Annotated in this window: 45 protein-coding genes (1 of these 45 only partly in view); 23 read left to right on the top strand and 22 right to left on the bottom strand. The window is 72.0% G+C overall.

Annotation, left to right across the window (positions count from 1 at the left end):
- Nucleotides 1-95: elongation factor 1-alpha C-terminal domain-related protein (locus ACZ6QQ_RS21605; RefSeq protein ID WP_465878426.1), on the top strand; the 95-nt coding region annotated here is incomplete at its 5' end.
- A 68-nt stretch (nucleotides 96-163) separates the two neighbouring features.
- Here the strand turns inward: ACZ6QQ_RS21605 and galK are convergent.
- Both galK and galE read right to left on the bottom strand, forming a co-directional pair.
- Nucleotides 164-1,348: a galactokinase gene (gene galK, locus ACZ6QQ_RS21600; RefSeq protein ID WP_465878394.1), complete on the bottom strand. Its 1,185-nt coding sequence runs from the start codon at nucleotides 1,346-1,348 to the stop codon at nucleotides 164-166.
- Nucleotides 1,345-2,334, bottom strand: coding sequence for a UDP-glucose 4-epimerase GalE (gene galE, locus ACZ6QQ_RS21595; protein ID WP_465878392.1), 990 nt, complete (start codon nucleotides 2,332-2,334; stop codon nucleotides 1,345-1,347). Before galE ends, galK begins: the two co-directional genes overlap by 4 nt.
- Nucleotides 2,335-2,562: 228 nt before the next feature.
- Between galE and ACZ6QQ_RS21590 the strand changes: the two genes are divergently transcribed.
- Nucleotides 2,563-3,633 carry a hemolysin family protein gene (locus ACZ6QQ_RS21590; protein ID WP_465878391.1) on the top strand — a complete coding sequence of 357 codons (1,071 nt, stop codon included), beginning with the start codon at nucleotides 2,563-2,565 and terminating at the stop codon, nucleotides 3,631-3,633.
- 45 nt (nucleotides 3,634-3,678) lie between these two features.
- Here the strand turns inward: ACZ6QQ_RS21590 and ACZ6QQ_RS21585 are convergent, their stop codons facing one another.
- Entirely contained in the window at nucleotides 3,679-4,920 is a 1,242-nt protein-coding gene (locus ACZ6QQ_RS21585; protein ID WP_465878389.1) for a WD40/YVTN/BNR-like repeat-containing protein, read from the bottom strand.
- Nucleotides 4,913-5,491, bottom strand: coding sequence for an RNA polymerase sigma factor (locus tag ACZ6QQ_RS21580; protein ID WP_465878387.1), 579 nt, complete (start codon nucleotides 5,489-5,491; stop codon nucleotides 4,913-4,915). The genes ACZ6QQ_RS21585 and ACZ6QQ_RS21580 overlap by 8 nt, the downstream gene beginning before the upstream one ends.
- Before the next feature lie 156 nt (nucleotides 5,492-5,647).
- On the opposite strand from ACZ6QQ_RS21580, the gene trpS reads away from it, so the two are divergent.
- The 4 genes from trpS (at nucleotide 5,648) to ACZ6QQ_RS21560 (ending at nucleotide 9,089) form a co-directional block, all read left to right on the top strand.
- Entirely contained in the window at nucleotides 5,648-6,673 is a 1,026-nt protein-coding gene (trpS, locus tag ACZ6QQ_RS21575) for a tryptophan--tRNA ligase (RefSeq protein ID WP_465878385.1), read from the top strand.
- A 96-nt stretch (nucleotides 6,674-6,769) separates the two neighbouring features.
- The gene (locus ACZ6QQ_RS21570; protein WP_465878384.1) at nucleotides 6,770-7,324 is read left to right on the top strand and encodes a 2'-5' RNA ligase family protein; all 555 of its coding nucleotides are present in this window, start codon (nucleotides 6,770-6,772) and stop codon (nucleotides 7,322-7,324) included.
- A gap of 90 nt (nucleotides 7,325-7,414) precedes the next feature.
- A complete protein-coding gene (locus tag ACZ6QQ_RS21565) occupies nucleotides 7,415-8,320 on the top strand; it encodes a YihY/virulence factor BrkB family protein (protein ID WP_465878383.1) in 906 nt (301 codons plus the stop codon).
- Nucleotides 8,321-8,648: 328 nt separating this feature from the next.
- Nucleotides 8,649-9,089, top strand: a complete 441-nt coding sequence (locus tag ACZ6QQ_RS21560; protein WP_465878382.1) for a hypothetical protein — start codon at nucleotides 8,649-8,651, stop codon at nucleotides 9,087-9,089.
- A gap of 194 nt (nucleotides 9,090-9,283) precedes the next feature.
- On the opposite strand, the gene ACZ6QQ_RS21555 is transcribed toward ACZ6QQ_RS21560, so the two are convergent.
- Entirely contained in the window at nucleotides 9,284-10,219 is a 936-nt protein-coding gene (locus ACZ6QQ_RS21555) for a MerR family transcriptional regulator (protein WP_465878381.1), read from the bottom strand.
- A gap of 43 nt (nucleotides 10,220-10,262) precedes the next feature.
- On the bottom strand, nucleotides 10,263-10,871 hold the full coding sequence (locus tag ACZ6QQ_RS21550; RefSeq protein WP_465878380.1) for a TetR/AcrR family transcriptional regulator: 609 nt from the start codon (nucleotides 10,869-10,871) through the stop codon (nucleotides 10,263-10,265).
- Nucleotides 10,872-10,969: 98 nt separating this feature from the next.
- On the opposite strand from ACZ6QQ_RS21550, the gene ACZ6QQ_RS21545 reads away from it, so the two are divergent.
- The 8 genes from ACZ6QQ_RS21545 (at nucleotide 10,970) to ACZ6QQ_RS21510 (ending at nucleotide 20,804) form a co-directional block, all read left to right on the top strand.
- The gene (locus tag ACZ6QQ_RS21545) at nucleotides 10,970-11,980 is read left to right on the top strand and encodes an ABC-2 transporter permease (protein ID WP_465878379.1); all 1,011 of its coding nucleotides are present in this window, start codon (nucleotides 10,970-10,972) and stop codon (nucleotides 11,978-11,980) included.
- Between the two features lie 329 nt (nucleotides 11,981-12,309).
- Entirely contained in the window at nucleotides 12,310-13,374 is a 1,065-nt protein-coding gene (locus tag ACZ6QQ_RS21540) for a BMP family lipoprotein (RefSeq protein WP_465878423.1), read from the top strand.
- 270 nt (nucleotides 13,375-13,644) lie between these two features.
- A complete protein-coding gene (locus ACZ6QQ_RS21535) occupies nucleotides 13,645-15,201 on the top strand; it encodes an ABC transporter ATP-binding protein (protein ID WP_465878422.1) in 1,557 nt (518 codons plus the stop codon).
- Nucleotides 15,198-16,568 carry an ABC transporter permease gene (locus tag ACZ6QQ_RS21530; RefSeq protein WP_465878378.1) on the top strand — a complete coding sequence of 457 codons (1,371 nt, stop codon included), beginning with the start codon at nucleotides 15,198-15,200 and terminating at the stop codon, nucleotides 16,566-16,568. Before ACZ6QQ_RS21535 ends, ACZ6QQ_RS21530 begins: the two co-directional genes overlap by 4 nt.
- Before the next feature lie 3 nt (nucleotides 16,569-16,571).
- On the top strand, nucleotides 16,572-17,852 hold the full coding sequence (locus tag ACZ6QQ_RS21525; RefSeq protein WP_465878376.1) for an ABC transporter permease: 1,281 nt from the start codon (nucleotides 16,572-16,574) through the stop codon (nucleotides 17,850-17,852).
- A 66-nt stretch (nucleotides 17,853-17,918) separates the two neighbouring features.
- Nucleotides 17,919-18,635, top strand: coding sequence for a cytidine deaminase (locus ACZ6QQ_RS21520; RefSeq protein WP_465878419.1), 717 nt, complete (start codon nucleotides 17,919-17,921; stop codon nucleotides 18,633-18,635).
- A gap of 73 nt (nucleotides 18,636-18,708) precedes the next feature.
- Complete coding sequence (locus ACZ6QQ_RS21515; protein ID WP_465878374.1) at nucleotides 18,709-19,989, top strand: thymidine phosphorylase; 1,281 nt, start codon at nucleotides 18,709-18,711, stop codon at nucleotides 19,987-19,989.
- Nucleotides 19,990-20,177: 188 nt separating this feature from the next.
- Entirely contained in the window at nucleotides 20,178-20,804 is a 627-nt protein-coding gene (locus ACZ6QQ_RS21510; protein ID WP_465878415.1) for a DUF4272 domain-containing protein, read from the top strand.
- 24 nt (nucleotides 20,805-20,828) lie between these two features.
- Here the strand turns inward: ACZ6QQ_RS21510 and ACZ6QQ_RS21505 are convergent, their stop codons facing one another.
- Nucleotides 20,829-21,704, bottom strand: coding sequence for a putative RNA methyltransferase (locus tag ACZ6QQ_RS21505; protein WP_465878372.1), 876 nt, complete (start codon nucleotides 21,702-21,704; stop codon nucleotides 20,829-20,831).
- Nucleotides 21,705-21,845: 141 nt separating this feature from the next.
- On the opposite strand from ACZ6QQ_RS21505, the gene ACZ6QQ_RS21500 reads away from it, so the two are divergent.
- Complete coding sequence (locus ACZ6QQ_RS21500) at nucleotides 21,846-22,922, top strand: adenosine deaminase (RefSeq protein ID WP_465878371.1); 1,077 nt, start codon at nucleotides 21,846-21,848, stop codon at nucleotides 22,920-22,922.
- A 35-nt stretch (nucleotides 22,923-22,957) separates the two neighbouring features.
- On the opposite strand, the gene ACZ6QQ_RS21495 is transcribed toward ACZ6QQ_RS21500, so the two are convergent.
- Nucleotides 22,958-23,269, bottom strand: a complete 312-nt coding sequence (locus tag ACZ6QQ_RS21495; protein WP_465878369.1) for a hypothetical protein — start codon at nucleotides 23,267-23,269, stop codon at nucleotides 22,958-22,960.
- Nucleotides 23,270-23,825: 556 nt separating this feature from the next.
- Between ACZ6QQ_RS21495 and ACZ6QQ_RS21490 the strand changes: the two genes are divergently transcribed.
- The 4 genes from ACZ6QQ_RS21490 to ACZ6QQ_RS21475 all read left to right on the top strand — a co-directional run bounded on the left by ACZ6QQ_RS21490 (nucleotide 23,826) and on the right by ACZ6QQ_RS21475 (nucleotide 28,728).
- Entirely contained in the window at nucleotides 23,826-27,251 is a 3,426-nt protein-coding gene (locus ACZ6QQ_RS21490; protein ID WP_465878367.1) for a sensor histidine kinase, read from the top strand.
- Nucleotides 27,248-27,652, top strand: a complete 405-nt coding sequence (locus ACZ6QQ_RS21485; protein ID WP_121157211.1) for a roadblock/LC7 domain-containing protein — start codon at nucleotides 27,248-27,250, stop codon at nucleotides 27,650-27,652. Before ACZ6QQ_RS21490 ends, ACZ6QQ_RS21485 begins: the two co-directional genes overlap by 4 nt.
- 109 nt (nucleotides 27,653-27,761) lie before the next feature.
- Nucleotides 27,762-28,139, top strand: a complete 378-nt coding sequence (locus ACZ6QQ_RS21480; RefSeq protein ID WP_326563143.1) for a DUF742 domain-containing protein — start codon at nucleotides 27,762-27,764, stop codon at nucleotides 28,137-28,139.
- A gap of 1 nt (nucleotide 28,140) precedes the next feature.
- Nucleotides 28,141-28,728: a GTP-binding protein gene (locus ACZ6QQ_RS21475; protein ID WP_326563144.1), complete on the top strand. Its 588-nt coding sequence runs from the start codon at nucleotides 28,141-28,143 to the stop codon at nucleotides 28,726-28,728.
- 137 nt (nucleotides 28,729-28,865) lie between these two features.
- On the opposite strand, the gene ACZ6QQ_RS21470 is transcribed toward ACZ6QQ_RS21475, so the two are convergent.
- The 3 genes from ACZ6QQ_RS21470 to ACZ6QQ_RS21460 form a co-directional block, all read right to left on the bottom strand.
- Nucleotides 28,866-30,083 carry an ABC transporter substrate-binding protein gene (locus ACZ6QQ_RS21470; RefSeq protein ID WP_465878366.1) on the bottom strand — a complete coding sequence of 406 codons (1,218 nt, stop codon included), beginning with the start codon at nucleotides 30,081-30,083 and terminating at the stop codon, nucleotides 28,866-28,868.
- Between the two features lie 152 nt (nucleotides 30,084-30,235).
- Nucleotides 30,236-32,938: a transposase gene (locus ACZ6QQ_RS21465; RefSeq protein WP_465878365.1), complete on the bottom strand. Its 2,703-nt coding sequence runs from the start codon at nucleotides 32,936-32,938 to the stop codon at nucleotides 30,236-30,238.
- A gap of 64 nt (nucleotides 32,939-33,002) precedes the next feature.
- Nucleotides 33,003-34,004: a DNA primase gene (locus ACZ6QQ_RS21460; RefSeq protein WP_465878364.1), complete on the bottom strand. Its 1,002-nt coding sequence runs from the start codon at nucleotides 34,002-34,004 to the stop codon at nucleotides 33,003-33,005.
- A gap of 155 nt (nucleotides 34,005-34,159) precedes the next feature.
- Between ACZ6QQ_RS21460 and ACZ6QQ_RS21455 the strand changes: the two genes are divergently transcribed.
- The gene (locus ACZ6QQ_RS21455) at nucleotides 34,160-34,501 is read left to right on the top strand and encodes a PadR family transcriptional regulator (protein ID WP_465878363.1); all 342 of its coding nucleotides are present in this window, start codon (nucleotides 34,160-34,162) and stop codon (nucleotides 34,499-34,501) included.
- A 37-nt stretch (nucleotides 34,502-34,538) separates the two neighbouring features.
- On the opposite strand, the gene ACZ6QQ_RS21450 is transcribed toward ACZ6QQ_RS21455, so the two are convergent.
- The 6 genes from ACZ6QQ_RS21450 to ACZ6QQ_RS21425 form a co-directional block, all read right to left on the bottom strand.
- The gene (locus ACZ6QQ_RS21450) at nucleotides 34,539-35,207 is read right to left on the bottom strand and encodes a permease prefix domain 1-containing protein (RefSeq protein ID WP_465878362.1); all 669 of its coding nucleotides are present in this window, start codon (nucleotides 35,205-35,207) and stop codon (nucleotides 34,539-34,541) included.
- Nucleotides 35,204-35,884, bottom strand: a complete 681-nt coding sequence (locus ACZ6QQ_RS21445; RefSeq protein WP_465878361.1) for a permease prefix domain 1-containing protein — start codon at nucleotides 35,882-35,884, stop codon at nucleotides 35,204-35,206. Before ACZ6QQ_RS21445 ends, ACZ6QQ_RS21450 begins: the two co-directional genes overlap by 4 nt.
- A gap of 139 nt (nucleotides 35,885-36,023) precedes the next feature.
- Nucleotides 36,024-37,814: a thiol reductant ABC exporter subunit CydC gene (cydC, locus tag ACZ6QQ_RS21440; RefSeq protein ID WP_465878359.1), complete on the bottom strand. Its 1,791-nt coding sequence runs from the start codon at nucleotides 37,812-37,814 to the stop codon at nucleotides 36,024-36,026.
- Nucleotides 37,811-39,517, bottom strand: coding sequence for a thiol reductant ABC exporter subunit CydD (gene cydD, locus ACZ6QQ_RS21435; RefSeq protein WP_465878356.1), 1,707 nt, complete (start codon nucleotides 39,515-39,517; stop codon nucleotides 37,811-37,813). The genes cydC and cydD overlap by 4 nt, the downstream gene beginning before the upstream one ends.
- Complete coding sequence (locus tag ACZ6QQ_RS21430; protein ID WP_465878354.1) at nucleotides 39,514-40,521, bottom strand: cytochrome d ubiquinol oxidase subunit II; 1,008 nt, start codon at nucleotides 40,519-40,521, stop codon at nucleotides 39,514-39,516. Before ACZ6QQ_RS21430 ends, cydD begins: the two co-directional genes overlap by 4 nt.
- Nucleotides 40,522-40,530: 9 nt before the next feature.
- Nucleotides 40,531-41,790, bottom strand: a complete 1,260-nt coding sequence (locus ACZ6QQ_RS21425; RefSeq protein WP_465878353.1) for a cytochrome ubiquinol oxidase subunit I — start codon at nucleotides 41,788-41,790, stop codon at nucleotides 40,531-40,533.
- A gap of 192 nt (nucleotides 41,791-41,982) precedes the next feature.
- On the opposite strand from ACZ6QQ_RS21425, the gene ACZ6QQ_RS21420 reads away from it, so the two are divergent.
- Entirely contained in the window at nucleotides 41,983-42,897 is a 915-nt protein-coding gene (locus tag ACZ6QQ_RS21420; RefSeq protein ID WP_465878352.1) for an alpha/beta fold hydrolase, read from the top strand.
- 23 nt (nucleotides 42,898-42,920) lie between these two features.
- Here the strand turns inward: ACZ6QQ_RS21420 and ACZ6QQ_RS21415 are convergent, their stop codons facing one another.
- From ACZ6QQ_RS21415 to deoC, 5 genes are all read right to left on the bottom strand, one after another.
- Nucleotides 42,921-43,826: a M56 family metallopeptidase gene (locus ACZ6QQ_RS21415; RefSeq protein ID WP_465878351.1), complete on the bottom strand. Its 906-nt coding sequence runs from the start codon at nucleotides 43,824-43,826 to the stop codon at nucleotides 42,921-42,923.
- Nucleotides 43,827-43,830: 4 nt separating this feature from the next.
- Nucleotides 43,831-44,214, bottom strand: a complete 384-nt coding sequence (locus ACZ6QQ_RS21410; protein WP_465878350.1) for a BlaI/MecI/CopY family transcriptional regulator — start codon at nucleotides 44,212-44,214, stop codon at nucleotides 43,831-43,833.
- A gap of 162 nt (nucleotides 44,215-44,376) precedes the next feature.
- Complete coding sequence (locus ACZ6QQ_RS21405) at nucleotides 44,377-45,216, bottom strand: aldehyde dehydrogenase family protein (protein WP_465878348.1); 840 nt, start codon at nucleotides 45,214-45,216, stop codon at nucleotides 44,377-44,379.
- Nucleotides 45,209-46,645, bottom strand: coding sequence for an aldehyde dehydrogenase family protein (locus ACZ6QQ_RS21400; protein WP_465878346.1), 1,437 nt, complete (start codon nucleotides 46,643-46,645; stop codon nucleotides 45,209-45,211). Before ACZ6QQ_RS21400 ends, ACZ6QQ_RS21405 begins: the two co-directional genes overlap by 8 nt.
- A 2-nt stretch (nucleotides 46,646-46,647) precedes the next feature.
- Nucleotides 46,648-47,607 carry a deoxyribose-phosphate aldolase gene (gene deoC, locus ACZ6QQ_RS21395; RefSeq protein ID WP_465878344.1) on the bottom strand — a complete coding sequence of 320 codons (960 nt, stop codon included), beginning with the start codon at nucleotides 47,605-47,607 and terminating at the stop codon, nucleotides 46,648-46,650.
- A gap of 127 nt (nucleotides 47,608-47,734) precedes the next feature.
- On the opposite strand from deoC, the gene ACZ6QQ_RS21390 reads away from it, so the two are divergent.
- Entirely contained in the window at nucleotides 47,735-49,138 is a 1,404-nt protein-coding gene (locus tag ACZ6QQ_RS21390) for a glycosyltransferase (RefSeq protein ID WP_465878342.1), read from the top strand.
- On the top strand, nucleotides 49,119-49,272 hold the start of the coding sequence (upp, locus tag ACZ6QQ_RS21385; RefSeq protein WP_465878341.1) for a uracil phosphoribosyltransferase. It continues 479 nt past the right edge of the window; 154 of the gene's 633 nt are visible here — the first part of the coding sequence; the start codon lies at nucleotides 49,119-49,121; the stop codon falls past the right edge of the window. Before ACZ6QQ_RS21390 ends, upp begins: the two co-directional genes overlap by 20 nt.

Genomic DNA, 49,272 nt, shown 5'->3' with positions numbered 1-49,272 from the left:
AATACCGCCGCAACCGCACCACCGGCGGCTTCATCCTCATCGACGAAACCACCAACCGCACCATCGCCGCCGGCATGATCGTCGACACCCACTGACCCACGGGCGAAAAGGGGCCCCGTCCGGAACCGGAACGGAACCGGAAACGGGGCCCCTCCGTCGTGGCTCAGCGCAGGCGGTGGGCGCCGGGGGCGGGGACGGCCGCGAAGGCGCGCGGGGCGGTGAAACCACGGGCGGCGTACGCGGCGGTCACGGCGGCGGTCACCGTTTCGACCCGGTCGGCGTCGACCAGAGCCAGTACGCAGCCGCCGAAACCGCCGCCGGTCATCCGGGCGCCGTACGCACCGGCGGTCAGGGCGGCCTCGACGGCGGTGTCGATCTCCGGGACGGTGATCTCGAAGTCGTCGCGCATCGAGGCGTGCGAGGCGGTCAGCAGCGGACCGATCTCGCGTACCCGGTTGGCACGCAGCAGTGCCACCGTCTCCAGCACCCGCTGGTTCTCGGTGACGACGTGCCGGACCCGCCGGCGGACGATCGGGTCGTCGAGCCGGGCGAGCGCGTCGTCCAGCCCGTCGACGGTGACGTCCCGCAGCGCCGGCACACCGAGCGCGCCGGCCGCCGCCTCGCAGGCCGCCCGGCGGGCCGCGTACTCGCCGGTGACGTGCCGGTGCGGGGCCCGGCTGTCCACCACGAGTACGGCCAGCCCGGCCGCTTCGAGGTCGAACGGGATCTGCTCGACCGCCAGCGACCGGCAGTCCAGGAAGAGCGCGTGCCCGTCCCGGCACCGGATCGACGCGGACTGGTCCATGATGCCGCAGGGCATGCCGGCGTAGACGTTCTCCGCCCGCTGGGCCAGGGCCGGCCGGTCGTCCACCGGCAGGGCCAGCCCGCCGAGGTCGGCCAGGGCGGTCAGGACCGCCGACTCCAGCGCCGCCGACGAGGAGAGCCCGGCACCCAGCGGCACGTCGGAGGCGATCGCCAGCCGGGCCCCCGGCACGTCGAAACCGGCGTCGCGCAGCGCCCAGACCACCCCGGCGACGTACGCGCCCCAGCCGGTGACCCGGCCGGGTTCGGTGACGTCGGCGAGGTCGAGGTCGATCCGCTCGCCGGACTGTTCCGACCAGACCGTCCAGCCCGGCTCCGGGTGGGGCGTGACGGCCACGACGGTCTGCTGCGGCAGGGCGAACGGCAGCACGAAGCCGTCGTTGTAGTCGGTGTGCTCGCCGATCAGGTTGACCCGACCGGGAGCGGCCCATGCGCCGGCGGGCTGCTCGCCGTACCCGGAGGTGAAGCCGTCGGTGGCGCGGGCGGCGACCCCGGCCACGACGTCGTGCTGGTCGGTCCGGCTCATTCGACCGGCTCGGCGAGGATGTGCGCGCGGTAGAAGGCCCACGCGTCGGTCACCATGTCGGCCAGGGTCGGCTTCGCCGGCACCCAGCCCAGCTCGGTCCGGGCTCGTTCGGACGAGGCGACCAGTGCGGCAGGGTCGCCTTCCCGGCGCGGGGCCATCTCCACCGGCAGCGGGTGGCCGGTCACCTCGCGGACCACGTCGACCACCTGGCGGTTGGAGAAACCGTTGCCGTTGCCGAGGTTGTAGACCCGGTGCTCGCCCGGTGTCGCCGCGTCGAGCGCGAGCAGGTGCGCGCGGGCGAGGTCCTCGACGTGGATGTAGTCGCGTACGCAGGTGCCGTCGATCGTCGGGTAGTCGTCGCCGAACAGTTGCAGCTTCTCCCGGCGCCCGGCGACGACGTCCAGCGCGATCGGGATCAGGTGGCTCTCCGGGTCGTGCCGCTCGCCGAGGGCCAGGTCGGGGCGGATGTACGCGCCGGCCACGTTGAAGTAGCGCAGCGACACCGCGCCGAGCTGGTGCGCGATCGCCTCGGAGGTGAGGGCCATGTCGACGGCGAGCTTGGTGGCGCCGTACGTGTTGGTCGGGGCCTTGGTGGCCTGCTCGGTGATCGGCAGCTCGGTCGGGTTGCCGTAGACCGCGGCGGTCGAGGAGAAGACGAACCGGGGGACACCGGCCGCGCGTACGGCGTCGATCAGGGCCAGCGAGCCGATGGTGTTGTTCTCCCAGTAGATCTCCGGTCGGACCATCGACTCACCGGCGGCGATCAGCGCGGCGAAGTGCAGCACCCCGTCGAAGCCGGCGTCCGGGGTGAGTACCCGGGCGGCGTCGTGGATCCGGGCCCGGACGAACGTCGCCTCCGGGGCGAGCGCCTCGACGTGGCCGGTACGCAGGTCGTCCAGGACGACCACCTGGTGCCCGGCGTCGATCAGGAGCCGGGTGACGATGCTGCCGATGTAGCCCGCGCCGCCGGTGACGAGCAGTTTCACGTGGTGCCCTCCCTGCCTGGCCCGCCGGGGTGTGTGCGCCGCGCACGCGAGGACCCCGGGGGGTGCGGAGACAGATTACGGGCGACGTTCTCCGTCACCGACGCTGTCCTGCCCTCTGCGGCCCCGCCAGCCCCATCATGTTCCACCATTGGCCAACAGAGTCGAACACGAGTGTCCGCGCGGGTTTTGTCCCCACCTCGTACGCGCCCGGTGTCTACCATTTCTGACATGCGGGTTTCCGGCAGTACCGGGCCCCGGCGCCGACCGCCGGGGCGTCCTGTTCGACAACCCGGGCCGGTGGCCCGAGGGCTGGCCGCGGTGGTGGTGCGTGCCGCCGACACGGCCACCCGGCTGGTCACCGCGATGCTCGGGGCCAGCCCGACCTCCGGCCGGGAACGGATCAGCGAAGCGGAACTGCGCGACCTGGTGGCCGCGAACACCCTGCTCGACCCGGTGGAGCGCCGGATCATCGACGAGGTGCTGGTGGCCGGGGCGAGCCTGGTCCGCGAGGTGATGATGCCGCGTACCGAGGTGGTCTTCCTCAACGCGCGGCTGACCCTCGACGAGGCGGCGAGGCTGGTCCGGGCCGAGACCCACAGCCGGTACCCGGTGGTCGACCTGCCGCACGACGACGTGATCGGCTTCGTCCACCTGCGCGACGTGCTGCTGCACCCGGAGGACGACCGGCGGGTCACGATCGGCGAACTGACCCGCGAGGTCAAGCAACTGCCGGGCAGCAAACGGGTGCTCGCCGCGCTGACCGAGATGCGCCGGGAAGGGCAGCACCTGGCCGTGGTGGTCGACGAGTACGGCGGCACCGCCGGCATCGTCACCCTCGAAGACCTGATCGAGGAACTGGTCGGCGAGATCCACGACGAGTACGACGACGCCCCCGAACCGGCGCCCGCCGGGGCACCGGCGGTGGTCGACGGCCGGCTCAACCTGGCCGACTTCGCCGAGCGGGCCGGTTTCGCCCTGCCCGACGGCCCGTACGAGACGGTGGGCGGGTTCGTGATGGCCGCCCTCGGACGACTGCCGGCAGCGGGTGACGAGATCCCGGTGCCGGTGGAACCGCGCGGCGCCGGCCGGAACTCCGACATCGGTTCGGGACGGAACTCCGACATCGGTTCCGTTCGGTCCCCCGACGCCGATCCGGCACCCGGGAACCCCGACGGCGGTCCGGACCCGATCGGGCACGACCATGGTTGGGTGCTGCGGGTGCTCGCCGTGGACGGGCGCCGGGTGGCCCGGGTCGGCATCTCCCCGGCCCGCCTGGTGGAGCAACGGCGGGCCGGCTGAGCGGTCTGGCTTCGCCGGTGACCGGCGTCCGTTCCGTCGGCCGGGTCAGCGGATCTGGAGCTTGCGCCAGGTCGAGCCGTCGGCCGAGTACGCCACCCAACCGTTGCTGAACAGCTCGTACGCGACGTAACCCGCGTCGGTACGCGCCAGCCGCCCCACCGGCGGCAGGGTGCCGGTGGCCCGGCTGAAGCTGGCGCCGTCGTCGGCGCTGACGTACCAGCGGTTGTCCGTACCGGCGGCCAGCAGCCGGCCGTCGAGCAGCGGCACCAGTTCACCGGCCAGCCCCGGCGGCCCGCCCACGGGTGGTTCGGCCGGGGTGAAGGTCCGGCCGGCGTCGGTGGAGTGGGACAGGGCCCGGATGGTGCCGTCCGGACCGAGCAGCACCGCGTACGCCCGGCTGCCGAGCACCGCGACCTGCACCCTCGTCGGCTCTGCGGCCGGGCCGAACACCGTCTCGGTCCAGGTGCCGCCCGCGTCCCGGGTGACCGCCGCGACCGGCTGACCGGCGCGGGTCCCGCCGATCCACCAGCCCCCGTCGGCGGTGGCGTCCGGGGCCACCCAGCAGACGGTGATCCCGTCCGGGTCCGCGCTACCCAGGTCGGCGGGTGCGTCGGGCCGCCAGATCGACACGGTTGCGCCGCAGCCGGCTTCCCCCGCCGATCCCGGCCGGCCGTGCAGCCGGTCGCCGGGCCGGGCCGGCGTGGGCTTGGTCCGCCCACCCACCTGCCAGGTACGGCCACCGTCGGTCGACACGTAGGTGGTCTGGCCGGTGACCGCCAGTCGCCCGTCCGGGAATGCGAGCAGCCCCAGCCCGGTATCGCTGCGGGTGGTGTCGGGTAGCTGGCTGACCTCCCAGTTCACCCCACCGTCGGCGGTCCGGGCCACGCTGGCCGGGCAGGGCGCCCCGGTGACGCACTCGGCGAGCAGGTAGCCGTGGTCCGGGTCGGTGAACTCGACGTCGGTGACTGTTCCGGGAACGTCGGTCACCGGCCCGTCCAGGCCGTTGATGGTGATCCCGGCGTCGCTGTAGATCGGCCCGGCGGCGGGGGCGGCCGGTGGGGTGGGAGCCGGGTCGGTGGCACCGGTCCAGGGGCGTACCAGCAGGGTGAGGGCGACGGCAACGGTGGTCAGGGCGCCGGTCGCCAGGTGGCGGCGGCGTTGCCGGCGTCGCGCCGCCAGGTGCCGGATCCGACCCAGCGGCGGCTGTTCGATCCGGTCCAGCAGGTCGGCCCGGCCGCGTGCCAACCGTTCGTCGAGCGGGATCCGGGGGGAGCGGGACTCAGGCATGGGTCACCTCGGTGCTGCCGGCGGCGGGGGCGGGATCGGGGGCGAGCGGGTCGGCGTCGTCGCGGTAGTCGCCGAGTCGGGCGGCGAGCGCGGCCCGGCCCCGGTGCAGGCGCGACTTGACCGTGCCGACCGCCACCCCGAGCAGCCCGGCGACCTCGTCGACGGGCAGGTCGGCGAAGTAGTGCAGCACCAGCACCTCGCGGTAGCCGACCGGCAGTCCGGCCAGCGCCTCGCGCAGGTCGGTCCGTTCCGGTCCGGGCGCCGCCTCGACCAGCCGCAGGACCGGGCGGTCGCGGCGCAGGATGGTGTCCAGCAGTTGCCGGCGGCGCCAGCGGCGGCGGACCACGTTGATCGAGACGGTACGCAGCCACGCCTCGGGGTTGTCGACGTCGGTCAGCCCGCGCGGCCGGGACAGGGCTCGGGCGAACGCCTCCTGGACCACGTCCTGCGCCTCGGCGAGGTCGGCGGTGAACGCGTAGACCTGGGCGACCAGCCGCCGGTAGCAGCCGTGGTACAGCTCGCCGATCGCCTCGTCCGCCGCGTTACGCCCACGGCCGTCCTGGTCGCGCACCCGATCGCCGCCCTTCCGGTCCTCAGCGTACGAGTCCCCGCGAACCGTCCCGGTTCCCGGGACCGTTCCCGTTTCCCGGCGGCGGTGGCGGGGTCGGGTGGACTTGGCATGGGCCCGTCATGACGCGGGCCCGGGCTTGCTGTCAGAATTGCCGGCATGTCCGACGTTCCTGCCCGCCCTCGGGTGCTGTCCGGGATCCAGCCGACCGCCGACTCGTTCCACCTGGGCAACTACCTGGGCGCGGTCCGCAACTGGGTGGACATGCAGGAGACGCACGACACCTTCTACTGCGTGGTCGACCTGCACGCGATCACCGCCGGGCACGACCCGGTGGTGCTGCGGCAGCGGACCCGGGTCGCGGCGGCGCAGCTGCTCGCGGTGGGTCTGGACCCGGAGCGGTGCACCCTGTTCGTCCAGTCCCAGGTGCCGGAGCATGCCCAGCTGGCCTGGGTGCTGAGCTGCATCACCGGGTTCGGCGAGGCCAGCCGGATGACCCAGTTCAAGGACAAGTCCGCCAAGCAGGGCGCGGACCGCTCCAGCGTCGGGCTGTTCACCTACCCGATCCTGCAGGCTGCCGACATCCTGCTCTACCAGGCGGACGCGGTTCCGGTCGGCGAGGACCAGCGCCAGCACCTGGAGCTGACCCGGGACCTCGCGCAGCGGTTCAACACCCTGTTCGGGGCGACCTTCACCGTGCCGGCGGCGTACATCGTGCGGGACACCGCGAAGATCGTCGACCTTCAGGACCCGAGCGCGAAGATGTCGAAGTCGGCGTCGTCGCCGGCCGGTCTGATCGAGCTGCTGGACGACCCGGCGAAGTCGGCGAAGAAGATCAGGTCGGCGGTCACCGACACCGGCCGCGAGGTCACCTTCGACCGGGAGCAGAAGCCGGGCGTCTCGAACCTGCTCACCATCTATGCGGCCCTCACCGGCCGCGGCACCGACGAGCTGGTCTCGGCGTACGAGGGCAAGGGGTACGGGGACCTGAAGAAGGACCTGGCCGCGGTGGTGACCGAGTTCGTCACCCCGATCCAGGAACGTACCCGGGCCTACCTGGACGATCCGGCCCAGTTGGACAAGCTGCTGGCGATCGGTGCGGAGAAGGCCCGTGCGGTCGCCTCGACCACGCTGGCGGCGGCGTACGACCGGGTGGGTTTCCTGCCGGCGGCGCGGCGTGACTGACCGGCGGGGTGACACCGGCCGGATCCGGCCCGGGACGACCCGGCGACGTTGAGGGTCGGCCGGCGTCCGACGCCGGCCGGTGGTGCAGAGCGGAGCGTGGTTCGGACGGACGGGTCGCAGCAGACCGGGAGCGCCTCGACCCGGATCGGGGTCGCGGTGGACATCCCGCAACCGTGGGGTGATGTGCTCACCCGGCGCCGGGCCGAGGCGGGTGACCCGCAGGCGGCGTACGTGCCGGCGCACCTGACCCTGCTCGGGCCGACCGAGATCCCCCTGGACTACCTGCCGGCGGTGGAGGCGCACCTGGACAAGGTGGCCGCCGACCATCAGCCGTACACCCTGCACCTGCGGGGGACCGGCACGTTCCGGCCGGTCACCGAGGTGGTCTTCGTCGCGGTGGCGGCCGGAATCAGCGAGTGTGAGCTGCTGGCCGAGGCGATCAACGGGGCGCCGGGGCTGGTCCGGGACACCCGGTTCCCGTACCACCCGCACGTCACGGTGGCGCACGACGTGGCGGCCGAGGCGTTGGACCGGGTGTACGAGGACCTGGCCGGGTTCTCCGCCCGGTTTGAGGTACGCAAGTTCACCCTTTTCTCGCACAGTGGCGAGGCGCGCTGGCAGCCGCGTCGGGACTATCTGCTGGGCGGCTGAGGCCCGGTGCGGGCCCCCCGCGCGGCGTACTGCTTCGTCTCGTCGCGTGCCCGACGCGCCGAAACCCGCCGGATCGGCGAGGATGACGGCGTGAACGTCCTGGATCGGGTGGTGGCGCGTGCCGAGCGGCGGGTGCAGGGGTGGCGGGACCGGTCGCCGGTGTTCGACCACTTCTGCCGGGCGGTCGGCCGGTACGTCGAGGTGCTCGGCGGGCGGCTCGCCGCCGGGATCGCGTACTACGGCTTCTTCGCCGTGTTCGCGCTCGGGCTGGTGGCGTACTGGATCTTCGGCACCATCCTGGGCGAGAGTGCCCGGGTCAATTCGGGTGCCTCGCACTTCTTCCGGCAGAACCTGCCGTTCCTCGACCCGGAGCAGATCCAGCAGGGGGCGCGGCGGGTCGGCATCATCGGCCTGGTCCTCCTGGTCATCACCGGCGTCGGTTGGGTGGAGGCGATCCGTTCGTCGCAGCGCCTGATCTACCGGCTCAACCAGCAGCCCGGCTACGTGGTGATCCGGCAGCTGATCGACCTGGTGGTGGTGCTCGGTGTGTTCCTGCTGCTCGGCATCTCGGTCGGTGCGGTGGACACTTTGCAGTCGCTGTTCCGGATGGTGTTCGGCTCGCACTCGATCCTGGTCTCGATCACCAGCTGGCTGCTGGCGGTCGTGATCAACATAGTGCTGGCCACGGCGCTGATGCTGGCGGTGCCCCGGTTGCGGATCACTCCGCGTCGGCTGTTCTCGCCGGTGCTGCTGGTGGCGCTGGGGGTCACCCTGCTGAACTCGGTGGGTCGCTACTACGTGATCCGGTTCGAGCGGAACCTGGCGTACACCGCGGTCGCCGGTACGGTCGGCCTGCTGGTCTACCTGTACCTGTTGAACCAACTGCTGCTGTTCGGTGCGGCGCTGGCGGCGACCAGTCACCGGGGTCGGGTGATCGACCTGGCGGCGGACGATCCGCTGCCGCCAGGCCCGCCACGGGTGGGCGAGCCCCGCTGAGCGCGGTTGGCGGCCCGGTCGCGAGCGGGGTTCGCATCGCCGCAGACCGATACGCGCAGTGAGTTTGTCACAGCCTCTTGTGACGAAGATCCACTTGGTGGCATGCTGACCGGGTGTTCGCGATCATGGCGTGAGCTGGGCCGATGTCGACCGTCGGCGGCTGCCGGCGCGATCATCGATGGGCCCCCGGCGGTTGTCGCTGCCTGAGCTGAGGCGACCGCCGGGCCAATATCGCCGGTCCCGGTCGGCGTCGACGATCATCAGTCAGAACTATGGCAATTCGGGCAAATGCCTACGAGCTGGTTGATCGGCCGCGATGATGATTCGCGTGGGCGCACTAGTGACGCTGGAACTGTCGGACGACTCGCCGATCCACGACCTGCCGTGGATCATCACGTTCGGCCCGTTGGGCGACGACGACGAGTGGGAGCCGGTGGTCTGCGGCCCGTACGAGCGGCCGCACGCGCTCGCCCTGGCCGAGTCGGTGGTGGCCGACGAGGACCTGATGGCGGTGGTCGAACCACTGCTGCCCCGGCTGAGCGCCGACGAGATCCGTGGTGAGATCGCCGCGTCCCGGATCGCCGCCGAGGACGAGGCGGTGCAGACCGAGGACGCCGACATCTACGGCGACTACGAGGACCTGCTCGACGAGGAGCCCGGCCCGGAGACCGTGCACCAGCACGCCGAGCCGCGACCGGCGCCGAGTCCGGAGGAGTTGCGGGCGGGCATGGCCCGGATCGCCGACAAGCTGGGCAACCTCAGCGGTTGACGGGTGTCGGTGCCTCCGCGAGCGCGCTCCCGGAGGCACCGACGGCCACCACTGCACCCCCCACCACAAGGGGTCATCGCCCCAGTCGCCCGTCGGCGCGGGGCACAACGGACGACCAGGTTAGGGCCGGGGTACCCGACCGGCGGCGGTTCGAACCCGCCCGTACGGACCGGTCGGGAGCCGGGGTGACCCGGTCAGTCGGACACCGAGGCGCGTAGGGCGTCGATCGTCCACTGCCAGGCCGGCGCCGGGTTCGGCCAGGCCGGCCAGCCGTTGATGATCGCCATCAGCTCCCAGTAGCGGTTCGGACGCGGGTCGGCGGCGACCTCCCACAGGGCCAGCAACTGCCGGCGATAGGTCGGGTCGTCGGTCCGGTCGACCGAGGCGGCGAACGCCCCGACGATCTCGTCGAGCACCGGAACCGCCCGCGTCGAACCCGGCTCGATTCCCTGCTCCACCGCCGCCCCGGCCCGTTCGGCGACCAGGGTCGCGGTCGCGGTCGCCGTCTCCTGGTCCACCGGCGTCACCCGGGGGGTGCCGGGCGGCGGGTCGAACGAGCCCTGGCCCATCCGGCGCAGCAGCGCCCGGAAGTCGGGGTCGGCGACCAGTTCGGAGAGTTCGAGCCAGGCGTTGACCTGTTCGTCGGTCGGCTCCTCGGGCAGCTCCGGGCTGGCCGACCGGAGTCGGCTCTCGAAGTCGGGGTCGACCGGGATGCCCTCGAAGATGCTGTCCAGGAACTCGGCGATGACGCGGCGGCGTTCGTCGGCCGTCGCCCGCGCGATGCGGGTCATGTGTTCCACCTCCTGCGGTGAAGGTTGCCGGCGGGCGAGTGCCCGCAGCACGGCGCGTTGTACGCGCAGCACCCGGATCTGTGCGTCGAGCGCGTCGGCGTGTCGGGCGGCGACCCCGGTGAGGTCCGCCTCCCGGTCCAGGACCCGCCGGATGGTCGACAGGTCCAGCCCCAGTTCGCGCAGCGTACGGACGAAGTTGAGTCGTACGAGCGCGTCGGTGCCGTACCGGCGGTGCCCGGCGTGGGTGCGGTCGTGCTCGGGCACCAGCCCGAGATCCGAGTAGTAACGGACGGTCTTGACCGACAGCCCCGTGCGTCGCGCCAGTTCCCCGATGTGCATGTACTCGATGGTGGAACCTCCCGTTACCGGAGGTGCAAGTCGGTCAGCCGGCGGTCCCGCCGCCGCCCGTGAGCAGTGACCGCATGCCGTCGAGGTAGGTCGCCCGGTCCGGTCCGTCGGCCAGGATGCGTTGCAGGAAGTAACCGGGGACGAGCCCGAACAGGACCGCCCCGGCCGCCCGGGGATCGGTGTCGGCGGGCAGCTCCCCGTTGCGGTGCGCGCGTTCGGCGATGACCACGAAGTGGTCGCGGAACCGGCCGTACTTCTCCCGGACGAAGGCGGCCAGGGCGGGGTCGCGCAGGGATTCGGCCCAGACCTGCACGGCGATCCGGAGCAGGCCGTCCGGCCCGGCCTGCTGGTCGACGAAGGCCAGCGCACGGTCCATCGCCCCGGTCAGGGGCAGCGGCGGGTCGTGCGCGGCGATTTCGGCGAACAGCTGGTCGGCGCTGCTGATCGCGGTCTCGGCGATCGAGGTGATCAGCTCGTTCTTGCTCTTGAAGTAGCGGTAGACCGCGCCGACCGAGAGCCCGGCCTCGGTGATCACGTCCTGCATCGAGGTGTTGTGGAAGCCGTTGCGCAGGAAGCAGCGTCGCGCCGCGTCGAGGATCTGCTGGCGGCGGGCGGCGAGATGTTCGTCGGAGACGCGAGGCATGTCGCAAATAATAAAACGAGCGTTCGTTCTTGACTACCGTCGCCGGCCGATGGGACGCTCGATTTAAGAGAGCGAGCGCTCGTTTTAAGGAGAGGAAGATGGCTGAGCCAGCCACCCGGTCCAGGCCACCGATTGTCGTCGCCGTCCTGCTCGCCGCCGTGGCGGTGGTCCTGCAGGCGTTGCTCGTACCCCTGTTCGCGGCACCGGCGGCGAACCTGGCCCCGCGCGACCTGCCGGTCGCGGTCGCCGGGCCGGCGCCCGCCGCCGAGGCGTTCGCCGCCCGGCTGGCGCAGGCCCAACCCGGTGCCTTCGACGTGCGGGTGCTGCCCGATCCGGCGGCGGCCGACCGCGCGCTGCGCGACCGCGAGGTGTACGCCGCCTTCGTTCCCGGCCCGGACGGACTCACCCTGCACATCGCCACCGGTGCCGGTCCGACCGTGGCCGGCCTGCTCACCGAGGTCGCCCGGGCCGGCGGCACCCCGGTACGGGTGGTCGACGTGGTGCCGGCCGACCCGGACGACCCACGGGGCACCGGTTTCGCCGCCGGTTTCCTGCCGCTGGCGCTGGTCAGCGTGCTGGCCGGGGCACTGCTCGCCCTGCTCGTCGCCGGTCGGGTCGCCCGGTTCGCCGGTCTGCTCGCCTACGGTGTGCTGGCCGGCCTCGTCGGCGCCGCCCTGCTCCAGGGCTGGCTCGGAGTGCTGCCCGGCGACTACCCGTCCGACGCCGCGGCGATCGGCCTGTTCGCGCTGGCGACCTCGGCCATGGTGACCGGGCTCGGCGCGCTGCTCGGCCGGGCCGGCATCGGGCTGGCCGCCTTCCTGCTCTTCCTGGTCGGCAACTCGCTCGGCGCGGTGGCCGCCGCGCCCGAACTGCTGCCCCGGCCGTGGGGAGAGGTGGGCCAGTGGTTGCCGGTCGGTGCCGGGGCCAATCTGCTGCGGTCGGCCGCCTTCTTCGACGGCGCCGGCGCCGCCATGCCCCTGGCGATCCTGGCCGGATATGCCGTGCTCGGCCTGCTACTGGCTGTCACCGGCCGGGCGGCCGTCGCGATCACCCAAAGCGCCGTTACCACCACGGAACAGGGTCGGATGTTGTCGAATTCGGTGACCTGATGAATTGTTATTAACGCGGAACTTGGCCTACCGTTCCCGGTTAGTCACCCAACGGTACGGCTCTGAGCAGGGAAAACTCCCCTTAAGGTCCGTTTAGGTGGTTGTGGTCGTTCGGCTACCAGCACGAAGAGTGATTTCGACCACGAGAGAGTTACGTGAGGGTAACAGCACCTCAACAGTCGGGCACGATTGTCGGCCGGTGGGTGGGCGCGGGCGTACGCTCCCGTCCTAACGTGGGACGCCGGGTGCAAGGTGCAGGCCGGCTTTTGGGCTGCCACCGCGAGTCGGTGTGCATGGGGAAGGAGACCGTCTTGCGCTCAGTGCGTGGGATGCGGATCGTTTCGGTATTCGCGGTCGGTGGGCTCGCGATGGGCGTCGCCGCCTGCGGCGAGGCGCCGAGCGAGAGCGGCGGCACGGACACCGCCGCCAAGAAGTACAACGCATGCATGGTGACCGACGTCGGTGGCATCGACGACAAGTCGTTCAACACCTCCGCCTGGAAGGGTCTCCAGGAGGCCAAGGCGGCGGACTCCAACATCGACATCAAGTACGTCGCCTCGAAGGCCGAGGCCGACTACGAGCCGAACCTGACCCAGTACGTGAACCAGGACTGCGACTTCATCCTCGCGGTCGGCGGCCTGATGGGCGACGCCACCTCCAAGATCGCGAAGGCGCACCCTGACCAGCAGTTCGGCATCGTCGACGCGAAGCTGCCGGAGAGCAACGTCTACCCGATGCAGTTCGACACCGCGCAGGCCGCGTTCCTCGCCGGCTACGTCGCGGCGGGCATGAGCAAGACCGGCAAGGTCGGCACCTACGGCGGCATGAAGATCCCGCCGGTGACGATCTTCATGGACGGTTTCGCCGACGGCGTGGCCCAGTACAACAAGGCCAAGGGCAAGACGGTCCAGGTCCTCGGCTGGAACAAGGCCACCCAGGACGGGTCGTTCACCAACGACTTCGTCAAGCAGGACGAGGGCAAGAAGGTCAGCGACACGCTGGTCGCCCAGGGTGCCGACATCGTCATGCCGGTCGCCGGTGGCGCCGGTCAGGGCACCACCGCCGCCGCCCAGGCGTCCGGTGGCAAGTTCAACGCGATCTGGGTCGACGTCGACGGCTGCGAGAGCACCCCGAACTGCCCGTCCCTGATCACCACCGTGGTCAAGAACATCCCGGACGTCGTCCGGGACGCCGTGACCAAGGCGGCCAAGGGCGAGAAGCTCGCGCACGACCCGGGCTTCACCGGCACGCTCGCCAACAACGGCGTCGAGCTGGCCCCGTACCACGACTTCGACAGCAAGGTTCCGGCCGAGCTGAAGGCCGAGGTCGACAAGCTGAAGGCGGACATCGCCGCCGGCACCATCACCGTCACCTCCCCGGCCCAGCCGAAGTGACGTCGGACCGGCCATCGGTGGTGGGGGCATCACCGCCGATGGCCGGTTCACCCCGGTAACAGCCCGCCGCTCCGGCATCCGTGGTGACGCCACGGGCGTCGGAGCGACCGGGTCACGCCCGATCGGGCAGCCCCTGAGCGTACGTTCAGTCAGGCCGTACCATCTTCAGCCGTCGTCCTTACCGACCGACACCGCTGACCCGTTCTCCCCTCCCGCCCCCGTCCCGGTGGCGGCTAGGCTGCACCATCGCCCGCACTCCAGGAGGTTGCGCTGAGACTCGAACTGCGCGGCATCACCAAGCGGTTCGGTGACCTGGTCGCCAACGACCACATCGATCTGACGGTTGAGCCCGGAGAGATCCACGCGCTTCTCGGAGAGAACGGCGCGGGCAAGTCCACTCTGATGAACGTGCTGTACGGCCTGATCCAGCCCGACGAGGGCGAGATCCTGGTCGACGGCGCACCACTGCGGATCAAGGGGCCGCCGGACGCCATCGGTGCCGGGATCGGCATGGTGCACCAGCACTTCATGTTGGTGCCGGTCTTCACCGTCACCGAGAACGTCATGCTCGGCGCCGAGCAGGTACGTGGCGGCATCGCCGGCTTCCTCGACAAGCGCCGGGCCCGCAAGCTGGTGTCCGAGGTCTCCGCCCGCTACAACCTGCGGGTCGACCCGGACGCGGTGATCGAGGACCTGCCGGTCGGCGTGCAGCAGCGGGTCGAGATCGTCAAGGCGCTGACCCGCGACGTCGACCTGCTCATCCTGGACGAGCCGACGGCGGTGCTGACCCCGCAGGAGACCGAGGAGCTGCTCGCGGTGATGCGGGCGCTCAAGGAGTCCGGCAAGTCGATCGTCTTCATCACGCACAAGCTGAAGGAAGTCAAGGCGATCGCCGACCGGATCACGGTGATCCGGCGCGGCCGGACCGTCGGCACGGCGAGCCCGCAGTCCAGCGAGGACGAGCTGGCCGCCCAGATGGTCGGCCGTACGGTGAACCTGCTGGTCGACAAGGGTCCGGCCGAGCCGGGCGAGGCGGTCCTGGAGATCGAGGGGCTGGTCGTCGACGACGAGCGCGCCTACCGGGCGGTGGACGGCGTCGACCTGACCGTCCGCGCCGGTGAGGTGCTCGGCATCGCCGGGGTGCAGGGCAACGGCCAGACCGAACTGGTCGAGGCGATCATGGGCCTGCGGCCGGTGCTGGCCGGCTCGGTGAGCCTGGTCGGCCAGCGGATCGACGGCTGGTCGACCAAGAAGGTGCTCCGCGCCGGAGTCGGCTACGTGCCCGAGGACCGCAGCGTCGACGGGCTGGTCAAGGAGTTCACCGTCGCCGAGAACCTGGTGCTGGACATCTACGACCAGTCGCCGTTCGGCGCCGGGCTGCGGCTGCGGCCGGAGGAGATCGCCCGGTCGGCGGCCGAACGGGTCGAGCAGTTCGACATCCGTACGCCCAGCGCGGACGCGGCCGTCGGCACGCTCTCCGGCGGCAACCAGCAGAAGGTCATCGTGGCCCGCGAGCTGTCCCGCCCGCTGAAGCTCTTCGTCGCCGCGCAGCCGACCCGTGGCGTCGACGTCGGCTCGATCGAGTTCATCCACCAGCGGATAGTGCGCGAGCGGGACATCGGCACCGCCGTACTGCTGATCTCCAGCGAGCTGGACGAGGTGATCGGCCTGGCCGACCGGATCGCGGTGATGTACCGCGGCCGGATCCTCGGCATCGTCGGCCCGGACACCCCCCGCGAGGAGATCGGGCTGTTGATGGCCGGGATAACCGACGAGTCGGCGCCCCCGACTCCCGGTAGCACCCCTGCGGACGAGGAAACGTCATGAGCGACTTTGCTGCTGGTGGTGTTGGTGCTGCTGCGTCGCCGGACAAGGATCCGGCGGACCAGGCGCGGGCCGCGCGGTCGGCGGCGGCGAACGCCGACCCGCCGAAGCCCGGTACGGGCGACGAACCCGAGAACCCGAACGGTCGGGGTCCGCTCCTGCTGCGCAGCTTCCTGCAGAACCTCTGGGCGGCCAACACCCTCACCGTGACGGTGCTGGCCATCGTCCTGGCGACGGTGATCGGCGCGATCCTGATCATCATTTCCGACCCGGACGTGCTGCACACCTACACGTACATCACCGCCCGGCCGCAGGACGCGCTCAACTCCAGTTGGACCGTGGTCAGCGAGGCGTACGCCAACCTGTTCAAGGGCGCGGTGGTCGACCCGGCCGCCGTACAGGGGTGGATCAACGGCACGAACGGCTGGGAACTGGTCTTCGCGCCGATCTCCGAGACGCTCACGTACACCGCGCCGCTGGTCTTCACCGGCCTGGCGGTCGCGCTGGCGTTCCGCGGCGGGCTGTTCAACATCGGCGCCCAGGGTCAGGCCACCCTCGGCGTGATCGTGGCCGCGCTGGCCGGCTTCCTGCTGCCGCTGCCGCCGGTGATCCACCTGATAGTGGCGCTGCTCGCCGGCGCCCTCGGCGGGGCCATCTGGGGTTTCGTCCCGGGCTTCCTGAAGGCCCGGACCGGCGCGCACGAGGTGATCAACACGATCATGCTCAACTACGTCGCCGTCTACCTGCTCTCCTGGGTGATCCTGCAGAAGGTCGTGCACGACCCGGACCGGACCGACGCGATCAGCCGACCGGTCGACTCGTCGGCGCAACTGCCCCGACTGCTCGGCGGTGACCTGCGGGTACACGCCGGCATCCTGCTCGCGGTGGTCGCCACCGGGGTGGTCGCCTGGCTGCTCAACCGGTCCACGTTCGGCTTCGAGCTGCGCGCGGTCGGGGCCAACCCGGACGCCGCCCGGACCGCCGGCATCAGCGTCACGAAGACGTATGTGCTGCTGATGGTGATCTCCGGAGCGCTGGCCGGGCTCGGTGGCGCGAACATGGTGGTCGGCTCCACGGCCAGCGCACTCACCCCGCTGGTGGTGGCACAGATCGGCTTCGACGGCATCCTGGTGGCCCTGCTCGGTCGGGTCAAACCGTGGGGCGTCCTGCTCGCCGCGCTGCTCTTCGGCGCGTTGCAGGCCGGCGGCAACCGGATGCAGTCGTACGCCGGGATCTCGCTGGAGCTGGTGACCGTGCTACAGGCACTGATCGTCATCTTCATCGCCGCACCCGCCCTGATCAAGGCGATCTTCCAGCTCCGCGCCGCGCGAGCCGCCCGATTGCAGACGAGCCTGGCGAAGGGCTGGTAGTCGATGTCCACGATGGCAGTGGGGGATGTCGCTCTGGCCCCCGTACAGCAGGGGTTCTGGACCCGCAACCGGCGGATCGGCCTCGGGCTGCTCGCCCTCGGCCTGGCCGCGGCGATCGCGTTCGGGGCGCTCGCCACCGGCGAGCTGGCCCGGTTCACCCTCAGCGAGGACGCGGCCGGTGCCGCACTGGAGATCAACGGTACGGTCGGCGCGATCCTGTTCGGCCTGATCGCCGCCGCAGCCGGGGCAGCGCTGCTGTTCGGCGTGCCCAAGCGCTGGTTCACCCTGCTGCTCGGCATCGGGGTGGTCGGCTTCGTGCTCTCCTTCCTCTGCTGGCAGGTCTCGGCCGCCCCGGCGGGGCAGAACTTCATGCCCCTGGTCAACATCGTCCGGAACACCTTCCTGCTGGCCCTGCCGCTGATCTTCGGGGCGCTGGCCGGGGTGCTCTGCGAACGCTCCGGCGTGGTCAACGTGGCAATCGAGGGCCAGTTGCTGATGGGCGCCTTCTCTGGCGCGCTGTTCGGCTCGCTCACCGGAAGCGTCTGGGTCGGGCTGCTCGCGGCGGCCCTCGGCGGCACGTTCATCTCGCTGCTGCTCGCCGTCTTCGCCATCCGCTACCTGGTCGACCAGGTGGTCATGGGCATCGTGCTGAACCTGCTCGCGGTCGGCCTGACCGGGTTCCTCTACGAGCGGCTGATGCAGACCGACGCGGCCACGTACAACCAGCCGCCGCACTTCGGCAACTGGTCGATCCCGCTGCTGTCGGAGATTCCGGTGATCGGGCCGGCGATCTTCGAGAGCAACATCTTCCTCTACCTGGCGCTGGTCCTGGTACTGGTGATCCACTTCGGCCTGTTCCGGACCCGCTGGGGGCTGCGCACCCGCTCGGTCGGCGAGCACCCGACCGCCGCCGACACCCTCGGCGTACGGGTGCTGCGGCTGCGTTACCGCAACGTGCTGCTGGCCGGTGCGGTCGCCGGGATCGGCGGCGCCTCGTACACGCTGGCGCTCTACACGTTCAGCAAGAACATGATCGGCGGTAAGGGCTTCATCGCCCTGGCCGCGCTGATCTTCGGCCGGTGGAGCCCGACCGGTGCCCTGCTCGCCGCGCTCTTCTTCGGCTTCGCCGACCAGCTCGGCACCTACCTCAGCGCGATCAACAGCGTCATCCCCAGCGACTTCCTGGCGATGCTGCCGTACCTCGCCACCATCCTGGCCGTCGCCGGGCTGGTCGGCCGGGTCCGCGCACCGGCCGCCGACGGCAAGCCCTACATCAAGGGCTGACCGGGGCGTGCGCGGCCGGTCGGTTGGCGGTCCTGACCAGCGGCGGGGCAGGATGGGGACGTGACAATGGAGATCGACTGGATCGGCCTTCGGGCCGCCGCCACCGAGGCGATGCGGCACGCCTACGCCCCGTACTCGAACTTCCCGGTCGGGGCGGCCGGGCTGGTCGACGACGGCCGGGTGGTGGTCGGCTGCAACGTGGAGAACGCCGCGTACGGCGTGACGCTCTGCGCCGAGTGCGGGGTGGTCTCCGCGCTGCACGCCACCGGCGGCGGCCGGCTGGTCGCCCTCTCCTGCGTCGACGCCACCGGCGAACCGCTGATGCCCTGCGGCCGGTGCCGCCAACTGCTCTGGGAACAGGGCGGGGCGGAGTGCCTGGTCGAGGCGACCCCCCGGCCGCTGCGGATGGCCGAACTCCTTCCGCACGCCTTCGACGTCGCCGACCTGGAGGCGGTCGTCGCGCCACCGGTGCTGCCGACCGTGCCGGAACGGCTCGCCGCCTGGCGGGGCCGGGGCACCGTCTTCGTCCACCCGGACGTCTCCGGCGGGAAGCAGGTCTGGACCGGCTACTGGGAGCGGTCCGCGGGCGACGACGGTGACGAGCCCACCGGGGTGCTGGAGGAGGCGCCGAGCTGGGACGACCCGGACGACGCGGTCACCTGGGGGCACGCCCGTACGCCCCGGGTGGTGGTGGTCGACGCGGCCGGTTCCCTGTACTGGGCCGGGGAGGGCGAGCCGCCGATGGAGATCCCGGTCCGCTGGCCCGGCTCCGACACCGACTGAACCGGCGGGTACAACCCCTGTGCCGGGGCGGGCACGCTCGAATCAACTCTTCGGAAAGGCGGGTGGCGGGCCCATGGGCACGTTCAGCGCGATCGAGGTCATCCGTACCAAGCGGGACGGCGGGGTGCTCAGCGACGGGCAGATCGACTGGGTGGTCGACGCGTACACCCGGGGGTTGGTCGCGGACGAGCAGATGTCCGCCCTCGCGATGGCGATCCTGCTGCGCGGCATGACCCCGGCGGAGATCGCCCGGTGGACCGCCGCGATGATCAACAGCGGGGAGCGGCTCGACCTGTCCGGCGTGGACCGCCCGACCGTGGACAAGCACTCCACCGGCGGCGTCGGCGACAAGATCACGCTTCCGCTCACCCCGCTGGTCGCCGCCTGCGGCGCCGCCGTACCGCAGCTCTCCGGACGGGGACTCGGCCACACCGGCGGCACCCTGGACAAGCTCGAATCGATCCCCGGCTGGCGGGCCGCGCTGAGCAACGAGGAGTTCATCGCCCAACTCGCCGACACCGGCGCGGTGATCTGCGCCGCCGGTGACCACCTCGCCCCGGCCGACCGCAAGCTGTACGCGCTGCGCGACGTCACCGGCACCGTCGAGGCGATCCCGCTGATCGCCAGCTCGATCATGAGCAAGAAGATCGCCGAGGGGACCGGTGCCCTGATCCTCGACGTGAAGGTCGGCAGCGGCGCCTTCATGAAGTCCGTCGACGACGCCCGCGAACTCGCCCGCACCATGGTCGAACTCGGCACCGCACACGGCGTACGGACCGTCGCCCTGCTCACCGGGATGTCCACCCCGCTCGGCCTGGCGGTCGGCAACGCCGTCGAGGTCACCGAGTCGGTCGAGGTGCTGGCCGGCGGCGGACCCGCCGACATCGTGGAGCTGACCCTCGCGCTCGCCCGGGAGATGCTCGACGCCGCCGGACTGGCCCACGTCGACCCCGAACCGGCACTGCGCGACGGCCGGGCGATGGACGCCTGGCGCTCCATGATCCGGGCGCAGGGCGGCGACCCGGACGCCCCACTGCCGATCGCGAACGAGACCGAGCTGGTCCGGGCCGACCGCGACGGGTACGTCTCGACCGTCGACGCGTACACGATCGGGGTCGCCGCGTGGCAGCTCGGTGCCGGCCGGGCGCGCAAGGAGGACCCGGTCAGCGCCGGTGCCGGCGTACTGCTGCACAAGCGTCCGGGAGACCGGGTACGCACCGGCGACGTCCTCTACGAGCTGCGGGCCGACACCGCCTCCCGGATCCCGGCGGCGCTGGCGACGGCCGGCTCCGCGGTCACCGTCACCGACGCCGCACCGGTGCTCGCACCGCTGGTCATCGAGCGGATCAGCTGACCCGTGAGCCGTTGCGTCAGCCCGCCCGGTACGACCGGCGGGGCGACCTGGTGCAGCCGCCCACGAGCCGCTATTCTCCCTGGCCACGGGGATCATCCGGCGCCGAGCCGCCGAAGACTTGCAGGGACGAAGCTGTGACCGTACCCGCTCCCGACCCTCGGGCCGTGCGAACGGCGAACCTCGACGAGATGAGCCGTCTCGGGCTGCCGCTGCCGCCGCCGCAGTTCCCCCTCGTCTGGGAACCCGGCGACGAGCTGGAACTGCGGCCGACGGCCGAGATCGAGGCTCGGGCGGCCGTCCTTCAGGTGGTGCTGGCCCGCTGTTTCGGCATGCCGGCCGAGGCCGGGATGAGCTGGCTGCTCGGCTCGCGCCTGATCGACATGGTCACCCCGCCGGAGTGGCAGTTCGTCATGGGCGGCCGGGGTGACCACCGCTCGTTCGTGCTGCACCACGACGCGGTATTCGCGCTCGCCTGGGTGCTCGGGCTGGTCAAGCACCTCGACCCGACCGAGCCGACCGACGAGCGGTTGACGGAGCTGTTGCCGAACCTGGTGGCGGGGGAGACGTTCGCCCAGTGGCGTTCGCGTTCCCTGGTCGCCCCGCAGGACGCGGTGGATGTCGCCGCCCTGCTGGACTTCTACTACTGCCTCGACTGGGGCTACCTGGAGTTGGAGCGCCTCGGCGGGGTGCACCCGAGTCTGATCGACGCGAACGCGATCGGCCAGCGCCGGTGGGCGTTGGAGTGGGCGGTCATGTTCATCGGTCCGTACCACGATCCGCCGGGCGGCTGGGAGGAAGTCGACCTGTCCACCTGACCCCGCCGGCCGGTCCGACCCGGCTCAACGGGGACTGTAGTGGGCGAGTTCGACGGCGGCGGTGACCGTGACCGGCTCGGGTAGCGCCTCGATCCGGGCGGCGAGCCGGACCGGATCGACGTGCCAGGCGCTCGGCCCCATCCCGACCAAGGTGGCCACCTCACGTCGGTCCAGCCGCATCGGGTTTGTGTGCCGGCTCCGGTCGACCAGCTCGAACTCGCCGGCCAGGCTGCCCGCCACCCGGTCGGCCTTGACCGGGTCGACCCGCAGCAGGTCCAGCCGGTCGACCAGTTCGGCCAGGTGGTCACCGGCCGGGGTGACCACCAGCAGGGCTCCGTCGCGCCGGAGCACCCGGTGGAACTCCGGCCCGTTGCGCGGGGCGAAGACGTTGAGCAGCAGCCGGGTGGACGCGTCGGCCAGCGGCAGGCCGGCCCAGGTGTCGCAGAGCGCCGCCGCCGCGCGGGGATGGGACCGGGCCGCCCGGCGCAGCGCCGGCTTCGACACGTCCAGGGCCAGCCCGACGGCGTCCGGGATCGCGTCGAGCACCGTCGCCAGGTGCCAGCCGGTCCCGGCCCCGGCGTCGACCACCAGATCCGGGTACGCCCCGCTGTTGTCGGCCGGGCCGGTGGGACCGACGACCCGTTCCGCCGCCTCGACCAGGGCGACCGAGATCATGTCGTAGTGACCGGCGCCGAGGAACCCGACCCGCGCGGTGACCATCTCCGGGCTGTCCCCGGTGTGCGGTGCGCGACCGGCCAGCAGGTTGACGTACCCCTGGCGGGCCAGATCGAAGCTGTGCCCGCGGGGACAGCGCAGCGCCCGCGCGGCGCCCGCGTCGACCGCGGTGAGCGGCTGGCCGCAGAGCGGGCAGCGCAGGAACCGCAACGGATCTGGACTCACTCCCGCCAGCCTAGGCGGTGCCGGTCAGCGACCTCCCAGCCCCGGCCCGCATCGGGCGGTACCGGCCCGGACCAGCGCCGCCACGGCGTCCGGGCCGCGTGCCCCGTCCGGTGCGGGCGGGCGGAGCACTAGGGTCTGGTCATGGTGGCAATCGAATACGAAGACATCGTCAAGGCACCCAAGGCGCTGCTGCACGACCACCTGGACGGCGGGCTGCGACCGGGAACCATCATCGAGTTGGCCGACACGATCGGCCACCCGCTACCCAGCACCGATCCGGACGAGTTGGGTCGGTGGTTCGTCACCGCCGCCGACTCCGGGTCGCTGGAACGGTACCTGGAGACGTTCGCGCACACCGTGGCGGTGATGCAGACCGCCGACGCGCTGCACCGGGTCGCCGCCGAGTGCGCGATGGACCTGGCCGCCGACGGCGTCGTCTACGCCGAGGTCCGGTTCGCCCCGGAACAGCACCTGGACCAGGGCCTGAGCCTGGACGAGGTGGTCGAGGCGACGGTGGCCGGGTTCGCCGAGGGAGCCGCGCTGGCGGCGGCGGACGGCCGGCGCATCCGGATCGGCACCCTGCTCACCGCGATGCGGCACGCCGCCCGGTCGCAGGAGATCGCCGAACTGGCGGTCCGCTTCCGGGACAGCGGCGTGGTCGGCTTCGACATCGCGGGCGCGGAGGCCGGTTTCCCGCCCACCCGGCACCTGGACGCCTTCGAATACCTGCAACGGGAGAACTTCCACTTCACCATCCACGCCGGTGAGGCGTTCGGGCTGCCGTCCATCTGGCAGGCGATCCAGTGGTGCGGCGCCGACCGGCTCGGGCACGGCGTACGGATCGTCGACGACATCACCGCCGGCACCGAACCGGTACTCGGCCGGCTGGCCGCGTACGTGCGGGACAAGCGCATCCCGCTGGAGCTCTGCCCGTCGTCGAACGTGCAGACCGGTGCCGTCGCGTCGATCGCGGAGCACCCGATCGGGCTCCTGCGCGACCTGCGGTTCCGGGCCACGGTCAACACCGACAACCGGCTGATGAGCGGCACCTCGATGTCACGGGAGATGGCCCTGCTGGTGGAGGCGTTCGGCTACGGCTGGGCCGAGCTCCAGTGGTTCACCATCAACGCGATGAAGAGCGCGTTCATCCCGTTCGACGAGCGGCTGGCGATCATCAACGAGGAGATCAAACCGGCGTACGCGAAGCTGCTGTCCTGATCCGCCACGGCACCGTCGGCGTACGGCCGTCGCGCTCAGCCCGTACGCCCGGTGCCGCCGACCGTGGCGCTGTCGCCGACCGGGCTGCCGGCACCGGTGCTCGGGGTGTAGGCGGCGATCGCGGCCCGGTGCAGGGCGGCCACCCGCCGGATCACCTGACCGCCCCGCGACGGTTGGCAGCCGAGACCGGTCTGCCGGCGCAGCACCTCGGGTTCGGTGCGGGCGAGTGTGATTCCCCGGCGAACCAGCAGCCCCGGTGCCTTGCGTCGTTCACCGAGGTCGCGGGCGAGCCGACGAAAGAAGGTCGCGCCGCGCGGGCGCCGCAACGTGTACGCGCCCGCGAGCAACCCGAGTCGACGGCATTCGGGTACTATCTCGGCAGCAAAAATCCCTTCGGCGATAAAGAGTGGCGATCCGGCTAGATCGAATGTCCGACTGTCCACCCGCCGGTCCGCGCCGATCGCGTAAACCGGCACTTCGGCACTGCCGTTCCGGATCAGAGAGGCAATCGTCGCCACGGCACCGTCGGCGTTCCACGCCTGTGGTGACTCCCAGTCGGCAAGACCGGCCCGACGCGGCAGCGTAGGGTCGTCACCGTCCTTGTAGAAATCGTCGAGGGAGAGCACGGGAAGCCCGGTGCGACGGGCGATGTAGGACTTTCCGGAGCCTGAGGGTCCAGCGAGCAGCACCACTCCGACAGAGGATCTCATTACTTTGAGTTACTCCCAGCAGACGGATTGCTAGCAAATTGCATGAACATCCCATCACACCGTCCGCGACGGACAACCTGGGCTTTCTCTTTGACTTGCGTCGTGATGGAATCTCGGAGGTCCGACCCGACCGGGTCGGTCGATGGGCGGTGCCCGCTGCGACGCGCGGGAGCCGAAAAGGGAGGGCGGTGACGTGAGCAAGCGGCCGAACACGGCGAACTCTTTCCTGTCGCGTCTCCGCCGGCCAATGGGCCGGCTCCGTGACATGCCGATCTGGTCCAAGCTCGGCATCATCATGATCGTGCCGACGCTCGCCACCATCGTCGTCGGCACCACCGGGCTCATCGACCACCTGCAGACCTACAACAACGCGGAACGGGCACGCACCCTCGCCAACCTGGCCCAGGCCTCCGGCGAGCTGGTCGACGGCCTCCAGGACGAGCGGGCCGCCGCCGTCCTGCTGCTCGGCTCCTCGAACCAGGAGACGAAAGAGAAGTACCAGGACGCGTACAGCAAGGTGCACCCCCGGATCGACCAGGCCAAGGCCCCGTACTCCGAGCAGCGCGCCGAGCTCGACGACCTGCCGGCCAACTTCACCGGCCTGCTCACCCGGATCGACCGGAGCCTGGCCGACCTGCCGGCCACCCGCAGCCAGGTGGTCAACGCTAAGCTGAAGCTCACCGACGCCTCCCAGTCGTACGAGGGCCTGATCAGCGACCTGCTCGACATCCGCGACTCGGCCTCCCAGCTCGCCGGCGACAGTGCGCTGAGCGAGCGGATGCGGGCCGCCACCGCGACCTCGCGCGCCAAGGAGTTCCTCTCCGTACGCCGGGTCGTGGTGCACCGGGCCCTGATCCAGAACGAGCTCACCCCGGTACTGCGCACCGACTACATCGCCACCGAGACCGGTCAGCAGCAGGCGTTGCAGTCCTTCCAGTCGGTGGCCACCCGGTCCGAGGCGGAGTTCTACGAGCAGACCGTGGCCGGTTCCGACCAGCGCGAGGCCGACAACTACAGCGGCTACATCCGGGGCAAGACCAACGACAGCATGGCCGACGCCCCGTTCGACGCGGACAAGTGGGACGCGGCGATGATCGGCAACGCGAAGCTGATCCGTACGGTGGAGGCCCGGCTCGACAGCGACGCGGTGAACCGGGCGACCGCGATCCGCGACGACGTACGTCGGCAGGTTTTCGTCGAGACCACGCTGCTGCTCGCCACGCTGCTGCTGGCCATCCTGTTCGCCTGGATCGTGGCTCGCTCGATGGCCCGGTCGCTGCGCGAACTGCGCCACGGCGCGCTCTCGATCGCCCAGTACGGCCTGCCGCAGGCGGTTGCCCGGCTGCGTGACCCGGCGCTGTCGGCGAACATGTCGCCGGTGCAGCTCGCCAACCAGATCGCCGAACCCCTGCCGGTACGCGGCAAGGACGAGTTCGGCCAGGTCACCGAGGCGTTCAACGCGGTCCACCTGGAAGCCGTCCGGACCGCGGCGGAACAGGCCGCGCTCCGTTCCTCCGTCGCGACGATGTTCGTCAACCTGGCTCGCCGCTCGCAGATCCTGGTCGACCGGCTGATCGGTCACCTCGACCGGTTGGAGCGCGGCGAAGAGGACCCGGACCGGCTGGCCGAGCTGTTCCAGCTCGACCACCTGGCCACCCGGATGCGTCGTAACGACGAGAACCTGCTGGTGCTCGCCGGTGCGGACTCCACCCGGGTGCAGCGCGAGCCGGCCGCCCTGATCGACGTGCTGCGGGCCGCGCAGTCCGAGGTCGAGCACTACACCCGGATCGAGTTCGGGGTGGTCGACCGCGACATCGAGGTCGCCGCGCACGCCGTCAACGACCTGGTCCATCTGGTCGCCGAGCTCTTCGACAACGCCACCGCCTTCTCGCCGCCCGACTCGCAGGTCATGGTCGAGGCCCGGCGGGTCGGCGACCGGGCGTCGCTCTACGTCGAGGACCGGGGCATCGGCATCACCGCCGACCAGCTCTACGAGCTCAACGAGCGGCTCGCCACGCCGCCCCAGGTGGACGTGGCGGTCTCCCGGATGATGGGCCTGGTGGTGGTCGCCCGACTGGCCGCCCGGCACGGGGTCAAGGTCGAACTGCGGCCCGGCTCCGACCGGGGCACGGTGGCCGATGTCACCATGCCGACCTCGGTGCTCGTTCCCCGGGCGCTCTCCGGTCGGGCCCAGCAGTCCGGTGGTTACACCACCCCGGCGCAGCAGCCGCCGAGCCAGCGGCCGAGCTTCGGCCCCCCGTTGGCGCTGGAAAGCGGCCAGGCGCCGCCGGCCCAGCGGACCCCGGAGCGCGACTTCGGTTCCGCCGGCCGCCCGTTCGAACCCGCGGCCTTCAACAGCGGCGGTCTCGGCAACGGCAGCGGGCTGGGCAACGGTTCCGGTCTCGGTAACGGCTCCGGTCTGGGCGGCAACGGCGGCGGATTCGGCAACGGAGCCGCCCGCGGCAACGGTGCCGGGCGCGGGATGCCGGCCTGGTCCGACCTCACCGGTGCGAAGGCCGGCAGCAACGGCAGCGAAGGGTTCAACCCGCGTCCGTCCAACGGGCACGGCGTCGACCCGCTGCCGCAACGCCGGGCCACCGAGGCGAGCAACGAGACGGAACCGACCGGCACGCCCGCGCCGGGCATTCCCCGGCAGGTTCCGACCAGCCCCGAAGCCCGACCGGCAAACGCCGAGCTGGCGCCGTCGGCCCTGCCGCCGGTCTCCGCCCCGCCCGTCTCGGCCCCGCCGGTGTCGGCCGCCCCCGCGTCGGCACCGCCGACGGTCACGGCCGCAGGTGCGCCGCCGGCCTGGCCGCCGGTCAGTGCCGCCGACCGGGAGGTCCCCGCACCCTCGGTTCCGGAGCGGCTCGCGGCGGCGCTGGACATGACGGCCGAACTGCCCCGGATCGCCCGCCCCTCGGCCGAGCCACCGATCACGGTGCCCTCGGCGGCGGCGGTCGAGGCCCGGCCGAGGTTCGCCGACGAGACCATGGAACTGCCGATCTTCCGTGAGCTGGAGTCCGCCTGGTTCCGTACCCGGCGCGCGGTCAACGACGAGACCAGTTCCGACGACGCCGCCGCTGCGGGCAACGGCCAGTACGTCACCGCCGACGCCCGGAGCACGGCCCAGAACGGTTCCGCCAACACTCCGACGAGCCCCACGACGGCGGCTCCGGCGGTCTCCACGACGTCGGGCCGTGGCTTGGGGACGGCGGTGGAGGCGACGGCGGGATCGGTCGGCTACGGCAACGGCGCCGGCCGGCCGGGAGGCTCGTCCGTCGGCGGTTGGCAGACTGCCGCCGACGACGGATGGCGTGCCGCATCCGCGGCTACCGAGGTGCCGGTCGCCGCGACCACCCAGAAGGGTCTGCCCAAGCGGGTGCCGATGGCACAGTTGGTACCCGGCGGGGTAGAAAAGCCGAGCGTCTCTGTGCAACGCCGGACCCCGGAGGCGGTACGCGGTCTGCTGTCCGCGTACCACCGAGGAGTGCAGCGCGGCCGTACCAACCCCTCGGAAGACCCGTCGACCCACCCGGAAGGCACTCCGGGAGGTCAGCAATCCCCGCAGGCCGGCTTAGGCCCCGCGGCCGGGAGCGGTCAGAAGGAGCATGAAGCATGACATCTACGCAGGATCTTGGTTGGCTGCTTGCCAACTTCGCCGACCGGGTGCCGGGCGTCGCACACGCGATCGCCGTCTCCGCGGACGGTCTGCTCCTCGCGTCGTCACGGGACCTTCCGCGTGACCGGGCCGACCAGCTCGCCGCGATCGCGTCCGGTCTCGTCAGCCTCACCCAGGGCGCGGCACGCTGTTTCGAGGGTGGCGCGGTTTTGCAAACCGTGGTCGAGATGGACAATGGCTTCCTGTTCCTCATGTCCATCTCGGACGGTTCCTCGTTCGCGGTGCTCGCCGCTCGCAACAGCGACGTGGGACAGGTCGGATACGAAATGGCACTGCTCGTCGACCGGGTGGGCGACGCGCTCACCCCCGCGCCGCGCGCCGCGGCGGGGATGCTGGGCTAGGAGTGCCGCCGGTCGGCCACCCGGTCAACGGGTGCGACGGCAACGACAGAACGACGAGCTTCACGGGCTCGGGCCACGGACGGGGCGAGAAGGGGGTGAACGGCGGATGATGGCTGAACGCGACGAGCCAACTGGCGCGCTGGTCAGGCCATACGCCGTCACCCGTGGACGGACCCGGCCGAGGCTCAACATCGCCCTGGAGGCACTGGTCGAGACGACGGTGCGCGGCCGGTCTGCCGGTAACGGCAACGGCGGCCAGGGTCGGGAGCACCAATACATCGCCGCGCTGTGTGACGGTCAGTTGCAGTCGCTCGCGGAAATCGCGGCGCGGATGCAGCTACCGCTCGGAGTGGCCCGGGTCCTCATCGCTGACATGGCCGCCGAAGGCCTGGTCGCGGTGCATGAACCGACAATCCTGGACGACTCTAACGACGCGGTGGGCACTGAACTGCTGGAGAGGGTGCTGAGTGGACTTCGCAGGCTCTGACATGTCGCACCGCCCGATGCCTGGGCGCGTGACATCGGCGAAGATCGTCATCGCCGGTGGGTTTGGCGTTGGCAAGACGACGCTGGTCGGCTCGGTCTCGGAGATCACGCCGTTGACCACCGAGGCGATCATGACGTCCGCCGGCGTCGGCGTCGATGACACGCGACAGGTGCCGGGAAAGACGACCACGACGGTCGCCATGGACTTCGGTCGGATCTCGATCGACCGGGACCTGATCCTCTACCTGTTCGGCACCCCGGGCCAGACACGTTTCTGGTTCATGTGGGACGAACTGGTACGGGGCGCGATCGGGGCGGTGGTGCTGGTGGACACCCGTCGATTGGCCGACTGCTTCGCGGCGATCGACTTCTTCGAGCACCGGCGGCTGCCGTACCTGGTGGCCATCAACTGCTTCGACGGGATGCAGTACCACGACCCGCAGGACGTGCGGGACGCGCTCGCCATCTCGAGTGACGTCCCCGTGGTGGCTTGCGACGCTCGTAACCGCGAGTCGACCAAGCACGTGCTGATCTCGCTGGTGGAGTACGTACTCACCATGCGCAGGTCACGCGCTGTCGCGCCCGCCTGACGTGAGTTGACGTAACAACTGCCCGGCCGGGCGTTCCATCCCGGTCGGGCAGTTGGCGTGCGTACGGAAGCCCGTGCCAGGTCAGGGTGGCGGGTGAGGGTGTACGGGCGGGAACGGTGGAGCGGGGCAATGCCGGATCAGGAGATCCGGGTCCACTCGCCGCGGCTGACCGTGAAGACACCCAGCGAGTCCGGCTCCATGCCGCCGTGGCGGATCGGCGCGAACGCGTACGAGCCGGCGATCCCCTCGGTCACCTGGCGGGCCAGGTACACCCGCAGGCGCCCCCGGTCGACGCTGTTCGCGAGCCGGGCGGAGTTGGCGATCAGGTGCACCGCGTCCGACGCGTACGGCGCGAACCCGCTGAACGAGCCGTGCTCCTGGATGTAGCGGAAGACGAAGTCCCGCCGGGCCAGGCCGGCGCTGGTGGTGTTGGTCAGCGACGACCCGCTCAGCGCCATCGGGTGGACCACGAACGAGCCCTCGACAGCCCCGGCGTTCTCGGCCGACAGGGTCTCCTCGGCGACCGCACCGGCGTCGAAGAAGATCGGCCCCTGGTAGCCGGCGTCACGTAGGGCACGGGCGGCGGCACCGGAGCTCGGGGCGGTGGCCCAGACCGCCACGGCGTCCGGCTTGCTGTTCGCCACCCGGCTGGCGGCGGAGACGAAGTCGGCACCGGTGGCGGGCAGCCGCACGGTCTTGTTCAGGTTCACCCCGACCGTGTTGAGCGCCCCCGTCATGGCCCGTACGCCGGAGTTTCCGTGCAGGCCGGACGCCGCCAGCAGGACGACCTTCTTGAGCCGCTGCGAGCTGATCAGGCGGGCCAGTTGCCGGGCGATGTCGCTGGCGTCGGGGGTGAGCTTGTAGATGAAGGTCCGCTGGGGCAGCGGCAGCACGATCTCGTCGGCGGCGGCGAGGGAGATGAACGGGACCTGCGCCTCCTGCGCGACGCCGATCATCGACAGCGAGGTCTCGGCCAGGGTGCCGCCGACCAGGGCGTGCACCTGTTCGCGGTTGACCATGTCGGCCGCCTGCTCCGCCGCGGTCTTCGGGTTGCTGCCGTTGTCCTGGACCACCAGGCGGATCTTGCGGCGGAGGTTGCCGACCGGCACGCCCTCTTCGTTGAGCGTTTCGAGCGTGATCCGCAGGGCCCGCTCCTGGAGGACGCCCAGTGCCGCTCCGGCACCGGTCAGTTCCAGGCTGGCGCCGATGGCGAGGTCCTGCGGGCCCTTGCTGGTGGGACCGCTGCGGTCGTTCTCGTCGCCGCGGCCACAGGCGGCCAGGAAGAGGCTGGAGGTGCTCGCCAGGAGCAGGCCGCGGCGGGTAAGGGCGGTTGAACCGATCGCCGGTGTCGCCATCAGATGCCGCCTCTCACGCCGGCAGGGGTTCACCGGCCGCCTACTCTTCCGCCGGTATGTTGCCGAGCGGATAGTCCTACCGTCAAATATTTATGGTGTGGCCAGGAACACTCGGCCGTACGTGGTCCGGCTCACCAGGATCGACGGGTTGGTCAGGAACGGTAGCCGGCGGACCGGTACTCGTACTCCCGATCGTCGTCACGCTCGTTGTGGTCGCGGGTGAAGTCCCAGCCGCCCGCGGCCTCGCGTCCGGGCCGACCGCCGACCGCGAAGCCGCCGATCTCCTGGCCCCTGCGCCAGCCACGGAAGTAGCCGGTGGTGTGCTCGGCGATCCGTGCCGCGTCGCGGACGATGCGCAGTGGCCGCTCGTCGCGCAGTGGCGAGCCCGGAACCAGGTTCGCCTGCGGCACCCGCTTGGGCAGACCGGCCCGCGTCTCGTCGCCGACCTGCGGCCTGGCTGCCTGCTCGGCGGCTCGCCAGCCGGTGTCGGCGGTCGAGGACCACTCCACCTGCGCGTCGTCCTCCGGGTGTCCGGTGAACCAGGCCGAACGCGCGGCGGCGAAGATCAACAAGTCGCCGTCACCCTCGTCGGCGACCGGCGGAGCACTGGGCTCGGCGGCACGGCGGGCCGACCGGGTGATCCGGCCGCTGCGGTCCGGGTCCTCGGGCTCCACCAGGCGCAGCGGCGGGCCGTCCAGGCGCGGGTCAGCGGCCGGACCGGCCGGGTCACGCAGGGCCCGGTCGGCCAGAGCGCGGTCGGCCAGCGGCGGCGGCTCGACGAGCCGAAGCATCGGTGGCTCCTGCGGAAGGTCGTCCGCGAGCCACGGTGGGGTCACCCGTCCGTCGCCCGGTCCGGCCGCCGCCGGCAGGTCGAGACCGGCCGACGTCCGCTTGTCGAACTGGTACGCCGGTTCGGCACTCGGCGCCAGGTCCCGTCCGGCCCGGTCACGATCCAGGCGATCCCGATCGGCCCGATCCCGGTCGGCCCGGCCCCGCTCGGCGCGGTCGTTGCGTTCCCGGTCGTTGCGTTCCCGGTCGGCCCGGTCACGCTCGGCGCGTTCGGCCCGGTCACGGTCGTTGCGCTCACGCTCGGCGCGGTCGTTGCGCTCACGCTCGGCGCGGTCGTTGCGTTCCCGGTCGGAGCGGTCCCGCTCGGCGCGATCCCGCTCACTCCGGTCGCGGTCGAGCCGCTCCAGATCGTGCTGGTCGCGGTCCCGGTCCTCGCCGGAGCTGACCAGGGGCCAGTTCGCCCGCGATCCGGGCGGTGCGCCGACCGCGTCCGGACGGGGAGTCGGCACCGGAACGTTGAGGTCGGTGGCACCGAATCCGGTCGGCGAGGGAGCCGGCTCGATCTTGGTCTTCGGGCGCGGCACGATCGGCGTCGGGCGCTGACGCTCGCTCCGGGCGCTGTTGATCGCTGCGGTGGTGAGGGTGGCCCGGAACGGCTCACCCGCGTCGACCGGCGGCACGCTGCTGCTGCGCTGCACCGGCACGATCGGCGTGATGCCCGGCGGCGGCGGGGGTGGTGCGGAGACCGGCCGGTTGGCCGGCGACTCCCGCCACTGGGGCGGGGAGGCCGGGGTCGCGGGCGTCGGCGCGGGCAGGTCACGTTGCGGTTGCGCCACCGGTGGCGCAGCCTGCCGGCCGGGCAGGGAGGCTGCCGGGGTGAGCGGCTGCGGGGCGCTCGGCGGCGGAGCCAGCGGCGCGGGCGCGACCGGAGGCGGTGACATCGGCTGCGGGGTGGTCGGCATTCCGTTGCCGGGCACCGGCTGCGGCCGGCTGCGCCGACCGACCGCCGGAACCGGCTCGTGGTTCGCCGGCCGTACGCCGTGGTTGCCCGACCCCTGGCTGCCGGTGGCGTGGCTGCCGACGATGCCGTGGCTGCCGGTCCCGTGAGCGGCGGTGCCCTGGTCGGTGCCGGCCGCGCTGCGGCGCACCGTACGGCGGCCGGCGAGCGGTGCGGGCGTGGTCACCCGTGCCGCCAGCGTGGCCACCAGTGCGTCACAGCCCGCGTCGCAGGCACGCACCGCGGCGACCGCCTGCCGCACCGCCTCGGCCACGGCCGAGGTGAGTGCCTTGTTGTTGACCGTGGCCCGGCGGGGCGTCTCGACGATCGCCACCTGGAGCGCGGTGATCGCCTCGGAGATCTCCTCCGGGTCGGCGATGCCGTCCGCGGCGAGGTGTGCGGCGATGGCGTCGGCGGCGACCGAGGTGTCCCGGCCCCGTCCACCGGTACCGCTCAGCATGCCCGGCTCGGGCAGTGCGTCGAGGACCGCGAGCGGCACCGGGTCGGCCGGGTCCGGGTACGCCCGCAGGGCGGCCGGGTACAGCTCGCGGAGGACCTCGCGCAGCGTCGCGGCGGCGGAGTGCCGCCCACTGGCCAGCGCCGCGTGCGCCGCCAGTACGGGCTTGTAGCCGGCCAGGTCCCGGGGCGCCGGAAGGGTCATCGCGGAGAGCGCGCCGGCCTGCAACGCGCGGGCCAGTCCGACCGCCCGCCGTTGGGCCGGCGAGCTCTCCATCTCCTCCATCGACTCGTCGTCGGCGAACCGCTCGGCGAAGTCGTCCACCGAGTCGTCGTCGGCGATCGCGAGGGGTCGGCCGGCGGCGCTCAGCAGCGAGGTGACCAGGTGGTCGTCGCTGTCGGCGGCGATCGCCACACCGCTCATGCCGCTCGAACGTTCGACGAGCAGCGCGCCGAGCTGGGCATAGCCAGCCGGGTCGTCGCCGATCTCGCCGACGTGGAGCAGCCGGCCTGCGTCGTCAACCACAGCAGACGTCAGCGTGGATCCGGCCGAAGCCGGTCCAGCGGACAGATCCGCTGAGGCCAGACCGCAGTACACCCGCACGAGCGCCACGGCGTCGTCCTCCTCCCGAGACCCAGGTGGTGTGTGCCAAAGACTGATGCTCCCTGGTGAGGGGTCAGTCGCGCCAGTCCACCGCTGCAGAGATCTTGCCGATAATCGTGCGCCAACCCAAACTTGCGGTTTGTGCCCCGATTTTCTTCAGTCGGCGCCGCCCCATGAAAGCACCGAGGCCGCCGTTGGCCGTCGCACGCAGCGCCTCGTCCAGGTCATCGAGGCTGGAGCCGGTCGAGAGCATATCCAGTACGGACGGCAGCCGCAGCGCGTACGACAGGTCGCGGGCGATCTCTCCGGCCGAGATGAGCAGGGGCGCGTCCCACGTGTCGTGGCCGCCACGGAGGTTCTCCACGACCAGGTCGAGCTCGTACGAGTCCTCGTCCAGCGGGGCGATATCCGCAGGCTGGAGCCGTGCTACCAGGTCGTCCCAGGTGTCGAGCCCGGACATGTCGTGCGGTGCTCCGGACAGCACGAAGCTGACCAGTGACTCGCGGCTCTTGAACAGCAGCAGTTTGCCCCGGTGAGTGAGAAAGACCGCAACTTCTTCGGCTTCTTCGTCGTCGTCGGCTTCGTCCGCTTCGTCGTCGAGCTCGTCGTCGGCGAGCAGCTCCTCGTCGTCGACCTCGTCGCCGTCGCCGGTGCGGCGGGCCCGGCGGGGCTTGGTGTCGTCGTCCTGGAAGTCCTCGGCGAACTCCTCGTCGAGGAAGACGACGGTCTCCTCGTCCTCGGCCCGGCGGGCGCGGGCGTCGAACGGGTCGACCTCCCGCTCACCGATCTCGGTCGGCGTCACCGTGTTGGACATCCGGTACGCCCGCAGGGTGAAGCCACTGCCGGCGGGCAGCGCGATCTCCACCGGGTCGATCCGTACGTCTTCCCACAGTGCGCGGTTCGCGGGCTCGGTTACCTCGTCTACCTCTTCGTCGTCGAGGTCCGGGTCGGCCTCGACGGGGTCGGCTGCCGCGTCCGCTGTGCTGTCGGTCGCGGTGTCGGTGGTCCGGCTGCTCTCGTCGAACTCGGTGTCGGGTTCGTCGGCGTCGGGCCGGTGGGGCGACTGGCGGGCCACGCTGACCTCCGTGTGCACTCAAGGTTTGCGGCACCCGATCCGGGGTGGAACTGTCGGGTGGGTGACTCTGCGCACATACCCTAGTGGGCGGCTCGACGGGGCGGGTGCCGGCACCCCGTTGGCGAAGCCATCATCTATTAGTAGTCTTGCTACCTATGAAGGCCCAGGCGTTGCACGGCCACCTCGACGCGCTCCTGCTCTCGGTGCTGGAGCAGGGCTCGCTGCACGGCTACGCCATCATCGAGGCGCTCCGGGAACGCAGCGGCGGAACGCTCAACCTGCCCACCGGGACGATCTACCCGGCCCTGCGCCGGCTCGAACGGGCCGGCTACGTCGACAGCACCTGGAGCACGGTGAACGGCCGGGAGCGGCGGACGTACCGGCTCACCGGGGCCGGGCACGGGGCCCTGGCCGGTGAGCGGACGAGCTGGCAGGAGCTGAGTTCGACGGTGGGTCGCTTCCTCGGCGTGGACGACCCGTCCGGGGCCCCCGCCTGACCGACCCGCCCACGGGTGGGTGCGGCGGCGCCGCCGCTCACCGCCTCCCGGCCGGCGCGCCGGTTCCGGTCGCCAGGCATGCGTACGCCGCCCGGCCCAGCCACCCGTGCACGGCGACCAGCGCGAACCCGCCAACCAGCATCGGTGGCCAGGTCAGCGCCGCCTCCCAGAGCGTGACCGACCAGGTGTAGACCACCACGGTGACGATCCAGCCGAGACCGAGTCCGACCGACAGGCCGACCCCGGCCACCCGCGCCAGCCGTACCGGGCCGGTCCGGCCGCGCCGGGCGTGCCAGCCCAACCACGCGTACGCGACGAGCGCGAACAGGTCGATACCCCGCCAGAGCCAGTCCAGCGCACCGGAGAGCAGCAGGTAGGCGCCGGACGGCGGGGGACCGGTCCAGGGCGCCCCGCGCCACATCAGGTCGGCCGTCACCGTCAGCACCAGCCCGACGACGAGCACCCGGATCGCCAGGGCGCGCAGCGTGCCGGCGAGCAGCTCCGACTGGTACTCGTGGGCGAGCTGGCGTACCGGGCCGAACTCGGCGACGGCCAGCCGTTCCGCCTCGACCGGGTGCAGGCCACCGTCGCGGTAACCCTCGGCGCTGTCGGTGAGGCTGTGCCGGGCCTCGGTCAGCAGGTCGGACTTGAGCCGGGCCGGGCCGTGCAGCGCCCGGTCCAGCTCGTCGACGTACTCGTCGATCACGCGACGACCGCCCGGTGCGCCGTCGCCGAGAGCACCCGGACGGTCATCCGGGCGAGCAGGCCGAAGGTGGCGTTCAGCAGGACCCAGGCGGCGATCATCGGCGGCCAGGTCAGCACGGCCGGCGACTCCAGTGCCGCGTTCACCCCGGCGAAGGCGCCGAGCGCCCAGATCAGCCCGCCGACGACCAGGGCAACCAGGGCCAGCGGGCGGACCACCGCACGCGGGGAGAGCGGCCACCGGCGGCCGGCCGGGCCGAGCAGGAAGAGCGCGAGCAGGGCCAGGGCGCCAGCGGCGTACGAGGCCCAGTCCAGGGCCCGGACCATGAGCAGGAAGCCCGACGGCGCCGACGGGGTCGTCGCCGGCGGCTCCCACCACATCAGGTCGGAGGTCAGCATCGCCACCGGGACGAGCGCCACCAGCAGCGCCAGCCGCCGTCCCTGCCCGGCGGTCAGCTCGGCCTGGTAGGCGGGGGCGAGCCGGTCGGGCGCGCCGAACTCGGCCACCGCCCGGCGCTGCGCCGCGACCGGATCCAGACCGCACTCCCGGTACGCCTCCGTCGCGTCCCGCAGGCTGTCGCGCACCTCGGTCAGCAGGTCGCGTTTGAGCCGGGCCGGTCCGCGCAACCGGCCGCCGAGCAGCCGGACATAGTGGTCGATCGGGGCCTCGCGCGTCGACATCCATCCAGCCTGCCATGCCGGCCCGCCGCCGGAGGTCCGGCGTTTCCCCCGTACCGCCCCCGAGACCGGCTCAGGGTCCGCCAACACCGGATCGCCGGCCGGTCGACCCGGCCGCCGGTCCGCTCCACTGCCGGTCGACTCAGTGGGTGGTCAGGGCGAGGTAGTCGCCCTCCGCCGCCTCCTGGGCCAGCCACTGGTCCCGGTACCAGCCGGGCTGGTCGAGCAGGTCGGCGTGCCGGCCGCGTTGCCGTACCCGGCCGGCGTCTAGGACCAGGATCTCGTCGTACCGGTCCAGGCCGCGCAACCGGTGGGTGACCAGCAGTACGGTGTGCCCGGCCGGGACCGTGTCGGTCACCGAGGCGAGTACCCGGTCGGCGGCGGCGGGATCGAGTCCCTCGGTCGGCTCGTCCAGCACCAGCACCGGTGGCCGGGCGAGCAGCGCCCGGGCCAGGGCCAGCCGCTGTCGCTGACCGCCGGAGAGCTGGCCACCGTCCTCGCCGACCACGGTCTCCCAGCCGGCGGGCTGCTGGCGTACCCAGTCGAGCAGGCCGGCGGCCCCGGTCGCGGCGGCCAACTCGTCGTCGCTCGCGTCGGCCCGGCCGAGCAGCAGGTTCTCCCGGACCGACGCGTGGAACACGTACGCCTCGGCGAGCAGGCCGCCGACCAGCCGGGGCAACTGCCCGGACGGGTACGCGGAAAGGTCCCGACCGCCCAGCGTGACCCGCCCCCGGTCCGGCGCCACCGCCCCGGTCAGTACGCCGATCAGCGTGCTCTTGCCGGCCCCGCTCGGCCCGACCACGGCCACCCGCCGCCCGGCCGGCAGTTCCAGGCTGATCCGGTCGAGCGCGGCCGGCGCCCCGTCCCGGTACCGGACGGTCACCTCGTCGACCACGCAGTCATGGCGTTCGCCGTCCACCCCGACCGTCTCCGGCCCGGCTGCCGGCTGGTCGGTCGTCGGCTGGTCGGTCGGTTCGCCGGTGAGCAGGGGGGCCACCCGGCGCAGGGCGGTGCGGAGCTGGGTCCACTGGCGGGCGGCGCCGACCAGGGCCAGGGTCACCTCCACCGCGGCCAGGGTGCCCACCGCCAGTACGCCGACCAGGACCCCGTCCACCCCGGCGTGCAGGGCGGTGGCGGCCACGGCGGCGGTGGTCGCGCCGGAGACCAGCACCCCGAGTCCGTCGATCGCCCAGCCGGCGGCGGCGAGCCGCCGTTCCAGTCCGGCGAGTTCCCGGGCCCGGCGGTCGGCCCGGTCCAGTGCGGCCCCGGTGGCGCCGAAGGCGGCCAGGTCGGCGGCGCCGTGGGTCAGGTCGATCGCGTCGACCGCGAGTGCGCCGCGCAGCGGGGCGACCCGGTCCGCGGTACGCCGGGTCAGCGCGGTGGCGGCGGCCGGCAGGACAACCCCGGCCAGCAGCAGCCCGAGGGCGAGCGGGGCCGCCGCGGCGGGGGCGAGGGCGGCGGTGCCGGCGACGGCGAGCAGGCTCACCACCGTTGCCGCCGCGCCCGGCACCAGCACCCGCAGCAGCAGGTCCTGCACCGCCTCCACGTCGGAGACGAGCCGGCTGAGCGAGTCACCGGTGTGCTCACCGGCGCTGGTGCGGCGCCCGGCGAGGGTGGCGAAGACCCGGGCCCGTACGTCGGTGACGAAGCGCAGGGTGGCGTCGTGCCCGGCGAGCCGTTCGGTGTAGCGCAGCACGCCCCGGCCGATGGCGAGCGCCCGTACGGCGACGATGGCGACGGTGAGTACGTCCAACGGCGGCTGCCCGGCGGCGGTGATCAGCAGCCAGGTGGCGGTGGTCATCAGGGCCAGTCCGGCGAGTTCGGTGCCGGCGGCGAGCAGTCCGGCACCGACCAGCCGACCGAGGTACGGGCGGGCCAGCCGCAGTACCGCCCGTTCGGCCCCGAGACCGGTCGGTCCACCGTCGCCGCTCATCGGGCCGCCCCCGCTCCGTCGGGAACCTCGGTCGGGTCCGGTAGCCGGCCGGGGTCGAGTTCGGTCACCCGGCCGTCCTCGACCCGGAGTACCCGGTCGGCCTCGGCCAGCAGCGCCGGCCGGTGGGCGACGAGTACGGCCGTACGGCCGGCGACCAGCTTGCGGGTGGCGGCCAGTACGGCGGCCTCGGAGGTGCCGTCGAGCCGGGCGGTGGGTTCGTCGAGCAGCACGATCGGCGCGTCCCGCAGGAAGGCACGGGCCAGCGCGACCCGCTGCCGTTGGCCGCTGGAGAGCCCGTGGCCGCGTTCGCCGAGCAGGGTGTCGAGTCCGTCGGGCAGGTCGCGCAGTACGTCGTCGAGGGCGGCGGCGCTCGCCGCGACCCGGACCGACTCGGTGGAGGCGTCGGGCCGACCGAGTCGGATGTTGTCGGTCAGCGAGGCGGCGAAGAGGTGCGCCCGCTGCGGCACCCAGGCCAGTTGTCGGCGCCACTGTTCCAGGTCGGCGGTGGCGAGGTCGGTGCCGTCGACGGTGATCCGTCCGGTGGTCGGTGCGACGTTGCCGAGCAGCAGGCCGAGCAGGGTGCTCTTGCCGGCCCCGCTGGGGCCGATGACCGCGATCCGGTCGCCGGGTCGGATGGTCAGCGTCACGTCCCGCAGCGCGGTGGTGCGTTCGTACTCGACGGTCACCGCCTCGAACCGGATCTCACCGGGGGCGAGCACGGGCCGCCCGTCGGCGGATCCGGGGGTGGCCGGCGCCCCTTCCAGTACGGTCAGCGCGTCGTCGAGCGCGGTCAGCCCCTCCATGCTGGCGTGGAACCTGCTTCCGGCGGTGCGCAACGGCAGGTACGCCTCCGGCGCGAGCAGCAGCACGAGCAGGGCGGTGTGCAGGGCCAGCCCGCCGTCCAGCAGGCGCAACCCGATCGGGACCGCGACCAGGGCCACCGAGAGGGTGGCGACGAGTTCGAGCACCAGCCCGGAGAGGAAGGCGATCCGTAGCGTTCTCATGGTCGCGGCGCGGTGCCCGTCGGCCATCCGGCGGACCACGTCGACCTGGGCCCGGGCCCGGCCGAAGGCGCGCAGGGTGGGCAGGCCGGCGACCATGTCGAGGAAGTGCCCGCCGAGCAGGCTGAGTCGGCGCCACTGCCGCTCGGTGGCGGCCTGGGCCTGCCAGCCGAGCAGCGCCCCGAAGATCGGGATGAGCGGCAGGGTCGCGGCGATGATCAGCGCGGAACTCCAGTCCGCGAAGGTCAGCCGGGCCAGTACGGCCACCGGCACGGTCACGCTCAGCACGAGTTGCGGCAGGTAGCCGGTGAAGTACGCGTCCAGCGCGTCCAGCCCGCGCCCGGCCAGCGTGGCGATCCGGCCCGCCTGCTGGCCGGCGAGCCAGCCCGGCCCGCGTTGCCCGACCGAGTCGAGCAGGTCGACGCGGAGCGCGGCCTTGACCGCCGCCGCCATCCGGGCGGCCACCGCGCCCTGGGCCCAGAGCACGGTGGCCCGGCCGGCGACGGCGGCGACGAAGCCGAGCAGCGCGGCCCGGTCGAGCCGCCCGTCGGCGGCGGTGGCGAGCAGATCGGCGAGGGTGGTGGCCTGGGCGAGGACGAGTGCGGCGGCGAGCACCCCGAGCCCGCCGAGCACGGCGACCTGGCGCCGGGTCGAAGGGACCCGGCGCAACAGCCGCGGATCGAACGGGCGGCGTCGGCTCACCAGTACACCGGCGCCCGGTCGTCGATCCGTCCGCGGAACACCCACCAGCTCATCGCCTGAAAGCCTAGTAGGGCCGGGATCAGGGGAATCAGCAGCCAGCTCAGCAGCCGCAGCGTGGGTGTGCTGGCGGCGGCGTCGGCCACGGTCAGCCCGGCCGCCGGATCGACGGTCGAGACCAGGGCGTAGGGCCAGGTGGTCACGGCGACCAGGAGCACCGGCAGGGCGAGCGCGGCGGAGCTGGCGACGAGGGCGGGTCCGGCCCGCCCTCGGGCCAGCGCCCGGCCGGCGGCGAGCAGGACCGCCGTCAGCAGCACCGGCAGCAGCAGTGCGGCGAGGGGTTGCTGGGCGGTGTGGCGTACCCGGTCGGTGAGCAGGCCCACGGCGGTGGCCGCGGCGAGCGCGAGCAGCGCGGCGGGGACCAGCCGGCGGGCCAGTCGGTGGTACCGCTCACCGGCCGCACCGGGCAGTCGCAGGGCGAGGAAAACCGCCCCGTGTACGGCGACCAGCCCGACCAGGGTCAGTCCGCCGGCAGCGACGAACGGGGTGAAGAGGTGGCTGACCCCGGCCACGTGCCCGTCGGTGTGCAGCGGCACTCCCTGGAGCAGCCCGGCGAGGACGGCGCCCCAGCCGAGCGCGGCGAGCGCGCTGCCGCCGATGATCACGCCGTCCCAGCGGGCCCGACCGGCGCTGCCGCCGAGCCGGCTGCGCAACTGGACGGCGGCGGTTACCAGAATCACGCCGGCCAGGGCGGCGCAGACCGCCGGGTAGAGCCCGGAGAGGAGTTCGCCCTCCAGCATCGGGAAGGCGCCGAAGAGGATGCCGACCGAGGCGACCAGCCAGACCTCGTTGCCGAGGAAGAACGGCCCGACGGCGGTGAGGGCCCGGCGTCGCGAGTTTTCGCCGGTGGTGCCGGCGAGCAGCAGTCCGACGCCGTAGTCGCAGCCGCCGAGGACGAGGTAGCCGGCGAGGAAGACGCCGAGCAGGGCGTACCAGACGAGTTCCATGGCGATCTCCTATCCGGCCAGTACGTGCGTGGGCTGGTGTTCGTCCAGGTCGTCGCCACCCCGGGGTGGGCGGCCGAGGGCGAGGTCGTGGGCGCCCCGGTGGGCCCGGCGGGCGAGCAGGGTCCAGTTGGTGACGGCGAGCGCGCCGAGCAGGGCGGTGAAGCCGATCAGCGAGGTGAGCAGGACACCGGCGGAGATCGGGGTGACCGCCTCGGAGACCGGGAGCAGCCCGTACACGGCCCAGGGTTGGCGTCCGCCCTCGCGGGCCAGCCAGCCGAGGATGGACGCGACGAACGGCAGCGGTACGGCGATCAGCAGCAGGTAGAGCGGGAACCGCAGCCGGATGATCCAGTCCCGGAACAGCAGCGGCAGCAGCAGCCAGCTCCAGGCCAGCGTGAGCCCGATCAGGATCATGAAGCCGAGGGCGGCGCTGCTCCAGGCCGGCGGGGTGTAGTCGCCGGGCCCGAACCGGGCGGCCCACTCGGCCACGATCGCGGACCGGTCGGCGTCGCCGCCGAACTTGGTCGGTTGGACCCCGCCGATCGCCCCGAACTGTGCGAAGCCGAAGCCCATCACCATCGAGCTGGCCAGTGCCGAGGTGACCAGCCCGATCCGCAGTGACCGGCGGAACAGGGCGTAGTCGGCCGTACGCCGGATGAGCTGGTAGGAGCTGATCCCGGCGAGCAGCAGTCCGCCGGTGAGGACGGCGGCGCCCACCACGTGGCCGAAGGCCATGCCGAGGGTGGGGTTGCCCAGTAGCGCGGTGAAGTCGGTGAGGTGGGCGACACCGTTCTCCATCCGGTAGCCGACCGGGTTCTGCAGCCACGAGTTCGCCACCAGCACCCAGTACGCCGAGGCGTACGCGGTGATCGCCACCGCCCAGATCAGCGCCAGGTGTACGCCCCGACGCAGCCGGTGCCAGCCGAAGATCCACATGCCGAGGAAGGTGGATTCGAGGAAGAAGGCGACCAGGGTCTCGATGGCCAGCGGTGCGCCGAAGACGTTGCCGACGTACCGCGACAGGCCGCTCCAGTTCAGCCCGAACTGGAATTCCAGCACGATCCCGGTCGCGATCCCGAGGGCGTAGTTGATCAGGTAGAGCGTGCCCCAGAACCGGGTCAGCCGCTCGTACTCCGGCTTCCTGGTGATCACCCAGGCCGTTTGCAGGTAGACCAGCATCGTGACCAGCCCGAGGGTGACCAGCACGAACAGGAAGTGGATGGAGGTCGTGGTGGCGAACTGAAGACGGGCGATCGGTAGCGCGTCCATGGCCATCCCCAAACCAGTCGACTCACTTGTCATAGCGAGCCTACACGTAGCTTCGCTACCTATATCTACTACGTTTCGTCGTAATCTCAGTCTACGACGGCTGGTAGTAGATTGCGATCCGGGTGAGCCGCAGGGGCCCGCCGGGGTGAAATGCCGGCGAACGCCGTGAAGGACGCCAACCACGCTGGTCTCATGGCGGATGAACGCCTGCGGACCACGGTCAGGCCCTCACGACGGGACTTTCTCATGCGCGCGGAAGAACTCGGCGAGGTCGCCGACCTGAGGCTCGACGACCAGCGCACGGTGCACTACCTCCGGGCCGGTTCCGGACGGCCGCTGGTACTGCTGCACACGATCCGCACCCAGCTCGAATACTTCGGCGAGGTCATCCCGATGCTCGCCCGGCACTACACGGTCCACGCCCTGGACCTGCCCGGCCACGGCCGCTCCTCGAAGTCCACCACGGTCCGGTACGACGAGCCGTACCTCCGGCGCGGGGTGATCGACACGATGGCGCGGCTCGACCTGCGCGACGTGACCATGGTCGGCGACTCGATCGGTGCCGTCCTGTCCCTCACCGTCGCCAGCCAGGTCCCGAAGTCGGTGGCCCGGGTCGTCGCCGTGAACCCGTACGACTACGACACCCGCTTCGCCGACGGCATCCGGCGCGGCAACCGGTTCGCCGACCTCGTCCTCGGCGGGGTGGCACTGCCGGGCGTGGGAAAGCTCCTCGGCGCCGCCGAGAACAAGTTCGTCACCAGCCGGATCTTCCAGGGCGGCTTGGCGGACGGAAAGAAGGTTCCGGCACCGCTGCTCGACGAGTTCGACGCCACCCTCAAGCGCCCCGGGTTCCACTACGTCGAACGCAACGTCTACCAGAACTGGCGCTCCTGGAGCGCCGCCCGCGACCTGTACGGCGGGATCACGGCGCCGGTGACCCTGGTCTACGGCGACCGGGACTGGTCCCGCCCGGCCGAACGGGCACGTACGGCCCGCGCCCTCGGGGTGGAACCGATCACCCTGCCGGAGACCGGCCACTTCGCCTTCCTGGAACGCCCACGGGGACTCGCCGAGATCGTCGTCGGCCAACCAGCCCCGTCGAACTGAGCGACGTGTGGGTGCCCGTCCGGTCAGGCGAAGAACAACGTGACCGGCAGCGCCACCAGGGTCGTCGCGACGGCGAGACTGGCCAGGCCACGTACCCACGGGCGGGGACCGGCGACCAGTAGGCGCTGCACCCGCGCGTCCAAATGCGCGTCGGCCAGGCCGAGCGCCCCGGCCGGGGCCACCCGCGAGCCGGCGGTGGCGAACCGGAGCAGCGCGTTCGCCAGCGGCCCCTCCGCGTGCAGCCGCCGCGCCTTGTCGTCGGCCCGCATCTCCACCAGCAGCGCCACCGTCTCCGACGCCTGCCGCAGCCAACCCACCAGCGGCAGCGCCCGGCAGAGCGCGGTGAACGGCAGCAGCACCAGGTCGTGCCGCTCGTCGGCGTGCGCCCGCTCGTGGGTGAGCACCGCCGCCAGCTCGGTCCGGTCCAGCAGGTCCAGGGTGCCGGCGCTGACCACCACCGTCGGGCGCATCCCCGGCAGGCAGTACGCCGCCGCACTCGGGTGGTCGAGCACCAGCGCGCCCGGTGCGGCCGGATCGTCCCGACCGACCAGGTCGAGCAACTGCCGGTGCCGGGTCTGCGCGCGTACGGCGCTGACCAGGCCGCGTACGGTCGAGCCGAGCAGGGCGGTGGCCACCCCGAAACCGACCCCGACCAGGGCGAGCTGGGTCACCCCCAGCCCGGCCGGCAGGGTCCCGTGCCACAGGTCGCGGCCCAGGTGCAGCAGGGAGTCGCCCAGCCCTTCCCGGTAGGGCGCGAGCCCGATCGCCATCGGCAGCCCGATCGCGCAGAGCCCGAGCGCCAGCCCGATCGCCTGCCAGGAGAGGATCGCTACCCGTGGGCTGCGCCAGGTCCAGGTGGACCGCAGCAGAACGGTGGCCATGAGATAGCACGCCACGGCCGTACCGGCGAGATGAGCGGCGTACGTCATGGCCCTAGCCCTGCCGGTCCGCGGCCTCGTCGGTCAGGGCCGCCCGCAGCACCTCGGCCTCGGTGCCGGTGACCGACCGGGCGAACCGCACCAGGGCGGCGTCCCGGCTGCCGGCGAGGTCGAGCGCGTCCAGCATCAGCCGGGCGATGTGCGCCTCACGGGTGGCCGCCGGCCGGTAACTCCAGGCCCGGCCCTCGCGCTCCCGCTCGACCATGCCCTTGCCGGCCAGTCGATCGAGCACCGTCATCACCGTCGTGTACGCCAGCTCGCGCTCGCTCAGCGCCTCGGCGACCTCCCGCACCGTGACCCCCGCGCCGCTGGCCAAACCGCCGGCCCGATCCCACAGCACGTCCATCACCGCACGTTCGAGATCACCCAGTCGCGTCACCCCCCAACCCTACTACCCCCCGTCGTAGCCCCCCACCCCCACCAAGGGGCGCCTCATGTAGAGAAAGAGTGCCCATCCGAAGCGGAATAGGCACTCTTTCTCTACATCTGTCGCGAGCGAGCGAGCGGGCGGGCGCCGGCGGGTGGGCGCCGGCGGGTGGGGTTAGGTGCCCTTGGGGTGCCAGACGGTTTTGGTTTCCAGGAGGGCTGTCATCCGGCGCAGGCCGGGGTCGGCGGTCCAGTCGGTGGGCTGCGCCGGGGGACGGAGCACCCGCTTCAGGTTGCCGGCCGCCGCCTCCTCCAGGGTGCGGGCCAGCTCCGGGTCGTCGACGCCGGTCAGGTCGATCGCGTTGACGTCGGCGTGCGAGGCGAGCCACGGCGCGGTCTCGGCGGGCCGACCGGTGAGCAGGTTGACCACGCCACCGGGCAGGTCCGAGGTGGCCAGCACCTCGGCCAGGGTGATCGCCGCCAGCGGTGCCTGCTCGGCCGCCAGCACCACCACCGTGTTGCCGGTCACGATCGCCGGAGCGACGACACTGACCAGCCCGAGCAGCGCCGAGTCGGTCGGCGCGACCACACCCACCACGCCGGTGTGCTCCGGGCTGGAGAGGTTGAAGTACGGGCCGGCGACCGGGTTGGCGCTGCCGTACACCTGGGTGATCTTGTCGGCCCAGCCGGCGTACCAGACCCAGCGGTCGATCGCCTCGTCCACCTCGGCGGCGTCCAGGCCGAGGGCGACGAACTGGTCCCGCCGCCCCTCCAACATCTCGGCCACCCGGTAGAGGATCTGACCCCGGTTGTACGCGGTCGCCCCTGCCCACCCCTTCACCGCCGCACGGGCCGCCACCACGGCGTCGCGTACGTCCTTGCGGGAGGCGAGCGCCACGTTCGAGTCCTGCACGAGATACGACCGTCCCGACTCACTGCGGGGGAACTTCCCGCCGACGAACAGCTTGTACGTCTTGCGCACCGCCAGCCGGGGCCGGTCCACAGTCTCAGACATCGAGGTACGCCTCCAGCCCGTGCCGGCCGCCCTCGCGACCGTAGCCCGACTCCTTGAACCCGCCGAACGGCGAGGTCGGGTCGAACTTGTTGAACGTGTTCGCCCAGACCACCCCGGCGCGCAGCCGGTCGGCCATCCACAGGATCCGGGAACCCTTGTCGGTCCAGATCCCGGCCGACAGCCCGTACGGCGTGTTGTTGGCCTTCTCGACGGCCTCGGCCGGCGTGCGGAAGGTGAGGATCGACAGCACCGGCCCGAAGATCTCCTCGCGGGCGATCCGGTGTGCCTGGGTGACCCCGGTGAAAATGGTCGGGGCGAACCAGAAACCGCGATCCGGCAGCTCGCACGGCGGCGACCAGCGCTGGGCCCCCTCGGCGCTGCCGACCTCGGAGAGTTCCCGGATCCGGTCGAGCTGCGCGGCGGAGTTGATCGCGCCGATGTCGGTGTTCTTGTCCAGCGGGTCGCCGACCCGCAGCCGGGCCATCCGCCGCTTCAGCGACTCCAACACCGGCTCGTAGACCGATTCCTGGACCAGCAGGCGGGAGCCGGCGCAGCAGACGTGCCCCTGGTTGAAGAAGATGCCGTTGACGATCCCCTCGACCGCCTGGTCGATCGGGGCGTCGTCGAAGACGATGTTGGCGGCCTTGCCGCCGAGTTCCAGGGTGACCTTCTTGCGGCTGCCGGCGACCGAGCGGGCGATCGCGCGGCCGACCTCGGTCGAGCCGGTGAACGCGACCTTGTCCACGCCGGGGTGTTCGACCAGCGCCCGGCCGGTCTCGCCGGCACCGGTGACGATGTTGACCACGCCCGGCGGCAGGTCGGCCTGCTGGCAGATCTCGGCGAAGAGCAGCGCGGTCAGCGGGGTGGTCTCGGCCGGCTTCAGCACCACCGTGTTGCCGGCGGCCAGCGCCGGGGCGATCTTCCAGGCGAGCATCAGCAGCGGGAAGTTCCACGGGATGACCTGGCCGGCGACGCCGACCGGGCGCGGGTCCGGCCCGAAACCGGCGTGGGTCAGTTTGTCCGCCCAGCCGGCGTAGTAGAAGAAGTGCGCGGCGACCAGCGGGATGTCGGTGTCGCGGGACTCGCGGATCGGTTTGCCGTTGTCCAGCGACTCCAGCACCGCCAGTTCCCGGCCCCGTTCCTGGATGATCCGGGCGATCCGGTACAGGTACTTGGCCCGGTCGCGGCCCGACATCGGACCCCAGACCTTCTTGTACGCCTTGCGTGCCGCGCGTACCGCCCGGTCCACGTCACCGGGGCCGGCCTCGGCGACCTCGGCCAGCACCTCCTCGGTGGCGGGGTTGACCGACTTGAACGCGCTGCCGTCGGTCGGGTCGACGAACTTCCCGTCGATGAAGAGGCCGTACGACGGGCGCAGGTCCACCACGGACCGCGACTCCGGCGCCGGCGCGTACTCGAAGCCAGCCATGATCAGTCCAGGGTGAAGTAGTCGGGACCGGGGTAGGTGCCGGTGGTCAGTTTGGTGCGCTGCATCAGCAGATCGTTGAGCAGCGTCGAGGCGCCGAACCGGAACCAGTCCGGCGACAGCCAGTCCTCGCCGGCCGTTTCGTTGACCGTGACCAGGTACTTGATCGCGTCCTTGGTGGTCCGGATACCGCCGGCCGGCTTGACCCCGACCTGACGCCCGGTGGCGTCGCGGAAGTCGCGGACCGCCTCCAGCATGATCAGCGTGACCGGCAGGGTGGCGGCGACCGGAACCTTGCCGGTGGAGGTCTTGATGAAGTCCCCGCCGGCCAGCATCGCCAGCCAGGAGGCCCGCCGCACGTTGTCGTACGTCGCCAGCTCGCCGGTCTCCAGGATGACCTTCAGGTGGGCGTCGCCGCAGGCCGCCTTCACGGCCACGATCTCGTCGTAGACCTCGCGGTAGCGGCCGGAGAGGAAGGCGCCCCGGTTGATCACCATGTCGATCTCGTCGGCACCGGCTGCGACCGCCGCCGCGGTGTCGGCGAGCTTCACCTCAAGCGGCGCCTGCCCCGACGGGAAGGCGGTCGCCACGCTCGCCAGGTGCACCCCCGAGCCGGCCAGGGCCTCCGCCGCCACCGGAACCATCGCCGGGTAGACGCAGACGGCGGCGACCGCCGGGCAGGACGGGTCGGCAGGGTCGGGCCGCTGCGCCTTGGCGCTGAGCGCCCGCACCTTGCCGGGGGTGTCGGCGCCCTCCAGCGTGGTCAGGTCGACCATGCGGATCGCCAGGTCGATCGCCCATGCCTTGGCCGTCGTCTTGATCGAACGGGTGCCGAGCATGGCCGCCCGCTGCTGCGCGCCGACCTGGTCCACCCCCGGCAGGCCGTGCAGGAAGGTGCGCAGCGTGGCCTCGGACCGTCCCAGTTCGGAGAGGTCGGACCGCGCCGACGTCGTTGTCGCCGTCATGGCGGCAAGTCTACGCACCCGCGCGATGTTGTGATCTTGCTCACCGGTCGCACCGGACCGCCAGACTTCACCGCCCGGTCGAACCAGCGACATCCGCTGTTGGCACCGAACCCCCACCGTCCTCGGCGTGCGAGCAGTGCACTTCACCGATACCTACCTGCCCCGTCGCGACGGGGTGGTCAGCTCCATCCGCACCCTCGTGCGGGCGCTGGCCGACCGGGGGTACCCCGGTCTGACCGTCGTGCCCCGGCACCCCGGCCAGGCCGGCGAACCCGACCTGATGCGGCTGCGGGCACTGCCCTGCGGCGTCGCCGACCTGCGCCTGTCGCCCTGGCTGCTGCACGGCGCCACCGCCACCGGCACCATCGCCGAAATCGCCGCCACCGCGCCGGAGATCGTGCACGTGCACACCCCCGGACCGGTCGGACTGCTCGGCGTACTCACCGCCCGGCGACTCGGGCTGCCGCTGGTCCAGACGTACCACACCGACCTGCACGCGTACGTCGACGCGTACCGGGTACCGACCAGGGCGCTGCGCGGCGCCGTCCGCCTCTACGCCCACCGGCTCGGCGTACCCCGACCGGCCGTCGGCTTCCGACCGGACCAGGGCAGCCCCGGCCCGCGACCGGACCAGGGCGGCCCCGAACCGTCCCCGCAGGACCCGGCCGCCCTGCGTCGCCGGGCCGCCCTCGACGCCACCAACCTGCTCCTGCTCGGCGACGCCGACGCGGTCGTGGTGCCGACCAGGGCCGTCCTCGACCGGATCAGCCTGCCGGTCCCCGCCGACCGGGTCTTCCTCGTCCCGACCGGGGTCGCCGCCCGCCGCACCACGGCCGCCGAGGTCGCCGCGTTCCGGAGCACGCACGGCATCGACCCCGCTGACAAGGTCATCCTCTTCGTCGGCCGGGTCAACCGGGAAAAGGGCGTCGACCTGCTCATCAACGCCTTCGCCGCACTGCTCGCCGACTGCCCCCGGGCACGGCTGGTGCTGGTCGGGGCGATCTACGAGCCCCGTTGGCTGGCCGAACTGCTCCGCACCGTCGGGCCCGCCGTCGCCGCCCGGACCACCGTCATCGGGCAGCAACCACCGACCACGGTCGCCGCCGCGTACGGGGCCGCCGACGTGCTCGCCTTCCCCTCGGGCACCGACACCCAGGCACTCGTCCTCCAGGAAGCGGCGCTCGCCGGGGTACCCGCCGTACTCGTCGACCCGGTCCTGCACCGGCACGGTCCCCTCGCCGGTGCCGCCGACTGCGCCGCCCCGACCGCCGCCGGCTTCGGCGCCGCCCTGCTCCGGCTGCTCACCGACCCGGCCGCCGCCCGGCGACTCGGCGAACTCGCCGCCGACCGGGCCGCCGAACACACCCCCGAGCGGTACGCCGCCGCCATCTGCGACGTCTACCAGCACGCCGCCCACGGGCAGGCCGCACACGCCGTCCGGAGAGAGGCGGAATGGGCCAGTCGACCCGGTCCCGCCCATCCGATCGGCGCATTCGGTAGGTTGAGCGATCGTGGACGTACTCGTCGTTGATCATCCTGTCGCCCAGACGCGGCTCACCGCGATGCGCGATGCCCGTACCGACGCGGCGTCATTCCGCGCCGCCCTACACGAACTCACCACCACCCTGGTGTACGAGGCCGCGCGCTCGTTCCCGATCGTCCGGT

It is taken from the genome of Micromonospora sp. NPDC049529 (assembly GCF_055586685.1).
The sequence above is the reverse complement of the archived record's forward strand: the minus strand, read 5'-3'. Positions and strand labels throughout refer to the sequence as shown.

Bases quoted from the DNA above. Each gene is read 5' to 3' on its own strand.
- galK (WP_465878394.1), bottom strand. From the start codon at position 1,348: ATGAGCCGGACCGACCAGCACGACGTCGTGGCCGGGGTCGCCGCCCGC.
- ACZ6QQ_RS21590 (WP_465878391.1), top strand. From the start codon at position 2,563: ATGCGGGTTTCCGGCAGTACCGGGCCCCGGCGCCGACCGCCGGGGCGT.
- ACZ6QQ_RS21585 (WP_465878389.1), bottom strand. From the start codon at position 4,920: ATGCCTGAGTCCCGCTCCCCCCGGATCCCGCTCGACGAACGGTTGGCA.
- trpS (WP_465878385.1), top strand. From the start codon at position 5,648: ATGTCCGACGTTCCTGCCCGCCCTCGGGTGCTGTCCGGGATCCAGCCG.
- ACZ6QQ_RS21555 (WP_465878381.1), bottom strand. From the start codon at position 10,219: ATGCACATCGGGGAACTGGCGCGACGCACGGGGCTGTCGGTCAAGACC.
- ACZ6QQ_RS21550 (WP_465878380.1), bottom strand. From the start codon at position 10,871: ATGCCTCGCGTCTCCGACGAACATCTCGCCGCCCGCCGCCAGCAGATC.
- ACZ6QQ_RS21545 (WP_465878379.1), top strand. From the start codon at position 10,970: ATGGCTGAGCCAGCCACCCGGTCCAGGCCACCGATTGTCGTCGCCGTC.
- ACZ6QQ_RS21540 (WP_465878423.1), top strand. From the start codon at position 12,310: ATGCGGATCGTTTCGGTATTCGCGGTCGGTGGGCTCGCGATGGGCGTC.
- ACZ6QQ_RS21530 (WP_465878378.1), top strand. From the start codon at position 15,198: ATGAGCGACTTTGCTGCTGGTGGTGTTGGTGCTGCTGCGTCGCCGGAC.
- ACZ6QQ_RS21525 (WP_465878376.1), top strand. From the start codon at position 16,572: ATGTCCACGATGGCAGTGGGGGATGTCGCTCTGGCCCCCGTACAGCAG.
- ACZ6QQ_RS21520 (WP_465878419.1), top strand. From the start codon at position 17,919: ATGGAGATCGACTGGATCGGCCTTCGGGCCGCCGCCACCGAGGCGATG.
- ACZ6QQ_RS21515 (WP_465878374.1), top strand. From the start codon at position 18,709: ATGGGCACGTTCAGCGCGATCGAGGTCATCCGTACCAAGCGGGACGGC.
- ACZ6QQ_RS21510 (WP_465878415.1), top strand. From the start codon at position 20,178: ATGAGCCGTCTCGGGCTGCCGCTGCCGCCGCCGCAGTTCCCCCTCGTC.
- ACZ6QQ_RS21500 (WP_465878371.1), top strand. From the start codon at position 21,846: ATGGTGGCAATCGAATACGAAGACATCGTCAAGGCACCCAAGGCGCTG.
- ACZ6QQ_RS21485 (WP_121157211.1), top strand. From the start codon at position 27,248: ATGACATCTACGCAGGATCTTGGTTGGCTGCTTGCCAACTTCGCCGAC.
- ACZ6QQ_RS21480 (WP_326563143.1), top strand. From the start codon at position 27,762: ATGGCTGAACGCGACGAGCCAACTGGCGCGCTGGTCAGGCCATACGCC.
- ACZ6QQ_RS21475 (WP_326563144.1), top strand. From the start codon at position 28,141: ATGTCGCACCGCCCGATGCCTGGGCGCGTGACATCGGCGAAGATCGTC.
- ACZ6QQ_RS21470 (WP_465878366.1), bottom strand. From the start codon at position 30,083: ATGGCGACACCGGCGATCGGTTCAACCGCCCTTACCCGCCGCGGCCTG.
- ACZ6QQ_RS21455 (WP_465878363.1), top strand. From the start codon at position 34,160: ATGAAGGCCCAGGCGTTGCACGGCCACCTCGACGCGCTCCTGCTCTCG.
- ACZ6QQ_RS21445 (WP_465878361.1), bottom strand. From the start codon at position 35,884: ATGTCGACGCGCGAGGCCCCGATCGACCACTATGTCCGGCTGCTCGGC.
- cydC (WP_465878359.1), bottom strand. From the start codon at position 37,814: ATGAGCGGCGACGGTGGACCGACCGGTCTCGGGGCCGAACGGGCGGTA.
- ACZ6QQ_RS21430 (WP_465878354.1), bottom strand. From the start codon at position 40,521: ATGGAACTCGTCTGGTACGCCCTGCTCGGCGTCTTCCTCGCCGGCTAC.
- ACZ6QQ_RS21425 (WP_465878353.1), bottom strand. From the start codon at position 41,790: ATGGACGCGCTACCGATCGCCCGTCTTCAGTTCGCCACCACGACCTCC.
- ACZ6QQ_RS21420 (WP_465878352.1), top strand. From the start codon at position 41,983: ATGGCGGATGAACGCCTGCGGACCACGGTCAGGCCCTCACGACGGGAC.
- ACZ6QQ_RS21415 (WP_465878351.1), bottom strand. From the start codon at position 43,826: ATGACGTACGCCGCTCATCTCGCCGGTACGGCCGTGGCGTGCTATCTC.
- ACZ6QQ_RS21405 (WP_465878348.1), bottom strand. From the start codon at position 45,216: ATGTCTGAGACTGTGGACCGGCCCCGGCTGGCGGTGCGCAAGACGTAC.
- ACZ6QQ_RS21400 (WP_465878346.1), bottom strand. From the start codon at position 46,645: ATGGCTGGCTTCGAGTACGCGCCGGCGCCGGAGTCGCGGTCCGTGGTG.
- deoC (WP_465878344.1), bottom strand. From the start codon at position 47,607: ATGACGGCGACAACGACGTCGGCGCGGTCCGACCTCTCCGAACTGGGA.